Origin of the sequence: Microbacterium gilvum (assembly GCF_039543865.1) — a bacterium.
In the GTDB taxonomy this organism is placed as follows: domain Bacteria; phylum Actinomycetota; class Actinomycetes; order Actinomycetales; family Microbacteriaceae; genus Microbacterium; species Microbacterium gilvum.
In genome coordinates this window covers 1-54,872 of record NZ_BAABKO010000007.1, presented here as the reverse complement: position 1 = coordinate 54,872, position 54,872 = coordinate 1, and the positions used below count along the sequence as shown (strand labels likewise).

The following is a 54,872-nucleotide window of genomic DNA, read 5'->3' as shown; positions in this document are numbered from 1 at the left end:
GGTCGTCCATGACGATGACGGTCGGGCGCGCGGCGACGGCACGCGCGAGGGCGAGCCGCTGGCGCTGTCCGCCCGACAGGCTCATCCCCTCCTCGCCGATCAGGGTGTCGGCGCCGTCGGGGAGCGAGGCGACGAACTCCGCCTGCGCGACCTCGAGCGCCTCCTGGAGCACCCGCTCGGCCTCGGCCGACCCGGGTTCGAGGTCGTCGCGGCCGAGGAGCACGTTGTCGCGCACCGACGCGGAGAAGAGCGTCGCGTCCTCGAACGCTGTCGCGATGTGCGTCCGCAGCTCGACGAGCGAGAGCTCGCGGACGTCGACGCCGTCGAGCGCGACGCGGCCGGAGGTCACGTCGTAGAGACGCGTGGGGAGTGTCGTGAGCGTCGTCTTGCCCGAGCCGGTGAGGCCCACGAGCGCCATGGTCTCACCGGGCCGGAGGGCGAGGTCGATGCCGTCGAGGAGGTCGGGCTCGTGGTCGCCGGCATCCTGGTACCTGAAGTGCGCGCCTTCGAAGGCGAGGGCTCCGCGCGGGTGCGCGAGCACCACGGGCGCGTCGGGGTCGACGATCGTGTCGATCTCGTCGAAGACCTCGAACACGCGGTCGGTCGCGGTGCGCGCGTCGAGGAGGAACGAGAACAGGAAGCCGATCGACTCCATCGGCCAGCGCAGGATGGTCGCCATCGCGAAGTACGCGAACAGCTGCGGCACCGTGATCTCGCCCGCCGACGCGAGCCATATGCCGAGCAGCAGGCAGGCGGCGAAGGCGAGCTCGGGCATCGCCACGAGCCAGAAGTCGATGCGCGCGATGGCGCCCGCCTTGCGCATCTCGGTGTCGCGCAGGTTCTCGGCCTGCCGGGTGAACCGGCGCAGCGCGTGGGGCCCGCGGCCGAACGCCTTCAGGACGCGGATGCCGTGGACGCTCTCCTCCACGCTCGTCGCGAGGTCGCCCTGCTGGTCCTGGCTCTGGCGGGAGAGCGTGCCGTAGGTCTGCTCGAAGCGGAAGCCCTGGTACCAGATCGGCGCGCCCGCCGCAATGAACACGACGGCGAGCGCCCAGTGCCACTGGAAGAGCAGGACGGCGCCGATGATGATCGTGAGGATGTTGACGACGAGCATGATGAGCCCGAACGCCATCCAGCGGCGGATGAGACCGATGTCCTGCATCATCCGGCTGAGGAGCTGGCCGCCCTGCCAGCGGTCGTGGAACTCGACGGGGAGGCGCTGCAGCCTGTTGTAGAAGCGCGTGCGGATGTCGTACTCGACGGTGGTCGCCGGGCCGAGCACGAACCAGCGGCGCAGCCACACCATGGCCGCCTCGGCGAGGCCGAGGAGGAGGACGACGCACGCGCCCCACGCGATCGCGGCGACGGAGCCGGAGGCGATGGGGCCCCCGACGACCCACTCCAGGGCGATCGGGATGAGGAGCGCGAGCACGGCGGCGATGAGCGCGGTGATCCCGCCCAGCACGAGCCGCGGCAGCACGGGTCGGGCGAACGGCAGGAGGCGGACGAGGGATCGGAAGGTCGATGTGTTCTGGGGGGATGTGGAGCGCGGCATGATCCTCGGAGTCGGCACGGGGCCGGAAGGGAGAGTGTCTTCCCGGTCGTGGGAGAGACGACCGAGCCCTCCAGCCTATGCCCGAGGATGCACCTCAGGAAAGGGCTTCCGCGCTTTCGTCTCCGAATCGGCCCCCGCCGATGGCGACCGGACGGCCCGTGTTGCTCCACGCGCTCCAGGACCCGGCGAACAGCCGCGGCTCGTACCCTGCGAGGCGCGCGGCGACGAAGGCGTGGGACGCCGTGACCCCCGATCCGCAGTAGACGCCGACCGGCTGATCGGGCTGCGCGCCCGCGCCCGCGAACCGCTCGCGGAGGACATCGGCGGGGAGGAAGCGGCCGTCGGGATCGACGTTCCCGCCCGTGAACAGGCTGCGCGCCCCCGGCACGTGGCCCGCGCGCGGGTCGATCGGCTCGGCGTCTCCCCGGTAGCGCTCCTCCGCCCTCACGTCGAGCAGGACGCCGTCGCGGGCGAGGGCGGCCGCCGCGTCGATCGTGAGCTGCGGGAGACGGCCGGCCGAGAGCGTGACGTCGCCGGGCGCCGGCACGACGTCGCCCTGCTCGAGGGCGTGCCCCGCGGCCACCCAGCCGCGCAGCGCGCCGTCGAGGATGCGCACGTCGGCGACGCCCGCGTCGACGAGGAGCCACCACGCGCGTGCGGCCGAGAGCGACTTCAGGTCGTCGTACACGACGACGGTGTCGCCGTCGCGCAGTCCCCACCGGCGCGCGGCCGCCTGCAGCGCCGCGGTGTCGGGGAGGGGATGGCGACCGTCCTGCGGGGCCCCGTGCCCCGCGAGCTCCGTGTCGAGATCGACGTACACGGCGCCGGGGATGTGCCCCTCGAGGTACTCGGGTCGGCCATCGGGCCGGTCGAGCCGCCAGCGCACGTCGAGGATGCGGACGCTCTCGTCGCGCGCGGTCAGCTCGGCGAGCTCGTCGGGGGTGAGGAGGATGTCGCTCATACCGCAACGGTAGCGGGGGCGTCGGCGGCCGGCACGCGGATGGTCGCCGGCGGTCGCCGTGTGTCGCCGTATGCGCGGCGATGACGCCCCGTGTCGGCGGGCGGCGCGGGAGACGCGCGGCTCCCGCTAGCGTCCGAGCCATCGCGACGGATGGGAGGAACGGCATGGCGGGCGGACTCGACGTCGACCAGCTGCGGACGTTCGTGGCGATCGACGACCTGGGCGGTTTCGGCCGCGCAGCCGACGCGCTCGGGCTCAGCCAGCCCACGGTGAGCCAGCACGTGCGCCGTCTCGAGGGCGCGATCGGGCGTCCGCTCGTGCGGCGGGCGGGCCGGGGCTCCGCTCTCACGGCGGACGGGCGTCGCCTCCTCGTCGAGGCCCGGCGCATCCTCGCCGTGCACGACGACGCGCTCGAGCGGCTCGCGGTCGCCCGGCCGCGCACCCTCGTCGTGGGGACGGCGGAGGTGCTGCCGGCTGCGGCGCTGCGCGTGCTCGCGGAGGGACTGCGAGACGCCCATCCCGACATCGACCTCGTCGTGCGCGTCGAGCCGACGGCTCACCTGCTGGGACGCATCGGCCACGAGGTCGTCGACCTCGCGGTCCTGCTCGACGTCGACGACGCCGTCGCGGGGCGTGCGATCGGGCGGCTCCCGCTGCGCTGGGTGGGACACGTCGACGCGGCGCGCGCATCGGGCGTCCGCCTCGTGGGCTACGACGAGACGCCGGGCCTGCGGCAGAAGGCGCTGCGGCTCCTCGCCGACGCCGGGCGGCCCGTCGAGATGAGCGCGGAGGCGGCGAGCCTCGGCGGAGTGGTCGAGGCGCTGCGTGCGGGCCTGGGGGTCGCGCTCGTTCCCGACGCCGGCGGCGACGGCCTCCCCACGGCGCCGGGGCTGCCGGAACCGGGGGACGCCGTCGTGCGCCTGTCGGGCCGCCTCGCGCACGAGGGCGGCATCGCCGACACCGTCGCCGCCCTCCTGGGCGCCGTGCTCGTCCGGCTCAGTGCCGGTGGGCCTCCTCGCCCAGCTTGAACGCGAGTCGGCCGTGAGCGAAGCCGCCGCCGGCGCGCAGGGCCGTCGCCACCCACGCCGTCTCCGCGAGCTCCGCCTCGGTGGCGCCGGCGCGGACGGCCGCCTGCGAGTGCGCATCGATGCAGTACACGCACTGGGTCGTGATGGCGACCGCCACCGCGAGCAGCTCGCGCTGCTTCAGCTCGAGCGCGCGCCCCTCCTTCGCGAAGACGGCGGAGTTGAAGTCGTTCCAGGTGGCCAGGATGTCGGGGGTCTGCTCCTTGTAGACCCGCGTGTACGCCTTGTCGTGCTGACGGTCGAAGTAGTCGCTCATGCAGACGACGCTACGGGCGCGCCGACGCCGTCGGCACGTCGGATGACGCGATGTGACCGGCCTCGCGCGCGAGCAGCGCTCTCTTGACCTCGACCCCCCAGGCGAAGCCGCCCATGCTCCCGTCGCCGCGGAGGACGCGATGGCACGGCACGAACAGGGCGGGGGCGTTTCGGGCGCAGATGGACGCCGCCGCGCGGACCGCGGACGGAGAGCCGAGCGCGGCGGCGAATCCCGTGTACGTGAGCGGCGAGCCGGGTGCGATGCCGCGCAGTGCGGTCCATCCCGCCCGCTGCAGCGGGGTGCCGTGCTGACGCACCGGCACGCCCTCGATCGCGGCGAGGTCGCCCTCGTAGTACGCGCGGACGGCGTCGGCGGCGACGACGGGTCCCGTCTGGACGTGGGACGGACGGATCGCCGCGTGGACGCGCGCGACGACGGCGGCCGGGTCGCCGGTCCAGCCGGAGGCGAGCACGGCGCCCTCGGCGTCGGCCAGCACCGTGAAGGGCCCGTCGGGGGTGTCGAGGGTCTCGAGGACGGCGGTCATGCGGGGGTCTCCTTCGGACGGGGCGTGCGCGGCGCGTCGAGCGCGGCGCGCCAGAGGTGCATCGAGAGGTAGGAGCGCCAGGGGGCGGCGCGCTGCGCCCAGGCGACGAGGGCCCGCGGATCGGCGGGGAGCCCGACAGTCGCGGCGCCCGTGCGCAGGGCGACGTCGCCGGGGAGGATCACGTCGGGCGCGGCGAGCACGCGCATGCCGACGTAGTCGGCCGTCCACTCCCCCACACCGCGCAGCGCGAGGAGCGCGGCGCGCTGCTCGGCGGGATCGTCGGCGGCCGTGAGCGGGAGCGCTCCGGAGGCGAGCGCCTCGGCCGCCTCCACGATGGCGCGGATGCGCGCGGCGGGGCCGCGGAGCACCTCCGCGCCGCGCGAGGCGACGGCCGGCATGGTCGGGAACAGCCGTCCGCGCACGCCGCCGAGCTCGATCTCCTCGCCGAGGTCGGCGACGAGCCGTGTGAGATGGGTGCGGGCCGCGGCGACGGAGATCTGCTGTCCCACCATGGCGCGGATGAGCATCTCGTGCGGATCGGCGACGCCGGGCAGGCGCATGCCGGGCCGAGCGGCGACGAGGGGCGCGATCTCCGGGTGGACGGCGAGGGACGCGTCGATGCCGACGGGGTCGGCGTCGAGGTCGAACAGGCGGCGGACCCGTGCGACGAGCGTCGCGAGGTCGCCGAGGCTCTCGAGTCGCGCGTCGAGACGCAGGCGCCCGTCGAAGGCGATCCGGAACCACGCGGCCCCGCCGGGGAGGCGCACGGTGCGGGAGAAGGAGGCGTGATCGCCCTCCTCCACACCCGAGAGCGTGCGCGCGGCCATCCAGGAGAACAGGCCGGCGTGGTCGAAGGGCTCCCGCACGGGGAGCACGAGCGAGATGCCGGCCGGCGCGTCGGCGCCGCGCCGCGTCGAGCGGAGGGCGGTCGGGGTCATCCCGAACACCTCGCGCACCGTGTCGTTGAACTGGCGGACGCTCGCGAACCCGGCGGAGAACGCGACGTCGGCGGCGCGGAGGTCCGTGCCGACGAGGAGCATGCGGGCGGTGTGGGCGCGCTGAGCACGGGCGAGGCCGAGGGGTCCCGCGCCGAGCTCGGCCGCGAGCAGGCGGCCCAGGTGGCGCGAGGAGTAGCCGAGTCGTGCCGACAGGCCGGCGACGCCCTCGCGTTCGACGACGCCGTCGGCAATGAGGCGCATGGCCCGCCCGACCACGTCGGCGCGGAGGTTCCATTCCGGCGACCCCGGTGCGGCCTCGGGGAGGCAGCGCTTGCAGGCGCGGTAGCCGGCCTCGTGCGCCGCGGCGCTCGTCGGGTAGAAGGTGACGTTGGCCTCCTTCGGCGTGCGCGCGGGGCAGCTGGGGCGGCAGTAGATGCCCGTCGAGCGCACGGCCGTCACGAACCAGCCGTCGAAGCGGGCATCGCGCGACGAGATCGCACGGTACCGCTCGGCGAAGGTCATGTCGGGGCCCATGCCCTCAGCCTGACACGGCGGATGGTCCTCGGCTCGCGGTTTTCGGACATCGCGGTGCCGTCGACCGCACCCGGAGGCGCCGCGAGCCGGCCGGGGATCCCGGCCGGCTCGCGGTGTGTGCGTCTCAGTGGAAGAAGTGGCGCTCGCCCGTGAAGAACATCGTCACGCCGTTGGCGCGGGCGAGCTCGATGGTCTCCTCATCGCGAACGGATCCGCCGGGCTGGATGATCGCGCGCACGCCGGCGTTGATCAGCACCTCGGGGCCGTCGGAGAACGGGAAGAACGCGTCGGATGCCGCGATCGACCCGGCGGCGCGACCCCCGGCCCGCTCGACCGCGAGCTTGCAGGAGTCGACGCGGTTGACCTGGCCCATGCCGACTCCGACCGTGGCCGAGTCCTTCGCGAGGACGATGGCGTTCGACTTGACGGCGCGGCAGGTCTTCCACGCGAAGACGAAGTCATGCATCTCGTCGTCGGACGGGCGCTCGCCGGAGACGAGCTCCCAGCCCTTCGCGACCGACTCGATGTCGTCCGGGAACCGGTCGGCGTCCTGCAGCAGCAGGCCGCCCGACACGAGCCGCACGTCCATCTCCTCCTGCTTCCAGTCGGCGGGCAGCTTGAGCAGGCGCAGGTTCTTCTTGGCCTTCAGCACCTCGAGCGCCGCCGGCTCGAAGTCGGGCGCGACGACGACCTCGGTGAAGATGTCGCGCAGGTTCTCGGCCATCTTCAGCGTGACCGGCCGGTTCGCCGCGATGACGCCGCCGAACGCCGAGAGCGGGTCGCACTCGTGCGCGCGCAGGTGCGCACTCGCGATGGGGTCGAGCGCGTTCGGCGCGGTGACCGCGATGCCGCACGGGTTGGCGTGCTTGATGATCGCGACGGCGGGCTTGACGTAGTCGTACGCGGCGCGCAGGGCGGCATCGGCGTCGACGTAGTTGTTGTACGACATCTCCTTGCCCTGCAGCTGCGTCGCCTGGGCGATGCCGTGACCGCCCACGCGCGAGTAGAGCGCCGCGCGCTGGTGGGAGTTCTCGCCGTAGCGGAGGTCGCCGAGCTTCTCCGCCTTGATCGTCAGGTGCTCGGGCAGCTCGGTCTCGCTGCCGATCGTGCCCTCCGCGAACCACGCCGCGACGGCGGTGTCGTACGCGGCCGTGTGCGCGAACGCGCGCGCGGCGAGCTCGCGGCGCTGCGAGAGCGACGTCCCTCCGGCGGCGACCGCCTCGATGACGGCGCCGTACGACTCCGGCGACACGACGATCGCGACGTTGGCGTGGTTCTTCGCGGACGCGCGGACCATGGCGGGCCCGCCGATGTCGATCTGCTCGACGACGTCGTCGCCCTCGGCGCCCGAGCGCACGGTCTCGACGAACGGGTAGAGGTTGACCACGACGAGGTCGAACGGCGCGATGCCGAGCTCGCCGAGCTGGCGCTCGTGGTCCTCGAGGCGGAGGTCGGCGAGCAGACCCGCGTGCACGCTCGGGTGCAGCGTCTTCACGCGGCCGTCGAGCGACTCGGGGAAGCCCGTCACGCTCGAGACGTCGGTCACGGCGTGGCCGGCGTCTCGGATGGTCGCCGCCGTCGAGCCGGTCGACACGATCTCGACGCCCGCGGCCGCGAGGGCCTCGGCGAGCTGCAGCAGGTTGGTCTTGTCGCTCACCGAGACGAGCGCACGGCGGATGGGGACGATGTCGCGCTCGCGGTAGAGCGAGCTGTCGTGGCGAGGGCCGGCCATGGATGGCTCCTTCTCGGTGTGGCGGGGGATCTGGCGTCAGCGCGCCGGGGACTCGAGGTCGAGCGAGCCGTCCGCGACACGGCGGACGACGTCGATGAGGAGCCGCCGCTCGACGGGCTTGATGCGGTCGTGCAGCGTCTCCTCGTCGTCGCCGGGCAGCACGGGCACGCGCTCCTGCGCGAGGATCGGACCGGAGTCCACCCCGCTGTCGACGATGATCACGCTCGCACCCGTCTCGTCGACGCCGGCGGCGAGCGCATCGCGCACGCCGTGCGCGCCGGGGAACTCGGGCAGGAACGCCGGATGCGTGTTGATGAGGCGCGGCGCGAACTCGTCGACGAGCGGAGCGGGCAGCAGGCGCATGAGCCCGCTCAGGACGACGAGGTCCGCTCCCACCTCGCGCAGCCGACCGGCGAGGGCCTCGCCCCACTCCTCACGCGTGGCGAACGCACGGAAGGGGACGGTGAACGTCGGGATCCCGAAGTGCGTCGCGTGCGCGAGACCCTCCGCGTCCCGGTCGGCGCCGACGGCGACGATGCGGGCGGGGAATCCGGGTTCGGCGGCGGCGTCGAGGAGGGCGCGGAGGTTCGAACCGGTGCCAGAGATGAGGACGGCGACCGAGAGCACGCGCCTAGTCTAGCGGCGCGCCGCTCAGCCCCTGATCCGCCGCATCGCGCTCCGCCTCATCCCCCGCGGTCGCGCGCGAGCGAGGGGCGAGCAGGAGGATGGCCGCGCCCACGAGCACCTCGAGTCCCACGGCGAGCGCGACGGGGCCGGGGTCGGCCCCCACGGCGGCCAGGCGACCCGGGCCCATCGACCCGGCCGTGACGGCGGCGACGAGCGCGGCGGCCGCACCCGACAGCGCGGCGATCGCGACGGCGAGGACGAGCCGCGGCGAGACCGGCTCGCGCGGCGCCTCGTTCGCGTACTCGGGCTGCTCGGGAGGGTCGATCCGCCACTCCGCGACGAGGAGCGACCGTGCGAGCCATCCCGCCGCCGCACCCGCCGCGACGGGCGCGAGCAGCACGAGCAGGAGCCAGGGCGACCCCTGCTCGGGGAGCAGCCCCAGCGCGGGGATGCCGGGGACGACACCGAGCTGCGTGCCAGCGGGCGATACGGCCGTGCCAGCGCCGACCGCGAATCCGGGCCCCGCGACCCACGCGAGCGCCCACCCGATCAGCGTGGGCACGTACGCGAGCTGCGCGAGCGCGATGGCGGTCGCGCCCAGCGCGTCGGCCTGCGCACGTTCGAAGAGTGCGACGACCTCGTCGGCCCGGAGCGCCGCCGACACGACGACCGCGATCGCCGAGGCGCCGACCACCCCCGTCACCGCGACCGCCGACCCGCGCACGGCGAGCGACGGCACCTCCCGCCACTTCGACGACCACGCGTCCACACGCGCCCGCACGGCGTCGACGAGGCCGCCGTCGCCCTCCGCCCATCCCTCGACCCAGGCCCCGGCGACGGCTCCCGCCCCGTAGACGGCGACGGGCAGCACGACGGCCTGCCAGGTCTCGGCCGCGACGACGGCGGTCGCGGAGGTGAGCTGCACGATCGCGGCGATCGCGGCGGTCGCCGCGATCCCGGCGAGCACCCCCGTGGCGCCTGCGCCGCTCCGCACCGCGCGGCGTCCGGATCGTGCCGCGAAGAGGACGGAGAACACCGCGAACGCGAGGGGCGCGAGCGAGAGGCCGAACGCGCCGCCGTCGTCGGGCAGGCCGAGCGCGACGATCGCGTCGTCGTCGAGGGAGACGGACAGCGGGACGAGATTGCCCAGCTGCCAGATTCGGGCGGCGGCGGTCCACAGCGCCGCCCAGTCGGCGCCGGCCCCCAGCGTCAGCGCCCAGAGCAGGGTGAGGGGCGCCAGGGCGACCGCGAGACCGGCGAGCGCCGCCACGAGGGCATCGAACGCGGCGAGCAGGGCGATGAGGATCCGGTGCATGGCGCATCGACCCTACCCGCGCGCGGTGCGAGTTCCCCGGCCCCGCGCCGCTGTCAGGCGGTTACGCCTCGAACGGCTCCAGCACGAACACGGCGATGCGGCGCGACGTCTTCTCCTGGTACTCGGCGTACGGCGGGTAAGCGGCGACGGCGCGGTCCCACCAACGGGCGTACTCGTCGGAGTCGACGTCGAGCTCGCGGGCGAGGTAGTCGCGGCGGTCCGGCCCGTCCTGCAGCTCGACGTGCGGATTCGCGACGACGTTGTGGTACCAGACGGGAGGCTTCGGGGCGCCCCCCTTCGAGGCGACGACGGCGTAGCGGCCCTCGTGCTCGACGCGCATGAGCGCGGTCTTGTACAGCTTCCCGCTCTGCGCGCCCTTGTTCGTCAGGACGATGATGGGCCAGTCCGTCCCGGGGAGGACGGCGGCCTCCGTCCCGCCGGAGGCCTCGAAGGCCTCCGCCTGCTCGCGGGCCCACTGCGACGTGCTCGGTGCGTACTCTCCCTGAAGCGGCATGGCACGAGCCTACGATGCGGCGGAGGGCCGGGGGCGCACGCCGTGCACATCCGCCCGCGCCCCTTGACACTCCTGCGCGGGCCTGCCGATAGTGAGGCGTACGGGCGGGGCATCGATCGCAAGGGGGCACCCCATGAAGAAGCTCATCGGCGAGGTCGCGGCGGTCGTGCCCGACGCGCTCGCGGGGATGGCGGCGGCCCATCCGTCGCTGCGGATCGACACGGAGCATCGCGTGGTGCTCCGGGCGGCGAAGAAGGAGCCGGGGCGGGTGGCGCTCGTCTCGGGCGGAGGCTCCGGCCACGAGCCTCTCCATGGCGGATACGTCGGCTTCGGGATGCTCGACGCCGCGGTCGCCGGCGAGGTGTTCACCTCGCCCACGCCGGAGCCGATCCTCGCGGCGACGACGGCGGCCGACGCGGGCGGCGGGGTCCTCCACATCGTCAAGAACTACACGGGCGACGTCATGAACTTCGAGATGGCCGCCGAGCTCGCCGAGGCGTCGGGCACGCGCGTGGCGTCCGTCCTCGTCCACGACGACGTCGCGGTCGAGGACTCGACGTACACGGCCGGCCGTCGCGGCGTGGGGCTCACGGTTCTGGTGGAGAAGATCGCGGGCGCCGCGGCGGAGGAGGGCCGTCCGCTCGACGAGGTCGTCCGCATCGCCGAGAAGGTCTCGGCATCGGGGCGCTCGATGGGGATGGCCCTCACGAGCGGCACGGTGCCGGCGGCGGGCCGCCCCACGTTCGAGATCGGCGACGACGAGATGGAGATCGGCATCGGCATCCACGGCGAGCCGGGCCGGCACCGCGTTCCACTGGCCCCTGCGCGCGAGATCGCGCGGATGCTCGTCGATCCCGTGCTCGCCGACCGCGACTTCCGCTCGGGGCCGGTCATCGCGATGCTGAACGGCATGGGCGGCTCGCCGCTCCTCGAGCTGTACCTCATGTACGGCGAGGTCGCCGCTCTCCTCGACCGAGCGGGTGTGGTCGTCGCCCGGACGCTCGTGGGCGACTACATCACGTCCCTCGACATGGCGGGGTGCTCTCTGACGCTGCTCGCCGCCGACGACGAGCTGCTCTCGCTGTGGGATGCGCCCGTCGAGACGCCGGCGCTGCGGTGGGGGCGTTGAGGATGGCCGTGGACCTCGACGCTCTCATCCGCTGGCTGGAGCTGTTCCGCGATCGCGTCGTCGCCGACGAGGAGCGCCTGACGGCTCTCGACTCCGCCATCGGCGACGCCGATCACGGGGCGAACATGGCGCGCGGGGCGACCGCCGTGACGGAACGCCTGGCGGCGGCGCCGCCCGCCACGGCCGAGGCGTTCGGCACCACGACGGGGATGGCGCTGGTGTCGACCGTGGGCGGCGCGAGCGGCCCCCTCTACGGCACGTTCTTCCTGCGCTTCGGCGCCGCGGCGGGGCAGGTCGCGACGCTCGACGGCGCGGCGTTCGCGTCCGCGCTGCGGGCGGGCCTCGACGGCGTCGTCGCCCGCGGCAGGGCGGAGCGCGGGGACAAGACGATGGTCGACGCGCTCGCCCCGGCCGTCGCGGCGTTCGAGGCGGCATCCGACGACGTGCCGGCGGCGAGCGCCGCGGCCGCCGCCGCCGCGCGCGAGGCGAGCGCCGCGACCGCCCCGCTCATCGCTCGCAAGGGCCGCGCGAGCTACCTCGGCGAACGGAGCGCGGGCCACGTCGACCCGGGATCGGAGTCGACGGCGCTGCTGTTCGCCGCCCTCGAAGAGGCCGTCGGCCGGGGCGCCGAGGAGGCGTCGTGATCTCTTTCGTCGTCGTCTCCCACAGCGTCGCGCTCGCCGAGGCCGCCGTCGCGCTCGCGGCGGAGATGGCGCAGGGAGCCACGCTCGAGCTCCGCGTCGCCGCGGGGACGGCCGACGGCGCGACCGGCACCGACGCCACGCTCATCGCGGCCGCGATCGACGAGGTCTCCTCCCCCGACGGCACCCTCGTCTTCACCGACCTGGGCTCGGCCATCCTCTCGTCCGAGCTCGCTCTCGACCTCGCCGCGCCACGCGGAGAGGTGCGGCTCGCCGCCGCCCCGCTCGTCGAGGGGCTCGTCGCCGCCGTGGCCCGCGCGGCCGCTGGCGGCACGCTCCTCGAGGTCGAGCGGGAGGCGCGGCGGGCGCTCGACGCCAAGCTGCGGCACCTCGGCGCCGATGCGGACGCGCCCGAACCCGCCGCTTCGGCCGCCGGCCGCTCGGAGTCGTTCGCGCTGACGAACGAGATCGGCCTGCACGCGCGGCCGGCGGCGGCGCTCGCGAGCGCGCTCCGCGATGTCGACGCCGTCGTGCGCATCGGGACGGCGACGCGCCCCGCCGTGGACGGACGCAGCCTCGTCGGGCTCATGGCGCTCGGGGCGCGCAAGGGCGATGTCATCGACGTGACCGCGGAGGGCCCGGACGCGGACCGCGCCGTCGACGTCGTGCGCGCGCTCGTCGAGTCGGGCTTCGGGGAGGCGTGATGGCGTCGCCCCGCATCCCGCTCACGGTCCCCGGGCCGCACGGCCCGCGCGAGATCAGCCTGTCGAGCCCCGACCGCGTGCTGTGGCCCGAGGTCGGCGTGACGAAGCGCGAGCTCGCGGAGTACCTCATCGCCGTGTCGGGCCCGTTCCTCGCCCACAACGGGAACCGCCCCGTGTCGCTGGAGCGGTTCCCCGACTCCGTCGAGGGCGAGAGCTTCTTCTCCAAGAACCCGCCCAAGGGCGCTCCCGACTACGTGGAGGCGGTGACCGTGACGTACAACAGCGGGCGGCGCCATCCGCAGCTCGTCCTCACGGAGCCGGCCGCGATCGTCTGGGCCGCGCAGATGAACACCGTCGTGTTCCACCCGTGGGCGTCGCCCTCGTCCGATTCCGACCATCCCGTGGAGCTGCGGATCGACCTCGACCCGCAACCGGGGACGGGGTTCCCGGACGCGGCGCGCGCCGCGCACGGCATGCGCGCCGTGCTCGACGAGGCGGGGCTGACGTCGTGGATCAAGACGAGCGGCAACCGCGGCATCCACCTCTTCTGCCCCATCGAGCCGCAGTGGGAGTTCCTCGACGTGCGGCACGCCGTCATCGCCGCCGCACGCGAGCTGGAGCGCCGGATGCCGTCGGAGGTCACCACGAGCTGGTGGAAGGAGGAGCGCGGAGCGCGCATCTTCATCGACTTCAACCAGGCCAACCGCGACCGGACGATGGCCGGCGCCTACAGCCCCCGGCCCGTGGCGCAGGCGACGGTGTCGACGCCGATCACGTGGGACGAGCTCGACGGCGTCGACCCGCACGCGTTCACGGTGCGGTCGGTTCCGGAGCGCCTCGCCGCTGTCGGCGATCCCTGGGAGGGGTTCGCCGCCTCCCCGGCCCGGATCGACACGCTGCTGGAGTGGTGGGAGCGCGATCTCGGCGACGGGCTCGGCGAGCTGCCGTTCCCGCCCGACTTCCCGAAGATGCCGGGAGAGCCCCCGCGCGTGCAGCCTTCGCGCGCACGGAAGCCGGAGTAGGCGCCCCGCGCCCGTGCTCGTCGAGCAAGCGAAGCGAGACGAAACGGCGCGAGCCGTCCCCGGGAACGGATCCCGGGGACGGCTCGCGGCGTGTGGTCGCGGAAGCGACGCGCTGTGCGCGCTGAGTGCTACAGCTGCTCGATGATCTCGCGCATGAGGGCGGCCGTCTCGCTCGGCGTCTTGCCGACCTTGACGCCTGCGGCCTCGAGTGCCTCCTTCTTCGCCTGCGCCGTGCCGGCGGAGCCCGACACGATGGCGCCGGCGTGGCCCATGGTCTTGCCCTCGGGGGCCGTGAAGCCCGCGACGTAGCCGACGACCGGCTTCGTGACGTTGGCCTTGATGAAGTCGGCCGCGCGCTCCTCGGCGTCGCCGCCGATCTCGCCGATCATGACGATCGCCTTCGTCTCGGGGTCGGCCTCGAACGCGGCGAGCGCGTCGATGTGCGTCGTGCCGATGATGGGGTCGCCGCCGATGCCGATGGCGGTCGAGAAGCCGAGGTCGCGCAGCTCGAACATCATCTGGTACGTCAGCGTGCCCGACTTCGACACCAGGCCGATGGGGCCCTTGCCCGTGATGTTCGCGGGCGTGATGCCGACGAGCGACTCGCCCGGCGTGATGATGCCGGGGCAGTTCGGGCCGATGATGCGGGTCTTGTTGCCCTTCTCGATCGCGTACGCCCACGCCTCGGCGGTGTCTCCGACGGGCACGCCCTCGGTGATCACGACGAGCAGGCCGATGCCGGCGTCGATGGCCTCGATCATGGCGGCCTTCGTGAAGGCGGGCGGCACGAACGCGATCGACACGTCGGCGCCTGTCTTCTCGATGGCCTCGGCGACGGAGCCGAAGACCGGCAGCTCGACCTCGCCGGCGCCGGGCTTCTCGTGCGTGACGGTGGTGCCGGCCTTGCGCGCGTTCACACCGCCGACGATGTTCGTCCCGGCCTTGAGCATGAGGGCCGTGTGCTTCGTGCCCTCACCGCCCGTGATGCCCTGGACGATGACCTTGGAGTCCTTGTTGAGGTAGATCGACATTTCCCTGTGTCCTCTTCCGTCTCAGGCGTTCGCCAGCTCGGCGGCCTTGTCGGCGCCCTCGTCCATGCCGGCGGCGAGCGTGACGAGCGGGTGGTTCGCGGCCTGGAGGATGGCGCGGCCCTCCTCCACCTGGTTTCCGTCGAGACGCACGACGAGGGGCTTCGTGGCGTGGTCGCCGAGGATCTCGAGCGCCTTGACGATGCCCTCCGCGACGGCGACGCACGACGTGATGCCGCCGAAGACGTTGACGAAGACACTCTTGACCTGCTCGTCGCCGAGGATGACGTCGAGGCCGTTGGCCATCACCTGCGCGTTCGCGCCGCCTCCGATGTCGAGGAAGTTGGCGGGCTTCACGCCGCCGTGGTTCTCGCCCGCGTAGGCGACGACGTCGAGCGTCGACATGACGAGGCCCGCGCCGTTGCCGATGATGCCGACCTGGCCGTCGAGCTTGACGTAGTTGAGACCCGACTCCTTGGCCTTCGCCTCGAGCGGGTCGGCCGCGCCCTTGTCCTCGAGCTCCTCGTGCTCGGGGTGGCGCACCTCGCTGGCGTTGTCGTCGAGCGACACCTTGCCGTCGAGCGCGACGATGTCGCCGGCGCCCGTGAGGACGAGCGGGTTGACCTCGACGAGGGTCGCGCCCTCGCCCGTGTACACGCCGTAGAGCTTGACGAAGACGTCGGCGACCTTCTCGACGAGGTCCTCGTCCCATCCGCCGGCCCGGGCGATCTCGATCGCCTTGTCCTTGTCGATGCCGGTCAGCGGGTTCACCTCGACGCGCGCGAGAGCCTCGGGCTTCTCGACGGCGAGCTGCTCGATCTCCATGCCGCCCTCGACGCTCGCGAGCGACAGGTAGGAACGGTTGGAGCGGTCGAGGAGGACCGAGAAGTAGAACTCGCGGGCGATGTCGGCGCCTTGCGCGACCATGACGCGCTGGACCACGTGGCCCTTGATGTCGAGGCCGAGGATGGCCTTGGCCGCCTCGTACGCCTCGTCGGGGGTCTTGGCGACCTTGACGCCGCCGGCCTTGCCGCGGCCGCCGGTCTTGACCTGGGCCTTGACCACCACGACGCCGCCGATCTTCTCGGCTGCCGCCTTCACCTCCTCGGGGGTGTCCGCGACGATGCCGGCGAGCACCGGCACCTCGTACTTCTCGAAAAGGTCTCGTGCCTGGTACTCGTACAGATCCACGTTGCATTCCTTCGATGGGGCCACGGGACAAGACGCGTGGAAACGTCTCGACGTCGAGATATCTCGACCGAGCCTCAAGCCTACTACCGCGCGGAGGCGCTCCCCTGCGCGCCCTCCCGGTCACCGGGCCCCGCAGACGCGAAGAGCGGCCCCGGTCTCCCGGGGCCGCTCGTCGAGGAAGCGGGTGCTACTTGGTCTTGAGGTGCATCGGCAGCGCCATCGCGAGGCACACGCACAGGATGCCCGCGACGAAGACCAGCGCCTGGAAGGCGGGCACCATGAACGCCACGCCGAAGAGCGCGATCCCGGCGAGGAAGAGAACCAAAGCGACGATGAACATCCCTGCTCCTTTTGAAGACTTCCTCCAGCTTAGGGGATGGCCGCGGCGGCGCCTGCCTACGATCGAGGCCATGGCAACGGAGCACCTCCCCGGCGAGCGGGTCTCGTCATACGACATCGCGCAGGTCCTCGACACCGACTACTACGGGGTCTTCGCGGATGTGGAGGGAGCGGATCGCGACGCATGGCGGCGCGCGCGGGAGGTCGGAGAGCGGCTCGCGCCGCGGATGGCCGCCGCATGGGACCGCGCCGAGTACCCCGTCGAGGTGCTCGGCGATCTCGGCGCCGCCGGCCTCCTCGCCGACGGCGTCGACCATCCGGATGTGCCCGCGATGTCGCCGCTCGCGGCGGGCCTCGTCAACATGGAGACCTCGCGGCACGACGGCTCGCTCGGCACCGTCCTCGCGGTGCAGGGCGGTCTCGCGCTGCGCACCCTCGCGCTGTTCGGGAGCGCCGCCCAGCAGGAGCGCTGGCTCGGGCCGCTGCTGCGCGGCGAGGTGCTGGGCGCCTTCGCGCTCACCGAGCCCGATCACGGCTCCGACTCGACGTCGCTCGAGACGACGGCGCGACGCGACGGCGACGGGTGGGTCCTCGACGGCGCGAAGAAGTGGATCGGCAACGGGGCGTCGGGCGGGATCACCTTCGTGTGGGCGCGTGTGGACGACGCCGGCGACGCCGACCACGGGGCCGTGCGGTGCTTCCTCGTGGAGCAGGAGACGCCGGGCTACACGGGCACGGTCATCGAGGGCAAGATCGCGCTGCGCGCCATCCACCAGGCCCACATCCGCCTGGACGACGTGCGGCTCCCGCTCGACGCCGTCCTCCCGGGAGCGCACTCGTTCCGCGACACGTCGCGCGTGCTGTTCGCGACGCGGTCGGGGGTGGCGTGGTCGGCGCTCGGGCACGCGACGGCGTGCTTCGAGGCGGCGCTCGCGTACAGCGGGCAGCGCGAGCAGTTCGGCCGTCCGCTCGCCCGCGCGCAGATGGTGCAGGAGCGGCTCGCGCAGATGCTCGCGCAGCTCACGTCGATGCAGCTGTACCTGCGGCGTCTCGCCGACCTCGAGGGGTCAGGGGCGATGCGCCCGACGCAGGCGTCGCTCGCGAAGTACCACTGCACGCGCACGGCGCGCGACATCGCGCGGACCGCGAGGGACATGCTCGGCGGGAACGGCATCCTCCTCGAGTACCGCGTCATGCAACACCTCGCCGACATCGAGGCCATCCACACGTACGAGGGCACCGAGAGCGTGCAGGCGCTCCTCATCGGCCGCGACCTGACCGGGGTCGGCGCCTTCGTCTGACGGGTCCCGCGCGACGCCCGTCTGGCAGGATGGCCCTATGGCGAGGCGGCGCGCGACGGTCATCGGCAGCGGTCCCAACGGGCTCGCGGCGGCGGTCGCCCTCGCCCGCGCCGACTTCGACGTCGTCGTCGTCGAGGCACACGAGGGCATCGGCGGCGGCGCGCGCACGGCGGAGCTGACGCTCCCCGGCTTCCGTCACGACGTCTGCTCCGCCGTGCATCCCGCGGCGTTCACGTCGCCGTTCTTCGCGGCGTTCGGGATGCGCGAGAAGATCGGCTGGATCGTGCCGGACGCGTCGTACGCGCAACCGCTCGACGGAGGTCGCGCGGCTGTCGCGTGGCGCGACATCCGGCGCACGGCCGACGCCCTCGGCCCCGATGCGCGCGCGTGGAAGGCCGTGCTGCGCCCGCTCGCACGGCGGATCGCCGGGGTGTCCGACTTCACGGGCAACCAGATGCTGAGGATCCCGAGGGATCCGATCGTCGCCGCACGATTCGGGCTGCGCGCGCTCGAGCTCGGCTCGGCGCTCGGGCGCCGGACGTTCCGCACGGAGGAGGCGCAGGCGCTCCTCACGGGCGTCATGGCGCACCTGACCACGGTCATCCCGTCGGTCGGGGCCGCGGCGGGCGGTCTGCTGCTGGCGGCGCAGGCGCACGCCGACGGGTGGGGGTTCCCCGTGGGCGGGGCTCAGGCCGTGCCCGACGCGCTCGCGGACGACCTGCGGGCGCACGGCGGCGTCATCGAGACGGGGCGCCGCATCGACGACCTCCGCGATCTCGACTGGGGCGATCCGGCGCGCGGCGACGTGCTCCTGCTCGACGCGCCGCCGCGGCTCGCGCTCACCCTGCCGGGCGTTCCCGAACGCTGGGCGCGGGCCATCCGGTCGTTCCGATACGGGCCGGGTGCCGCGAAGGTCGACTTCGCCCTGGACGGCCCCGTGCCGTGGGAGAACGAGGATGTCCGACGGACGCCGACGGTGCACGTCGGGGGCACGCGCCCCGAGATGGAGGCGAGCGAGCGCGCCGTCGCGGAGGGCCGCGTCTCGGAGCGCCCGTACGTGCTCACGGTGCAGCCGAGCGTGCTCGACCCGACCCGCGCGCCGAAGGGCAAGCATGTGCTGTGGAGCTACATCCACGTGCCGAACGGGTCGACGTTCGACGCGACGGAGACGATCACACGCCAGATCGAGCGGTTCGCGCCCGGCTTCCGCGACCGGGTCCTCGCGTCGCACTCGGCGACGGCGACGGACCTCGAGACGTACAACCCCTCCGCCGTGGGGGGCGACTTCGCGGGCGGCTCCGTCGCCGTCGACCAGCTGCTCGCGCGACCCGTGCTGAGCCCCGCACCCTGGCGCACGCCGGTGCGCGGCGTGTACCTCGCCTCGCAGTCGACGCCTCCCGGCCCTGGGGTGCACGGGATGGCGGGATGGTTCGCCGCGCGCCTCGCGATCGCGGACGCGACGGGCGAGCGAGCCGAGCTCGAGGACCTGTTCTGAGGACGCCGGGTAGGCTTGTCGGGCTATGACGACGCGCCTCGAACCCGGTACCGCAGCCCCCGACTTCACCCTCGCCGACCAGGACGGACGGAGCGTCTCGCTCGCCGACCTGCGCGGACGCCGGGTCGTGGTCTACTTCTATCCCGAGGCGCTCACGGTCGGCTGCGCGAAGCAGGCGTGCGACTTCCGCGACAGCCTGGGTTCGCTCGAGGGCGCCGGCTACACCGTGATCGGCGTCTCGCGCGACGAGCCGGAGAAGCTGCGCCGGTTCCGCGAGCGCGACGGCCTGATGTTCACACTGCTGAGCGACCCCGACCACGCCGTGCACGAGCTCTACGGCACCTGGGGCGAGAAGAACAGCTACGGACGCATCGTCGAGGGCGTCATCCGGTCGACGTTCGTGCTCGACGAGCAGGGCGTGATCGACAAGGCCCTCTACAACGTCAAGGCGACGGGCCACGTGGCTCGACTGCGCCGCGAGCTCGGCATCGACTGACGCGCGGGCGGCGGGACTTCGCCGGCCGGCCTGTGGGATCCGGCGCGGCGTGCCGCGAACCGGACCCGTGGTGCACGTGTCGCCGCCTGCGCACGACACGCGCACATCCGCCCCACCGGTCCGACAGACGGCCCGCCGCCGGAAGCCGCCGCCGGCATCCGCCGCCATGGCCGCGCAACGCAAATCGGAGTCGTGGTGCAGGTGATGCCTGCCGTGGCCGACACGCGCACACCACCCCCACCCATCCGAAAACAGGCCCGGCCGCCGAGGACACCCCGCCCGGTCACACCACCCGGTAGCGGTGCTCGGGCCGGCCTGCCGTGCCGTACTGAAGCGACACCTCGACCGCGCCGCGGGCGGCGAGCTCGGCGAGATGCCGCTGCGCTGTGGCGCGCGACACCCCTGCCCGCGCCGCGAGCTCGACGCTGGAGGCCTCCCCCTCCGCGAGCGCGTCGAGGAGGAGCTGCTGCGTCCCGGCCCGCGCGGGCGCAGGCGCGGCGCCGCCGTGGAGGACCCCGACCGCCCGGTCGATCGTCTCCTGCGTGACGCTCCCCGACGCCAGCAGATTGCGGTAGCGCAGATAGCGGTCGAGCCGATCCTGCAGCGCCCGCGGATCGAACGGCTTCACGAGGTAGTGCAGCGCCCCGGATGCGAGCGCACGCCGCACGGTCGGCACGTCGTCGGCCGCGCTCAGCACGAACCTGTCGATGCCCGCCTCCCGGCCGATCTCGATGCCGTCGCCGTCGGGCAGGTACACGTCCAGCAGCAGCAGGTCCGGGCGGAGATCGCGGATGGCGATGCGCGCGGACGCCGCGTCGCGCACGGGCGGCAGCGCCGTGAAGCCCGGGCGGGCGTCCACGAGGTCGCGGTGGATGCCGCTCACGCGGAAGTCGTCGTCGACGATGAGCACGCGGATGCCGGTCATGTCTCCCTCTCCCTCATCACACTCTCCCTCATCACGCCGGGAAGCCGCGCCGCGAACACCGCGCCGTGCTGGTCCCCCCTCGCCTCCGCCAACCAGAGCTCTCCCCCGCGCCGACGCGTGAAGCGCCGCGCCAGCGGCAGGCCGATCCCACGTCCGTGCACGCGCTCGGTCGCATCATCCTCCGCCTGACGCGCCCTCTCGAACACCGACTCCGGCTCGTCGACCCCGGGCCCCGAGTCGGTCACGGTGAGCGCGAGCTCGTCTCCCGCGTCGAGGAGCGACACCTCGACCCACCGCGGCACCTCTCCGGCGGACGCCGCCGTGACGGCGTTGTCCACGAGGTTGCCGAGCACGGCGGCGACATCCTCGGGCTCGGCCACGATCCCCACGACGAAGGTGTCCTCCCCCATCCGCAGGTCGACGCCCCGCTCGCGCGCCTCGATGCGCTTCGCTGCGAGGAACGAGCGCAGGAACGGCTCGTCGACCTCGATGCCCGCCTCCTCGGGGATGGCGCCGCGTGCGGAGAACTCCGCGAGCAGATCCTGGGCCTCGTCGACCCTGCCCGCCGCGATCATGCCGCGCACGGCATGCATGCGGTTGGCGAACTCGTGCCGCTGGGCGCGGAGCGCGTTGGTCGCCGCCCGCACGGCGTCGAGCCGCTCCGCGAGGGCGACGACGTCGGTGCGGTCGCGGAGGACGGCGACGACTCCGAGCGAGCGCGGACCGTGGTGCACCCGGCGCACCTCGACGTAGACCACGCGGTCGGCGAGCACGAGCTCGGCGTGCACGAGCGGCTCCCCGCCGAGCGCCTGCTCGAGAGCCGCGCGGAGCCGCGGCGGCAGCTCGAGCTCGTCGAGCCGGCGGCCGACGACCTCCGGCAGGCCCGCAGCGTCGTTCACGGCGCGCACGATGCCGTCGTCCGAGACGGCCAGCACGCCGTCGTGCACGCCCTCGAGGACGGCCGCCCTGCTCTGCAGCAGTCCGCCCAGCTCCTCCGGCTGGACCCCGCGCGTGAGGGATTCGAGACGGCGGCGGATGAGGAACGACACGAGCGCGGCGATGCCGAGCGCGACGAGCGCGATGACGACGAAGAGCCCGACGAGCAGCGGCGCGTCGGCGAAGACGCGCGAGGGCGCGATCCCGACGCTCACCTCGCCGACGACGGCATCGCCATCCGGCGAGACCACGGGCACCTTGGCCCGGACCGACTCCCCGAGCGTGCCGCGCTCCCACGCGACGACCTCCTCGCCCGCGATGACGCGCGCGAAGTCGGTGCTCACGCGCTCGCCGAGGAGCTCGGGGTCGGGGTGCGCGAGGCGCAGGCCGAGGTCGTTCGCGATGACGACGAACAGGGTGTCCGTGCGCGCGACGATCCCCGCCGCATACGCCTGCAGCGGGCCGTCCGCCAGCGCCTCGGCGTCGAGCGGCGCCTCGCCCACGGAGGCGGCGACATCCGCCCTGACCTGCGGATCGCTCGCGACCGTGCGCGCCACGGCGAGCGCCGTCGACTCCGCCTCGTCGCGCAGCTGCCCGATGCCGAGCACGGCGAACGCCGAGATGCACACGGCGATCACGACCGCGGCCGCCGCGACCTGCATCGCGAACACCCTCGTCGTGAACCGCATACGTCGAGTATCCCCGCCGTCGGCGTCGAGCAGAATGCGCACAACCCGCTCAACGCGCAGATGCCCGCACAATGCGCGCATCATCGGCGGGAGCGCTGCCGCACCGTAGCGTCGCCCGGGTACGCTCTCCCGCCGATCGCGACGACGCGGACCGGCTCGACGACAAGGACGTCACATGCTCGTGATCCTCGGATTCACCATGATCCTCGCGTTCATGGTGCTCATCATGACCAAGCGCCTCACGCCCATGGTGGCGCTCATCCTCGTGCCGACGATCTTCGGACTCTTCGCAGGTGCCGGCCTCGGCATCGGCGACATGGTCATCTCGGCCATCGGCGACATGGCTCCGACCGCCGCGCTGCTCATGTTCGCGATCATGTACTTCGGCATCATGATCGACGTCGGACTGTTCGACCCGCTCATCCGCTTCATCACACGCGCGCTCGGCGACGATCCCGCCAAGGTTGTGCTCGGCACCGCGCTGCTCGCGGGTGCCGTGTCCCTCGACGGCGACGGCTCCACGACGTTCATCATCACGACGTCGGCCATGCTCCCGCTCTACCTGCGCCTCGGGATGAGCCCCGTCGTGCTCACATGCGTCGCGGGTCTCATGAACGGCACGCTGAACATCGTGCCGTGGGGAGGGCCGACCGTCCGCGCGGCGACGGCGCTGGGCCTCCAGCCGACCGACGTGTTCGTCCCGATGATCCCCTCGCTGGCCGTCGGCCTCGTCGTCGCGCTGGGGCTGTCGTGGATGCTCGGCCTGTCGGAGCGGAAGCGCCTGGGCCGACTGAGCCTGACGGGCGCCGACGAACTGTGGGAGCAGGACGGCACGACGCGCCCCGGCCGTTTCGGGATGCGCGTCCCGAAGCTCCGCTCGGGTGTCGGCAACCCGGGCGCGCGCGCCACGCTCGGCACGACGAACGTCCTCACGGTGAAGGGCTCGGGGCTGCGCGCTCCGGCGCTCCTCGGAGAGGACGAGCGCGACACCGCCATGGCCGACACGATGCTGAGCCCCGACCGAGCCACGCTCCGCCCGAAGCTCATCTGGGCGAACCTCGTGCTCACGCTCGCGGTCATGGTGCTGCTCGTGCTCGACGTCATGCCGCTCGCCTTCGTCTTCATGATCGGCACGGGCGTCGCACTCGTCCTGAACTTCCCCAAGCTGAAGGAGCAGAGCGCCGAGATCGTCGCGCACGCGCCGAGCATCGTCGGCGTCGTGTCGATGGTCCTCGCGGCGGGCGTCCTCGTCGGAGTGCTGGACGGCACGGGCATGGTCACGGCGATGGCCGACTGGGTCGTCGACATCGTGCCTCCCGCGCTCGGCCCGTTCTTCGCCGTCATCACCGGTCTGCTGTCGATCCCCATGACGTTCTTCATGTCGAACGACGCCTTCTACTACGGCATCCTGCCGATCCTCGCCGAGAGCGCGTCGACCTACGGCATCTCGGCCGCCGAGATGGCGCGCGCGTCGATCATCGGGCAGCCCGTGCACCTGCAGAGCCCGCTCGTCCCGGCCATCCTGCTGCTCGTCTCGCTCGCGAACGTCAACCTCGGCGACCACCACAAGAAGGTGCTGTGGCGCGCGACGGTCGTGTCTCTCGTCATGCTCGGCGTCGGCATCCTCGTCGGGTCCGTTCCACTCGGCTGAGCCCGCCGTGGCTGAGGCCCGCCCGCGTCATGCGGGCGGGCCTCACGCGTTCCCCGGGCAGTGCGCACCGCCCTCTTGCTTCTCGTCGCCAGCGTGCTACGGTCGTGAAACCGCTTTCTACTAAAACGTTCCATCCCCTCGACGACGAGGAGAGGCCCGTGCAGAGCAGCACGACGCACCACAGCACGACGCACAAGGCAGAGCGCCCGACGCCCACCGCCAGGCTGCACGACGTCGCCGACGCCGTGATGTTCCTCGGCCTCCTCAACGCGCTCGTCATCGGGGGCACGGTCGCCGGCGGCGTCCTCCTCGGATGGGCGCCCGCCGTCGACGCGGCGACCGCGCTCAGCCGCGCGCGCCTGCGCGGAGGCGGATCGTCCGGGCAGGTGCGATCGTTCGCCCGCATCTGGCGGGAGGAGTTCGCGTCCGCCAACGTCCGGCACGCGCCGGGAACGGCGGCCATCGTCGTCGCGGCCGCGGGCTTCGCCGCCGCCCCCGCCGCCTGGCCGGCGTGCGCTGCCCTCGCGACGGCGGGCATCGCGCACTCGACGCTCGTCGCGGCCATGGCGGCCCACTACGATCTGCGTCCGGCGCCGGCGATCGCGAAGGCCTGGGTCTTCCTGCTGCGGTTCCCGGGAGCCGCACTCGTGGTGCTGTGCGCGCTGGCCGGCGTCGCGGCGGTGACCTGGATCGTCCCCGGACTCCTTCCCGTCCTCTCGCTCGGCGCCGCCGTCCACCTCGTCACGGCGCTCGCGCTCTCGTTCTTCGCGGCCAACGACGCCGCGATCTCCCCCACACCTGCGGGCGACGATGCCCGCACGACCGAAAGGCGACCATCCTCATGAGCAGACGCTTCCTCTCCGTCGCGGCCCTCGCATCCGTCGGAGCGCTCGCGCTGACCTCCTGCTCGGCGGCCTCCGACGGCTCCGACAGCGGGTCGGCCGATCTCGACACCCTGTCGATCATGGCCCCGTACTTCTCCACGACGGCACCGGAAGACGACGACGCGGTCGGCGAGGCGCTCGCCGAGCTCACGGGCGTCGACCTCGACATGCGCTGGGTGCCGAACGCCGACTACGGCACGCAGACGAACGTCGTGCTCGCCGGCGACGACATCCCCGACGTCATGGTCATCCAGAACAAGGACCAGGGCTTCATCCAGACGGCGCAGGCCGGCGGCTTCTGGGACCTCACCGACCACCTCGCCTCGGGCGACTACCCCAACCTCGTCTCCGAGAACCCCGCTGTCCAGGAGGCCGCGAGCATCAACGGCACCGTCTACGGCGTCTACCGCGCGCGCGACGTCATCCGCCAGAGCGTCATCCTCCGCGCCGACTGGCTGGAGAACCTCGGACTCGACCTGCCGGAGACGACCGACGACCTCCGCGAGATCGCACGCGCGTTCACGGAGGACGACCCCGACGGCAACGGCCAGGACGACACGACCGGCCTCATCGAGATCAACTGGCCCTCGGTCGGCACGGGGAGCTTCTACGACGCCATCGACGTGTGGTTCGGGTCGGGCAACGTGTGGCGCGACGACGACGGCACCCTGACGCCCGCGTGGCTCACGGACGAGTGGCGGGAGTCGCTGGAGTACCAGAAGGAGTTCGTCGACAGCGGATGGGTCAACGCGGACTTCGCGACGAAGGAGGGCACCACCTGGAACCAGTCGTTCATGAACGGCGAGGGCGGCATCATCATCGACGTGCAGTCGCGTGCCGCCGAGATCGTGAATCTGCTGCGCGACACCGACCCCGAGGGCTTCGACTCGTACGTCGCGCTCGCCGGACAGCTCGAAGGTCCGGACGGGACGTACGCGCTCCCCACGGCGGGCTACTCGGGCTTCCTCGCGATCCCGAAGGCGCGCGTGCAGACGGAGGAGCAGCTGAAGGCGGTCCTCGAGGTGCTCGACGCGCTGAACACCGAAGACGGCCAGCGCCTCCTCAACAACGGCATCGAGGGCGAGAACTACGTCGAGGAGGACGGGTTCGCCGTCTACGACGACGCCCAGGCCGAGCAGACGGCGCTCGTGACGGGCGCCTGGGCGCAGCTCGGGATGGCCGTCGGCGGCTACGAGGGGCTCACGGCGAAGCCGGCCACCGACTACGACGCCGAGCTCGCGCAGCGTCGCCTCGACCTCCAGGCGGAGGACGTCGAGAACGCCGTGTACAACCCCGCGGCCGGGCTCCTCTCGGAGACGTACGTCACGAGCCAGACCCAGCTCGACCAGATCATCGCGGACGCCCGCGTGCAGTACCTCGCCGGCGAGCTCGACGATGCGGGGCTCGAGGCCGCACTCGAGCGCTGGCGCGCGAGCGGCGGCGACCAGGTGACGGCCGAGCTGCAGGAGCTCTACGACGCCCAGTGAGCGAGAGCGGGGCGGCTCCGGCCGCCCCGCTCGCCCGTGAAGGAGACCCCGTGATCGCCACCACCACCGTGCGGGTGCAGGCCGTGCGCTCGACCCCCCGCTCCGACCGTCCGCCGCTGTCGCCAGGGCCGCGCCGCGCATCGCGCGCGTGGCGCCGCAATGCGCCGCTTCTCGTGCTCCTCATCCCGGGGCTGGCGTACTTCCTCATATTCCGCATCTGGCCGATGTGGGGCGCGCAGATCGCGTTCCGCGACTACGTCCCCTTCCTCGGCATCGAGGGCAGCCCGTGGGTCGGATGGAAGCACTTCGAGCTCTTCTTCTCCAACCCCGACTTCCCGCGCCTGCTCGTCAACACACTCGTCATCGCGGGGCTGAGCCTGTTCGTGGCGTTCCCGCTCACGATCGTCGTCGCCATCCTGCTCAACGAGCTGCGGCTCACCGTGCTCAAGCGCACCGTCCAGACGCTCATCTACATCCCCCACTTCCTCTCCTGGACGGTCGTCGTCTCCCTCACGGCGCTGCTCTTCTCGCTCGGTACGGGACCGCTCGCCGCGCTGCTCGACGGCGTCCTCGGAGAGACGACGAACTACCTCGCGAGTCCGTTCTGGTTCCGGCCGCTCATCCTCCTGCAGGAGGTGTGGAAGAACACCGGATGGGGGACGATCATCTTCCTCGCGGCGCTGGCGAGCGTCGACCAGGAGCAGTACGAGGCCGCCATCATCGACGGAGCCGGCCGCTGGCAGCGCGTGCGCCACATCACGCTCCCGTCGATCTCGAGCACGATCATCGTCATGCTCATCCTCCAGAGCGGGCAGATCCTCAACACCGGCTTCGAGCAGATCTACCTCATGTCGAACGCCCTCAACCGGTCGGTCGCCGACGTGTTCGACACCTACGTGTACTTCACGGGCATCGAGCAGGGCGCCTACTCCTACTCCACCGCCGTCGGCCTCGCCAAGGCCATCGTCGGCGTCATCCTCGTCTTCGGCACCAACTGGCTCGCCAAGCGCTTCAACCAGACAGGGATCTTCTGATGGGCCGCGAACGCTACCGCTTCAACACCCCCGCGGGGCGCGTCTTCGACGTCGTCAACGTGGTCGCGCTCACGCTCGTGGGCGTCATCGCGATCGTCCCGTTCCTCTACGTGCTCGCCGCGTCGTTCGCGACGGAAGGCGAGATCGCCTCGACGCCGTTCTTCCTGTGGCCGTCCGAGTGGCAGTTCGACGCCTACGCGTCGATCTTGACATCGCGGTCGTTCGTCCGCGCCTTCGTCACGACCGTCGCGGTGACGGCGCTCGGCACGCTCGTCCAGCTCGCGCTGACGGCGCTCATGGCCTATCCGCTGTCGAAGACGACCCTGCCGGGTCGGCGCCTCATCCTCAGCATCGTCGTCTTCACGATGGTGTTCAGCGCCGGCATGATCCCGACATTCCTCGTGGTGAAGGAGCTCGGCCTCCTCAACACGTACTGGGCGCTCGTGCTGCCCGCGGCGATCAACCCGTTCAGCCTCATCATCATCAAGAACTTCTTCCAGGAGCTGCCGGCGTCGCTGCAGGAGTCGGCGCGCATCGACGGCGCGAGCGAACTGCGCATCCTCTGGAGCGTCATGCTGCCACTGTCGAAGCCCGTCCTCGCGACCTTCGGGCTGTTCTACGCGGTCGGCATCTGGAACGACTACATGTCGCCGCTGCTCTACCTCGGCGACCAGAGCCTGTGGACGCTGCAGATGGTGCTCCGTCAGGTGACGGCCGCCGCCGACCTCACGGCGGATCAGATCGGGGCGGACGTGCCACCGCCGTCTCAGGGGATCAAGTTCGCGGTCGTCGTGGTCTCGACCATCCCCGTGCTCCTCGCCTACCCGTTCCTCCAGAGGCACTTCGCCAAGGGCATGCTCATCGGGAGCGTGAAGGGATGAGCCTCATCACGCCGGCGCTCGCCGCCGAGTTCGCCGCGCCCCCGGCTGAGGATCGCGTCATGATGCGGTGGTGGTGGTTCGGCGTCGGCGCCGACGAGGCCGACCTCACGCGCGAGCTGGAGTCGATGCGGTCGGCCGGGATCGGCGGCGTGGAAGCGGCCTTCCTCTATCCGCTCGATCCCGATCCCCGTCAGCCGGCATTCCTGTCGACGCGGTTCCGCGAGCTGCTGCGACATGCCGCCGACGAGGCGCACCGGCTGGGCCTCCGGTTCGACCTCACGCTCGGAAGCGGATGGTCCTACGGCGGCGCGCACATCCCTTCCGCCCTCGCGGCGAAGCGGGTGCGGTTCGCGCAGCGTGCGACGGGGCCGCACGGCGGCGATCTGCCCGTGCACGGCGACTGGCCGGAGGATCGGGTCGTCGCCGCCTACGTCGGCGAGGGACAGCCAGGCGACAGGCGCGGTGGATGGTCGCCCCTCGAGATCGTGGACGACACCGTGCACGTGCCGGCGGGGCGCGGGCCGCGGACGCTGCTGCTCGCAATCGCGGGCCCCACCGGGCAGCAGGTCAAGCGCGCGGGGCTCGGCGCGGAGGGACCCGTGCTCGACCACTACTCGGCTGAGGCCACGCGGCACCATCTCGCGTCGGTGGGCGACGCGCTGCTCGACGCGGCCGGCGGACCCGGACGCGTGCACGCCGTCTTCTGCGACAGCCTGGAGGTGTACGACGCCGACTGGACCGACGACATCCTCGCAGAGTTCGCCCGGCGGCGAGGATACGACGCGCTGCCGCTGCTGCCCGCGCTGCATGTGCACGCCGACCCGGTGTTCCGCGCCGACTGGCACCGCACGCTCGGCGAGCTCGCAGAGGAGCGGTTCCTCGGCGAGCTCGCCGACTGGGCGCGAGAGCGCGGCGTGCGGCTTCGCGTGCAGAACTACGGCGAGCCGCCCACGACGGCGAGCGCCTTCCGCCACGCCGACCTCATCGAGGGCGAGGGATGGGGCTGGCGCGGGATCCCGCAGACGAAGTGGGCGTCGTCGGCGGCGCACCACCTCGGTGTCGACGTCGTGTCGTCCGAGACCTGGACGTGGGTGAACTCGCCGTCGTTCCGTGCCGTGCCGCTCGATCTCAAGGGCGAGGCCCACGAGCATGCGCTGTCGGGAGTGACGCGCTTTGTCGGACACGGGTGGCCCTCCTCCCCTCGCGTCGCCGCCGCGCCCGGCTGGGCGATGTACGCCTCGGGCGCTCTCTCCGACCGGAACGCGTGGTGGCCGGTCGCGCCAGAGCTGTTCGCCTACCTGCAGCGCCTCTCCACCCTGATGCGACGCGGCGAGCACATCGCAGACGTCGGCGTCTGGCTGCCGTACGACGGCGCGCGCGCCTCGTTCGCACACGGCGGCGAACGCAACCTGTGGCGTCGGTGCGCCGAGCGCGTCCCGATCGCGGTGACGACGGCCATCCGCGCGGCGGGGTACGACTTCGACGTCGTCGACGCGGGGATGCCCGCCATCGCGCGCCGCCATCGCGTGGTCGTCGTCACCGAGCGGCCGGGCCCGGACGACGCGGCGGCGCTCTCGGCGGTCGCCGCCGCCGGCGTCGCGATCGTCGCCGTCGACGCCGACCTCGGCGTCGCCGGCGCACGGCGCACATCGATCGACGACCTGGGCGGGTGCCTCGCGGCGATCGTCGCGCCCGACGCGCCCGTCGACCGCGCGGAGACGGTGGGCGTCGTGCACCGGCGGCTCGACGACGGCGATCTCTACCTCGTCGCCAACACCTCGGCCTCCGAGGAGCGGGTGGAGCTGCACCCCCGTACCCCCTTCACGCGTTGGGAGCGCTGGGATGCGCACGACGGCTCGGTGGCGGAGGGCGCCGGGTCCATCCGCCTGGTGCTCGCCCCGTACGAGGCCGCTCTCGTCGTGACGGGCGACGGAGAGCCCGGCGCGCATGAGCCGGCGGACGCCGCCGGGGAACGCCGCTCCCTCCGCCTGGAGGAGTGGGACGTCGTCGCGCCAGACGGGAGCACGCGGCGGGTGCCGCTGCCGCACCGCTGGGAGGAGGACGAGACCGGCACCGTGGTCTACCGCGCGCGCGTCTCGCTCGACCGCGCCGCGCGAGCCGAGCTCGGCTTCGACCTCGCCGGATGGCCCGTTCCCGCTCGCACGGCCACGCAGCCGCAGTCGTTCCAGGCGCACGCGGCGATGCCGGTGGGGGCTGTCGCGCGAGTGCGCGTCGACGGCCAGGACGTCGGAGCGATCTGGGATGCTCCCTGGCGCCTCGCCCTCGACCTGCCGGCGGGCGCGTCGACGATCGACCTTGCCGTGAGCAGCGCGTCGGTGGCCGAGCTGCGCGATCCGGCATGGCGACGGATCTTCGCCGACGCCGAGCGGGTGCACGGGGTGCGGTTCACCATGCAGGACATCGACGTCTCGGACGAGGCGCACCCCGCCGGCCTGTTCGCGACCCCGGTGCTCGTCATCGGCTGACACCTCGCCGAGCCCGCGTTCGGCGCCCCGAAATGCTGTCAATCGCGCTCTCGGCTTGGTGGCGGCCCGACGCGTCGGCCAGGCTGGAGCGAGCGGAGGGAAAGCGTTGCCCTTCGGTGCGCGACGAGGTGCCGGCCCTCGTCCGTCGGCCGAGGAGGAGAGCCCGCATGACCCCCTGGACCCTGATCCCGCTCGCGATCGGGGTGTCGGCCGACGCATTCGCCGTCGCCCTCGGCAAGGGGCTGCAGCTGCGCTCGCGCGTGCTCGTGGGCGCGCTCGTCATCGCCACGGCGTTCGGGGTCGCGCAGGCGGTCATGCCGCTCATCGGATGGCTGCTCGGCAGCGCCTTCGCGGAGGCCATCGCCCCCTTCGACCACTGGATCGCCTTCGCCCTGCTGGGGTTCATCGGCGGCAAGATGCTGTGGGAGGCGTTCCAGCCCGATGATGCCGAGGGCGAGGCACCCGCGCGCCTCTCGAAGCGCGAGGTCGCGGTGCTCGCGATCGCGACGAGCATCGACGCCCTCGCCGTGGGGCTGTCGTTCGCGTTCCTCGACGTCGCGGTGTGGTCGGCCGTGCTCGCGATCGGCGTCATCACCTTCGCGCTGTCGTTCGTCGCGGTACTCGTCGGGCATCGCATCGGCACCCGCTGGCGCCGTCCGGCCGAGATCGTCGGCGGCGTCGTGCTCATCGGGATCGGCGTGCAGATCCTCTTCGAGCACCTGCTCGCGTAGGGCTCAGACGGCGCGCACCGACATGAGGCCCCAGCCCTCCGGGACCTTCGCCTCGAGGGCGGCCATGTCGTCGGCCTCGATCTCCGCGATCTCGGTGCTCCGGTACCGGCCGGCGGCGGTGATCGACGTCGACCGCTTCGCCATCGACACGGTTGCGTCGGTCAGGATGTACCCCTCCGGCACCTGCGCCTCGAGCGCCGTGCGCACATCCTCCTGCGTCTGCGCCTCCGCGCCGATCTCCCCGACGTCGTTCCGCCTGATCACACCCACGAGCACCTGACCAGCCTACGTCGCCGAACGATGCGGGATAGTCTCGGCGGATGGACTGGACGCTGCGCCCCGCACTCGCCTCCGACGTCGGATGGATCGCGGAGCTCCGCGCAGACGTTCTGCGCGAGGACCTCGCGCGCCTCGGGCGGTACGACCCGGTGCGCGTGCGCGAGCGGTTCCGCTCCGGATTCTCGCCGGCGCTCACCCGCGTCATCGTCGTCGACGGCGAGGACGCCGGATCGATCGCGGTCCGAACCGCGGACGACGGGATCTGGATCGAGCACTTCTACCTCGCGCCGCACCTGCAGGGCCGCGGCATCGGGACGGGCGTCCTCGCGCATGTGCTCTCGGCGGGCGGAGTCCACCGCCTCAACGTTCTGCAGGGCAGCCCCGCCCGCCGGCTGTACGAGCGGCACGGCTTCGCCCTCGACAGCGAAGACGAGGTCGACGTCTTCCTCGTGAGGCGCTGAGTCCCCTCAGCCGCACTCGATGCCGTGGAGGGATCGGACGATCCGCTCCGCCGCATCGCCGTCGCCTGCGGCGATCGCCTCGCGGAGGGCGCTGTAGAGCTCGAGCTGCTCGGCCGCCTCGCTCGCATCCGGCACGAAGTGCTGCAGGTTGCGTTCGAGCGCGAGCTCCATCTCCGCCAGGTGCGCGTGGTGCAGGCGGTTGCCTGACAGGGCCGACAGGGCCGAGAACAGCTCCCGCCGACGCCGCGACGCCGCGGCCGGCTCGTCGAGTGCGTCGACGATCGCGTCGACCATCCGGATGGCCAGCGCCCGCTGGTCGGGATCGAGCCTCGGGACGGCCATGTGGGCGACGATGCCGGCCTGGTAGCCGGCATGCTCGCGTGACGCACGGACGTCCTCCTCCGTCACCGCGGTGACGCGTGTCGAGCGGCTCGGAAGCATCTCGACCATCCCGATGCGCTCCAGGCGCTGCAGCGCCTCCCGAACGGGCATCCGCGACACGTGGAGCTCGGCCGCGAGCTCGAGGTCGCGCACGCGCTGCCCCGGCGGCAGCGTCCCGTCGATGATCGCCTCGCCCAGCCTGCGGAACACCTGCTCCCCCAGCAGCTGCTTCTGCACCGAGATCTCGTCGAAACCGGTGATCCCCATGATCGCCCCCAGCCGTCCGACGTCGATCGACGTCGAACCGTCCTCCGGGCCGTTCGAGCGCCCGGCCCCTCCCCAGCAGACTCGAGCCGCTCGAACGACCCGTCCGCCGGTGCGATGCCCTCTCGGCGGCACCGGCTTGTCACCATCTAACGCGACGAAGGAGGACGGACAGCGCAGAAAGCCCCGGTGAATCCCATATACCAGGATGAGTTGGTCACGGCTACCGCTTCGACGCGCGGTACCCCGCCTTCTCGGCGTCCTGCGGGGTCGCGAAGCACTCCTCCGGGTTGGTGGCGCCGTAGTACTGGCCCCCTGGCACGTGGTAGATCCACTCGCCCGAGCTGGAGTGGTTCCCCTTGACGGGGTAGCCCGACGGGCAGTTCCAGGTGCCGGGCACGGGAGCGACGGGACCGCTCGGCGCCGGCTGAGCCGGCGCCGGCTGCGGCTTCGCCGGAGCGGGCTTCGGCGCGGCGGGTCCCGTGAGCTCAGGAGCCGCGGGCCCCGACGACGGCGCGTACAGGGCGATGCCCTCGTAGGTCCAGTTGCGGTCGGAGGTGCGCAGCTGCTGGGCCTCCGACGCGTTCGCCGTGTAGAAGTGCTTCTTGAACGTGGCGCTCCAGAAGCGGTAGACGGGAACCGTGCCGGACGTGTTGCTCGCCGCCGTGCAGAACGCGGTCCCCTCGTACGACCAGTTCTTGTCGGTCTGACGCACCTTCGCGGCCTCCGACGAGCTCGTCGTGAAGAAGTGCGACTCGAACGCCGACGACCAGAACCGGTGCACGCCGACCGTGCCGGCAGGGCACCCCTGGGCCCCGACCGGCCAGACGCGGAAGTCCTGCCCTTCGTACGTCCAGTTCGGGTCGCCGGAGTGGAGGTTCTGCGCCTCCGAGCGGCTGACGGTGTAGAAGTGCGCGTTGTCGAACGCGGAGCTCCAGAACCGGTAGACGGGCTGGCTCGTCGACGGGTCGGGCTGTGCGGCGGCGGTCGCCGCGCCGGCGGGGATGGCCGCGGCTCCGATCGCGAGGAGGACGGACAGGAGCAGGGTGAGGGCGCGGCGCATCGACGGTCCTGTGGGAGAGGAGGGCAGGGAGAGCCACAGCATATCGACATGTCGGCTCGCATCGCGACGCGCGCGCATCGTCATGCCGTCGACAAGCCGCGTCAATCGGAGCACTCTGGAGGCATGAGCGCCTTCCGCATCGACCACGTCTTCAGCGGCTTCAGCGTCGACTCGATCGAGTCCGCACGCACCTTCTACGCCGACGCGCTCGGCATGGACGTCGCTGTCAACGCGATGGGCTTCCTCGACATCCGGCTGCCGCAGGGCGGATCGATCCTCGTCTACGAGAAGGCCGACCACGCGCCCGCGAGCTTCACCATCCTGAACTTCCCCGTCGACGACATCGACGCCGCCGTCGACGACCTGAACGCCCGCGGTGTCGTGACGACCATCTACACCGATCCCGACCTCGGGGGCGACGCGAAGGGGATCGTGCGCGGCGGGCCCGGGCGCGGGCCCGACATCGCCTGGTTCACCGACCCGGCAGGCAACGTCCTATCGGTGCTCGCCACGCGATGACGGACGGCACGGTCATCCGCGTCAGCACGGTCATCCGCGTCGGCACGGAGCTCTTCCGCGTCGATTCGCGCGCAGCCGCGCACGGTCGGCAGACGATCGATCTCACGTGGCTCAGCGGCCCGGCGGAGGGGACCTACGGCTTCACCGTCTCCGGTCCGCCGATGACGCCCGAGAAGGTGAGGACCGAGGCGGCGGACTTCGTCGCCGCCTTCTTCGCGGACGACGGTATCGGGCCATCCGACTTCGCAGAGTTCATGGATGCGCGACGTTCCGGGGGCGCGCACACTCCCTGAGTCGCGGCGTCAGGCGACGGATCGGCGGACGAGCTCGGCGATGCGGGCCTCGGTCTCCGCATCGAGCGACGTCACGCTCCACACGACGGGGTGAAGGGTCGCGCCCTCTTCGAACGCGGGGTTGATCTCCTCGCCGAACCCGAACACGATGAAGCCGTTGCCGCTCTTGATGTAGCAGACGTCCTCGCCGTCGCGCGTGTAGAACGGGATGCCCCAGCGCAGCAGGGGCTCGAGCGACGGCGCGTTCTCGCGGATGATCTCGTGCAGCCGTTCGCCGATCTCGCGATACGGCGCCGGCGCCTCGGCGAGCTTCGCGAGGACAGCGGCGTCGCCCTTCTTCGTGAACAGTCCCATGAGTGGCCTCCTGCGGAGATCCTAGGACGGTCGATGTCAGGAATCAGATTCTCGCGACACGTCCTATATGGAGTGCACACGCGCGCGTGCTCGCGCCGAGCGCTGACACCAGTCGGTCATCGGGCAGGCCGCGCCGCGCGTGAATGCAATCGTCGTCGCCGAACGAGTCCCTCGAGCCGGCCCCACCGGCGAGAGAGCTCTTACCTGAACCACGCAACGACTGTGATTGAAATCGATGATCGGCACAGTCGCGCTGGCGCTCGTCTCAATTGTCGTCGCTGCGCGAGCCGTTGGTAGGCGGCGCGCGACCTGAGCTTTCCCGACAGGGAACCTTCCTGTGACTGCCGGACATGTCGTCGTGAGCACCCGCTCCACCGGACGTGTCGATCGGCCACCCGTCGCATCCGGTACGCGGGTTGGCGTTCGCGCCAACCCGCGTTTGCACTTCACGACTGTCTCGAGTTGTTCTAGTCTCGATTAGAACATGGAAATTCACCTCGATCGCACGTCGTCGACTGGCCTGTCCCGGCAGATCGTCGACGAGGTCGTTCGGGCGATTCGTAGCGGCAACCTCGCCGCCGGCGAACGCCTGCCGCCGTCACGAGAACTTGCGTGGGCCCTTGGGCTGAACATGCACACGGTACTCGCTGCATACGCCATGCTCGCCGAGTCGGGCTTGGTGGACGTGTCGCGGGGCCGCGGAACGCAAGTGAGCGCCGATGCGGGACACCGTCTCAGCGCATCCGCCGACCACCTCCGCGACGCAGTACGTCGCGCGCGCGGGGCCGGCCTCAGCCAAGACCAGATCATCTCGATCGTTCAGGAGGAGACATGAGAAGACCAGAACTGATCGCCCGATCGGTCGCGGCGGCCGGGGTCTGCTGCATCCCGTTCGCCGTCGTTCTCGTCACCGCCTGGCTATGGCGCGATGTCGTCTTCGGCGAGATCGCCACGCAATGGCAGAACGATGAGGTCTCGACTGTTGCTCCGACCTGGACCGTGCTCCTCCTCCCGCTGTGCGGAACCTTGATCTGTGCTGGAGTCGCCGTGGTCACGGCCACTGAACTAGACCCGCTGCACAGCCGGAAGGCATACTTCTTCGCGTTCGGCATCGGTGTGATGCTCGCAATCATCTGGCTGACCGTCCTCGTGCCGAACGTTCTCGCCCCCGATGACCCTTCGGCACCGGCGTTGATGTTGCTGTCCCCGCTGGGACTCCTCCTCGGGTTCATCCCAGCCGCGATCGCGAGTCTGGGCGCGAGCCGCCACCCCACCCTCGAGCAAGCGACCCCACAGGGAGAAGCATGACAAACCAGCGAGTCCACATCTGGGTGGGGTCATCTGTCAGCCCCATCCTCGCGGGGGCCAGCGCCGTCATCACGGTCATCTGCGCAGGGCTGATCGTCAACGGCACCCCCTAGTCGCCTGGCGTCGGGTCAGTGACGTCGGCGGCACCGAACAGCAAGCTGTCGACGACCTGGTCGCGCCGGGCAGGCCGCGCGGTGGTGTACCTCAGCAGATCTTCGAAGTGAGAGAACACGACGACCGCTTCTTCGAACTCTGGCTCGGAACCGTGGACGACTGCTCCGTCGTCTCGCACCGCCAGGTACTCGTATCCGTTGCGAACGGAAAGCAGGATGGGTGCGTGGCGCCTCCAGAAACGGGAGACCGCGACCGCCTCATCATCCGTCGTCGCAGCCTGGATGCTCAGCAGTTCACACTCGTTCCACGCGAACGCCCCCTCCGCGCCGGTCGAGTAGTCGTCGCGGGACAAGAACCACACCGTCTCGTCTGAGCTCGACAGGAGTGAGAACGAGGACGCCCAGCGGATCACCGTTTCGGGTGCCGCGCGCAGCGGGGAGGGAACGCCGTTCTCCATCGACGTCGGCGGCTCAAACGTCCACCCGGCTTCCTGCAAGCTTCCGGCGGCACTTCGGAAGAGTTCCGGCATGCTCCCAGGCTACCGATCCGCCTGGCACAGGCAGGCGGTCACCAAGCCCAGGCCTCATCGGAGATCTCAGTACGCGACACGCTCCAGGCGTCACCCGCACACCACGAATCAATCTTTAGCAACACGCCCTAGTAGCCCACTAGTCCTCGAGAGACTCGAGGACAACTTCAGGGGGCGGGGTCAGCCAGACGAGGGAAACCCCGCCCCCGTCGAGTTCGAATCTCGAGGCAACGGAGAATGCTCCATCACGCGAGTTCTCCTCCGCCCAGGCAAACACCTCTCGCGCATCCGCACCGTCAAGGTTGTAGGCGCTCACTCGTCGCCCGGAGTGCAAGATCATCACGCGGTATCCATGCGCGGTGACCTCTTCACGGGCATCACGTTCATCAACCGAGTACACGTTCATGTCGCCAGCGTAGGCGGCCGCTCTCGACTCCCACGCGATCGCCGAAGCAAGCCGTTGTGTTCCTACTCCTCGACGCCAACATCATTGTCGCCAACCCGCTTCTCCGAGGGCGGCAGCGGGTCGCCGTCGCGGACGCAGTTGTCTTCCGTATGGACCACATCTAGTCACGGCGAGAACGAACACCGGGGTGGTCTGCACGCAGTCTCGGTCCGGGGGCACCGGTGAAACGCTCGCGCAATGTCGCACCGTGGCGACCGTCGAGGCGTCCACGTCTGCGGAGCTCGGGAATGACGTACTCGATGAACTCGTCGATCGAGTGGTTGCGAATCATGTAGGCGATGTTGAAGCCGTCCGCACCCGTGGTGTCGATGTACTCCTCGAGGTAGTCGGCGATCTCAGTCGGGGTGCCTACGATGGTGTTCGAGGCACCGAACACCGAGGCGAAGTCTCTGATCAACTGCCGCTTTGTGAGCACGGTCCCCTGGCGGCTGAGGAGTTGCAGACGCTCCCCCAGTTGCTGGGTGCTGATCGCGGCGACGTCGAGGTCACTGAAGTCGATGCGGTCGTCGTCTCCGTACTGGCTGATGTCCACGCCGCCCGTCAGGAGAAACCGCTGCAGGGTTGCGGTTGCGTCGTCCTGCTCCTTGTAGGACGCATAGTCGGCGTACTTGTCTTCCGCTTCAGCCCGGGTTCGGCCGATGACGGGGATGACCCGGGGGAAGAACTTGACGGTTTGCGGGTCCCGCCCTTTGGATTGTGCACGCTGGCGCACGTCATCGACGAGGAACTTGGTCTCGTCCAGGGAGTACGTGTTCTGGTAGATCGCCTCCGCGTGCGTGGCACCGAATTCACGGCCTCTTTCCGACGACCCGGCTTGGAAGAGCACTGGTGTGCGTTGCGGTGAGGGTTCGACGATCGGGATTCCTTTCACCGAGAACCACTCGCCCTCGTGATCGATCGCGCGGACGCGGTCGGGGTCGATGAAGAGGCCCTGCGCTGGGTCGTTCACGACCGCATCGTCCTGCCACGTTCGGTTCCAGATCTCGTACGCGATCGAGAGGAACTCTTCTGCTCTGTCGTAGCGGGTGTCGTGCTCGAGCTGGTCGGCCAGACTGTGGTTCAGCGCAGCTGAGCGCACGTTGTTGGTGACGATGTTCCAGCCGATACGACCCTTGGTGAGGTGGTCGAGGGTGGAGAACTTCCGCGTGAGCTGCACGGGGTGGTCGTAGGTGACAGAGGAGGTGATGACGAAGCCGAGTCGCGTCGTCACTGAGGCCAGCAGCGGCACCAGGTAGGCAGGGTCGAGTCGGGGGCCAGGCCAGCCGCCCTCGAGGATTCCTCGACGGACGTTCGGGTCCTCGTGTCCGAGGTTCGGGGTGTCTGCGAAGAAGATCGCATCGAATCCGCCGGCCTCGAGACGCTTCACGAGGGAGACCCAGTACCCCGGGTCGCGGTAGAGGAATTGCTCGTACTGCGGGTGGTTCCATAGCCCGCTGTCCGAGGAGGGGCCGAACCCTTCCACGAGGGTGAGCCGGATGGGTTTAGGGGCGGTCATCGGGACACTCCTGCCTGCAACGCGACGGCAGCCGCGGGATGGTCGGCGCGCACGCGGGCGTCACCGCCGCTGATCTTCTGCCGGTAGGTGCCGGGCTGATACTCGGTCTGGACGCGGCCTCGGCGCTGCAGCTCGGGAACGACGTGCCGGGCGAACTCGGCGACGGTCGAAGGCTGGACGACGGAGGCGACGTTGAATCCGTCGGCGCCCGTTTCCTCGATGTACTCCTCGATCGCGTCGGCGAGCTTCTCCGGTCCTCCGATGGAGAGCCAGCTTGTGCCGAAGGCGAACACGTTCGCGAGTTCGTCCACGTCCAGCCGCGCGCCGGGCTGCTTGCGTCGGAGCGACTCGACGAGCCCCCGCTGGTCGGCACGTTCCAGGAATGCGATCTTTCGCGAGTCGTCGGATGTGGAGAAGTCGAGACCCGTCCATGCGCCGAGCAAGGTGAAGATGCCTTCCTTGTTCGAGTAGCTCAGGAAGTCGGAGAATCGGGCGCTCGCCGCCTCGTCGTTCTCGCCGGTGATGGGCGTGATCTTCGGGAAGAACAACACCGACGCGGGGTCGCGTCCCGCGTCCTCTGCTCGACGTCGGATGTCGTCGATGATCGTCTTCGTCGCACCCGCGGTGGGAGTGTTGAGGAACACTGCCTCAGCATGGGTTGCCGCGAACTGCCGCCCACGTTCCGAGGAGCCCGCCTGAAACAGGAAGGGGGTGCGCTGTGGCGTCGGCTGGACGGTATGGGTGCCGTAGACGGAGAAGTGCGTGCCGACGTGGCCGATGTCGTGGACTTTGTCGATGTCCACGTAGCGCTTGCCCGCCTTGTCTACGATCTCCGCGTCATCTTCCCAGCTCGTCTCCCACAGCTTGTAGGCGACGTCGAGGAACTCCTCGGCTCGGTCGTAGCGGTCGGAAGCAGGAATCTCTTCCGCATGCCCGTACAGGCGAGCGGCGCTCGGCAGATTCGATGTGACGATATTCCAGCCGACTCGCCCGCCTGTGAGCTGGTCAAGGGTCGAAAGACGCCTTGCGACAGGGTATGGCTGCTCGTATGTCGTGGAGATCGTGACGGCGAAGCCGAGGTTCTCGGTGACGTGTGCGAGAGCGGGTATCAGGTACGTCGGGTCGTTGATGGGGACCTGGATCGCCTGCTCGAGAGCCGGCGCGGGGCTTGCACGGTAGACGTCGTACAGTCCCAGCATGTCGGCGAAGAACAGGGAATCGAAGCGGGCAGCCTCGAGCGTGCGCGCGATATCGGTCCAGTACTGCAGATCGCGGTATTCGCGGGAGCGGTCATCGGGGTGTGCCCAGAGTCCGGGCGAGACGGTGGGACCGTTGACCGTGACAGCATTGAGCTTGATGCGCTTGGTCATGGCGTCATCAGTCCGTCAGGTACTCAGTAGTCCACAGGCCCTCAAGGAGACTCTCGTCATCGGGGATGAATCCCTGTGCGACCTGGAGGTCGTAGATCTCGGCGATGCGGTCTTCGGAGATGTATCCCCAGCCGTGTTCGACAGCGTCACCGGTCCATATAAAGTCCTTGAGGGACTCGCTCGACCGGATGACGTCATCGATCGACTGATCGGGGGTGAACTCCTGAATCCACTCGGCTACTTCATCGATGTTGGCGCCGAAGTACTCCCAGCCTTTCGCGGTCGCCTGAAGGAACCGGCTCACGAGTTCGGGATCGCTGTCGATGAGCTCCTGGGTGGTGAAGATCGATGAGCCATAGTCGATGTTGGTAGGGTTCTCTATCGAGTCGGTCTCGACTCCCGCGTCCTCAAGCTCTGCGATCGTGTCCGTGAGATATGCCTGAGCCACTGCGCGTTCGTCCTGAGCGAATGCGGCGTAGCTTCCGGTGAACTGGACGCCCGTCACGTCGGTGAGTCCGTAATGCTCGACGGTGTACTCCCATCCCGGTGATGCGACCTGCGTGTACACCGTCCGGCCGCTGAAGTCTTCGACGGACTCGATGTCCTGGCCGTCGTGGAAGATGTAGACAGACGGGCTCTTCTGGTATCCGGAGGCGAGGGCGACAAGGTCGATGTCCTGCGACCGTGCCTGCAGCACCTGTCCGATGTACTCCTGCCCGAACTGCGCACCGCCGCCAGCGACGACCTTCACGCTGGTCGCGTCGGTGCCGCCAGGCTGGATGGTCACATCGAGACCAGCATCCTCGTAGTACCCGAGGTGCTGTGCCGCGATGATTCCGCCGGCGTTTCCTGGCTGCGCGAGCCAGTCCAGTGCGACCGTGACCTCGTCTCGCTCGGTGTGTGCCGCATCGTTGTCCGCAGGGCTCTGCGCGGACGCGCATCCGGCGAGCAGCAGAGCTGCTGCCAGCGTGAACGCGATCTTCTGCGGGTAGGTGGTCTTCATTCGGACGGTCCTTTCGCGGGTATGTGGGAGGGGGTGGTTCGTGAAGCGGGTTCGCGGCGGCTGCATCACTGGCGCTACGCCATCTCCGACACGTGCCAAGAGCGCAGGAGCCGAGCCGACAGCGCCTTGATCGCGGCGTTGAACGCGATCCCCAGCAGCGCGGAGGCGAGACCGGCTGCGAACAAGAGCGCCGTCTCCAGGCGAACACCGCTGCGGAGAATGAGGAACCCGATGCCCGGGTTGAGGCTCCCGGTGCCGGTGATGAACTCGCCGGAGATCACGCCGATCACCGCGAGCACGCCACCTAACCTCAGTCCGGTCATGATCTGCGGCAGGGCCGCGGGAAGTCGAAGGCGCAACAGCGTGTCGAGCTTGCTCGCCTCGTACAGGACGAAGAGCTCGCGCAGTCCTCGGTCTGCCGAACGGAGCCCTTGGAGGGAGTTGGCGAGGATCGGAAAGAAGGCGCTGAGGGTCGCGACGACCACGACGGATGTGAAGGTCGGACCGAACCAAATGATGATGAATGGCGCGATGGCGACCATGGGGATGGTCTGCACAAGCACGATGAATCCGTAGGTGCTTCGTTCGAGCACCCGGGACGTCGCCAGCACGATCGCGAGCACGTTGCCTACGACAGCGCTCGCGACGAACGCGACGATCGTTGCACCGAGCGTGCGTCCAATCGCCGCCACGATGAGCTGCCAGTTCTCCACGGTCGCCTCCGCGATCGCAGAGGGCGCGGGCAGGAGGAACTCCTTGATTCCGCTCAGCCGGCAGCCGAGCTCCCAGACGATCAGGAAGACGACGGTGATCGTGACAGGAAGCACGAACCTCAGCAACCGGCCAGCTGCCGTCGGGCGGGACTCGAGCCGTTCCCACCTCGAGACAAGGCTGATCTTGCCAGCCCGGGCGACGGTCACGACGCCACCGCTTCGGATCCACCCCGCAGTGATGCGGAGACTTCCGCCACCAGTTGCGCGAACTCTCCACTCTCGCGGAACGCCGCGGTCCTCGACGACGCGTCGGTCTGCAGGTCGGCCACGATTCGACCGGGCCCTGGGCTCAGCACGACAACACGTGAGGCGAGGTACGCCGCCTCGAAGACGTTGTGCGTGACGAAAAGGACGGTCGTGTCGGGCTCTCGGCTCGTGATTGCCAGCAGTTCGTCCTGAAGCTTCTGCCGCGTGATCTCATCCAACGCGCCGAACGGCTCGTCGAGCAGCAGCAGCTTCGGACGTGTGACGAGGGCCCGTGCGATGGAAACGCGCATACGCTGCCCACCGGAAAGCTCGTGCGGGTAGGCGTCTCCTCGATCGAGCAAGCCGACAAGCTCCAGGGCACGGTCTACCTCAGCCTCGGTGGTCTGCCTATCGACCCGTCGAAGCGCCAGGGGCAGTCGGACATTGTCACGCACCCGCGACCACGGAAGGAGCGTCGCATCCTGAAAGACGTACGACACCTCCCGGCTTGCTCGCGCCTGAGCTGGTGTTCCTCCCAGAACCTCGACACTGCCCGTCGTAGGCTCAGCCAAGCCTGCGACGACACGGAAGATCGTGGACTTCCCGCAGCCCGACGGCCCGAGAAACAGGACGAACTCTCCGGCTCGAACGCGGAGCGAGATCGGGGCAAGAGCCACCGTGCCGTCATCGAATGCTTTCGTCACCTCTCTGAGGCGAACGATCTCCTCCCCCGCGGAGAGGGTGCCGAGCCGTGCACCGGCGGCGTCGGATGACGCGTTCCTGCTCATGGCTTCTCCTGTCGTATCGCTGCTTATGGCCCCGCCGATGTCCGAATTGATCCGGCGTTGGGCGGTGCAAAGGCGATGCGACAGCGGTCGCTTCCTCCATCGACGGGAATGCTTCCCCCGATGAACTCGGGCCGGCGTATCACCGGCTTGGAGCCTGGACCGTGGGGATACCGGGCAGTCAGACCGCACGTTCCCGACGAGAGCAAGATGAGTACAACATGGCCGCGGGTGACATCGGGGCGGCTCACGTAGTCGTGGGAAACAATCAGTAACCCAGCGATCACTCGCGCGTCCACCCTCGGAATGTGGCCCTTACAGTCAGGGTGTGACCAACGAGGAATCCCCTGCCCGCACCGTCGTCAGCGCCGCGTGGCTGAAGTCTCACCTTTCGGACCCCGACCTGGTGATCGTCGACGCCTCGGTCACGAGCAACCCACGCGCTGAAGGGGGGATCTCCTGGGGTTCCGGACGACCCAACTTCGCCGTCAACCATATCGCTGGCGCGGTGTTCGCCGATTTGCTCGAAGACTTCTCGGACACAAAGTCAGACCTCCATTTCACCCGCCCGGGTTCCGCGCAGTTCGAACGGTCAGCGCGAGCCCTCGGCGTCAGCAACGACTCGACTGTCATCGTGTATGACGCGGGAAACTCGACCTTCGCCGCACGTCTGTGGTGGCTGTTTCGGCTCAACGGACACGACGACGTCGCCATCCTGGACGGAGGCCTGCGTGGATGGGTTGCCGCCGGCGGGCGTACCGCATCCACGACCAAACCGGTGACGCCTGGCACCTTCACAGCAGATCCCAGAGCGCACCTCGAGATCACGAGAGACGAGCTCAAGCGCGAGCTGGCTGCGAACACAGCTTCCGCGATCATCAGCGCGCTGCCCGCCGAGAGCGCTGCGGACGCCGCATTCCGGGCGCGACCCGGACGGATTCCGGGAACGACCACCGTCCCGGCCGTGATGCTCACCACCGAAGAGGGCTTCCTGCTGCCTCGCCCCGATCTGGCGGCCGCGTTCGCAGGCATCGATCTCGACGCGTCGATCGTCACCTACTGCGGCGGAGGAATCGCCGCGAGCCTCGACACTCTCGCGCTCACCCATCTGGGAGCGCGAGAGGTGCGCCTATACGACGGTTCACTCAACGAGTGGGCCCGTGACCCCGATGCCCCGCTCGTCTCAACTCTGGGTTGACGTGGCAAGGGTGCCGTAGCGACCCGATAGGAGCTGCGGAGCCGATGCGGACCGCAGGCATGAACGCACGCTACGGGCCCACCACTGGCTCACACACGACCGCTTGCCGAGCGGGCTCTACGCACGGGTGCCCCTGGCGCAGGTGCCGGACATCACCGTAAGCAGCGCCTCCCCCGCCATCCGAATGATCGCCGACGTGGAACTGGACACCTACCTCGCTGGTCGCTGACCTACTGACGACCCGCATCGCGCTCGGACGATGGACTCATCTCGTCATGCGCGATCGGCGGCGGAGGACATCGTCACGCGGGTGGAGTTGCTCGCTCACAGCGACTTCTGTCTTATGACAGCGCGGCAGTTCAGCTTCGTTCCTTGAAGAAACGGAAGAGATGCCTCTCGCGGATGAGCAGGCTCGCGCCGACAGCACCGAGGACGGCGCCGGCGGACCCGGAAAAGACTGTGCGAGTGAGGTTCCACAAGAGCGAGCCGTCGACACTGCCGGTGCTCATGATCAGGGCGGCGGCGAGGAGCTCCGCGCCGATGATCGCGGAAGCGAGTACCCAGACGGTGGTCTCGACGAGCACAGAGGCAAGGAGGACGGGGCGCGTCTGCCCGGCGTGGAGCGATGACGCGTGCTCGAGACGCCGTCGTGTCACGGAGAACCAGCCGAGCGCGACGCCGAGCAGGCCGGAGGCGAGGGTGGCCCATTGCGTGATGCGGTCGTGGAAGGTGGTGAGACCATCGAACGCTGACCCCTGGGTCTTGTTGAGCTGGGCGATGGTGATCGGGTCGGCCTGTCCTGCGCCGGGTGTCGTCGCTGACCGGATGATGGTGTCGAGGTCGGGATTCTCGGGCCACACGAGGGCCCAGCATTCGTCGAAGCTTCCTGTCGAGACGGTGGGGATGATGATGGCGAGGCCCAGGCGCGCGTCTCGGCCGTCGCTGGGATAGTCGAATGTGGCGGCGATGGTGGTCGTGCCGAGGGATGTCTCGAGTCGGTCGCCGACATGCACTCCGAGGGCGTCGGCGAGAGTCTGCGAGACCCACGCCCCCGACGCTGCCTGGTTGATGCCGAGCAGGGCGCCGAATGCGGGTGAGGATTCGAACGTCGACAGCGGGCTTCTGGGGAGGGCAGGAAGCTCCGTGGGCGCGGCTTCCCGTAGCGCGCCGGCCTGCAGGATGTCAGTGGTCTCGGTGAGCCGCTCGCACGTTGCTGGGTCGACTTCGCCGCTCGTCGTCAGCGTCCGGATGGCTGCGCCGGATTCAACGTACCGGTGAGCGCCGGTGGGCGCCGCAGCCTAAACGTAAATCCGCTCACGTGAGCATCACTCGAGCAGCGACTCGATCGCATCGGCGAGATCGGGTACCGGCAACTGCGCGTCCAGCTCAAGGGTGGCGCTGGCACGAAGCAGCGGCTCGATCGCGATGGCGTTGTCGCGAATCTCGTCCTGTTGCGCAGGCGAATGCCCGTACGGGTTGTTCACACGTTGTCGCACCCGCTCGAGGAGGACATCCACCGGAGCGCTCAAAAGCACGACATGAGTGAAACGGTCGTAGAAGCGGCCTTGGTTCTCGCTCGTCCCCGACACGATGACGTCGTGCTCGGAGCCGAGCAGCCGACTCATCCGCTCCTCATCCCAAGGCCCGCCATTGCCGTCGGTCCACCCGTCATAGTCCGTGTCGACGACGCGATGCCCTCGTGCGGCCAGCTCCGCAAGCATGGTGGACTTCCCCGCGCCGGAGATGCCGGTGATGAGAACCCTGGTCATGGTGCCAGGCTAGGCACGTAGCTGAGGGTGGTGCGGTCCGTCTCGATAGAATCCGTGGCGTGAGCGAGGAGCACCTGTTCGGTATCCGCCTGCACCCGGCGACAGCGAAAGCGGACGTCGTCCCCGGGGCTCGCGAGATCGGGACTGTCCACGACGGAGAGTTCCTGGTCATGGAGGACAGCGACGGGACGACCTCGGTCCACGACAGTGCAACAGGTGATCGTTACCCGCTCAACCGCGACCGGAGGGCTACCGAGGGCTTCCTGGAGGCGTTCGCGGAGTATCTGAGCTCGGGGCCGCCGACACCGGGACCGGTGACGATGACGGCTGAGCAGGCGGCGGAGCGTCTTCGTGCTTTCCGAGAGGGGCAGGTTCGTCCTCGCGCCCTCCCCACAGACAAGGGGCTCCCTCACCGCACGCGGCTGAGGAAGCTCCGAAAGCGACTGCACGCGATCGACACCACCGCGACCGGGCCGGACTCCTGGTGGCGCAGCCTCATCGAAGAGGCGGAGAACGACCTTCTCTGAAAGGCGCCATGGTGAGCTCGTCAGTCGCCAGGCGATCGACCGTGGGTGTGCGTGGATGCGCGTCAGGAAGAGATCGGCGCAGCCCGAGGGCATCGTGTCATCAACGGCTACGGTCTCTCACGGTGAGCAGCGCATCCCACCATTCGGACGATCGCCGAGGTCGAGCTGGAAGCATTCCTTGCCGAGCTCTGGAGTTGGCCGGGGCCTCATGAGAAGTCTCGAGCGGCTACGCGGAGGTCTCTGCGGCACGATTCCGGTTCATGACGCGCGGGCGAAGAATTAACGCGGAGACTCCGACCGCTACGACAGCAACGATGAAGGATGGGACTCCAACCGCGGGTGCGACAATCGGTGCATCCTGCGCGCTCAAGTGTCTGGCGACGTGGCGACGAGCGCGCCACGTGTACGCGACCGGCGACGCCGCATGATGGCGGGGACCGGGCGGAGCCAGACGCCGGGGGAGCTGGAGCTCCGCTCCGCGACAAGGACGCCGTCGCCGAAAGGATTCTGGGCGTCGCCCAGGACCCTCCCGGCGACCACGAGCTCGACTATGCCTGGACTCATCATTTCGGCCGCCGATTCCAGCCCCTGGGCACTATCGACCCCGTGGGGAGGGCGGTGCTGCGCATGAGCAGACCCGAGGAGCGAGCCGCCTTCTACATGGTCGAGGACACCCAAGGAACCACCGGTTGGATCTCGATCAATGCTCCGAGGGAACTCGCCACTGCGATGATGCGCTCGCGGCCCAACCGCGCGGGGTGAGGAAACACCCGATCTGGAGACGCCGAGCCCCGGTTGAGTTCGTCCATGACAGCAACTAGGGCGTGCCTCCGCGCCAACAAGTAAGCCGCCGATGCGGCGGCCACATCGACAACACAGGAGGGGCGATCGCTGCAGCGATCGCCCCTCCTGTGTTGATTGACGTCAGTTCTCTCGAGATCCGCGGATTTTCAAGGATCAGATCCGTGAACTGGATCAAGTTGATTGAACTGGATCAAGTTAGATGTGTCGTTGGATCACCTTGGATGACGTCGTACAGCGACTCAGAAGTCCCAGTCGTCGTCCTCGGTCGCGACGGCCTTGCCGATGACGTACGACGAGCCCGACCCCGAGAAGAAGTCGTGGTTCTCGTCGGCGTTGGGTGAGAGCGCCGACAGGATGGCGGGGTTCACGTCGGTCACGGTAGACGGGAACATCGCCTCGTAGCCGAGGTTCATGAGCGCCTTGTTGGCGTTGTAGTGCAGGAACTTCTTGACGTCCTCGGTGAGGCCGACGGAGTCGTAGAGATCCTGCGTGTACTGCACCTCGTTGTCGTAGAGCTCGTAGAGCAGCGAGAAGGTGTAGTCCTTGAGCTCGGCCTGCTCGGCCTCGCTGACCTTCTCGAGCCCCTTCTGGAACTTGTACCCGATGTAGTAGCCGTGCACGGCCTCGTCGCGGATGATGAGGCGGATGAGGTCGGCCGTGTTCGTCAGCTTCGCCCGGCTCGACCAGTGCATGGGCAGGTAGAAGCCCGAGTAGAAGAGGAAGCTCTCGAGCAGGGTCGAGGCGACCTTGCGCTTGAGCGGCGAGTCGCCACGGTAGTACTCCATGACGATCTGCGCCTTCTTCTGCAGGTTCGGGTTCTCGACCGACCAGCGGAAGGCCTCGTCGATCTCCTGCGTCGACGCGAGCGTCGAGAAGATCGAGGAGTAGCTCTTCGCGTGCACCGACTCCATGAACGCGATGTTCGTGTAGACGGCCTCCTCGTGCGGCGTCACCGCGTCGGGGATGAGCGAGACGGCGCCCACCGTCGCCTGCACCGTGTCGAGCAGGGTGAGGCCCGTGAACACGCGCATCGTGAGCAGCTGCTCCTCCTGCGTGAGAGTGTTCCACGACTGGATGTCGTTGGAGAGCGGCACCTTCTCGGGCAGCCAGAAGTTGCCCGTGAGGCGGTTCCACACCTCGACGTCCTTATCGTCCTCGATCCGGTTCCAGTTGATCGCCTGGACGTGATCCAGAAGCTGGAGCTTCTCGGTCATCCTCTTCGTTCCTCTTCTTCCCGCGTCACAGCGTGCAGCTGACGCACATGTCGAGCTCGGTGCCCTCGAGCGCCATCTGGCGGAGACGGATGTAGTAGATCGTCTTGATGCCCTTGCGCCAGGCGTAGATCTGGGCCTTGTTGATGTCGCGCGTGGTCGCCGTGTCCTTGAAGAACAGCGTGAGCGACAGCCCCTGGTCGACGTGCTGCGTCGCGGCGGCGTACGTGTCGATGACCTTCTCGTAGCCGATCTCGTACGCGTCCTGGTAGTAGTCCAGGTTGTCGTTCGTCATGAAGGGCGCCGGGTAGTACACGCGCCCGAGCTTGCCCTCCTTGCGGATCTCGATCTTCGACGCGATCGGGTGGATCGACGACGTCGAGTTGTTGATGTACGAGATCGAGCCCGTCGGCGGCACGGCCTGCAGGTTCTGGTTGTAGATGCCGTGCTCCTGGATGGACGCCTTCAGTTGGATCCAGTCCTCCTGCGTCGGGATGTGGTGGCCCGCGAAGAGCTCGGCCACCTTCTCCGTCTGCGGCACCCACGCCTGGTCGATGTACTTGTCGAAGAACGCACCCGACGCGTACGTCGAGTCCTCGAAGCCGTCGAACGTCTGACCGCGCTCCTTCGCGATGTTGTTCGACGCGCGCAGAGCGTGGAACAGCACCGTGTAGAAGTAGATGTTCGTGAAGTCGAGGCCCTCCTCCGAGCCGTAGTACACGCGCTCGCGGGCGAGGTAGCCGTGCAGGTTCATCTGCCCCAGGCCGATCGCGTGCGAGCGGTCGTTGCCGTCCTCGACGGAGCGGACCGAGCGGATGTGGCTCTGGTCGCTCACGGCCGTGAGGGCGCGAATGGACGTCTCCACGGTCTGGCCGAAGTCGGGCGAGTCCATCGCGAGCGCGATGTTGAGCGACCCGAGGTTGCAGGAGATGTCCTTGCCGATCTGGTCGTACGAGAGGTCCTCGTTGAGCGTCGTCGGCGTGTTCACCTGCAGGATCTCGCTGCACAGGTTCGACATGTTGATCCGGCCCTTGATGGGGTTCGCCCGGTTCACCGTGTCCTCGAACATGATGTAGGGGTAGCCCGACTCGAACTGGATCTCGGCGAGCGTCTGGAAGAACTTGCGCGCGTTGATCTTCGTCTTCTTGATGCGCGGGTCGTCGACCATCTCGCGGTACTTCTCCGACACCGAGATGTCGCCGAACGGCACGCCGTAGACGCGCTCGACGTCGTAGGGCGAGAAGAGGTACATGTCCTCGTCGTTGCGCGCGAGCTCGAACGTGATGTCGGGCACGACGACGCCGAGCGACAGCGTCTTGATGCGGATCTTCTCGTCGGCGTTCTCGCGCTTGGTGTCGAGGAACTTCATGATGTCGGGGTGGTGCGCCGACAGGTACACCGCGCCGGCGCCCTGGCGCGCGCCGAGCTGGTTGGCGTAGCTGAACGAGTCCTCGAGCAGCTTCATGACGGGGATGATGCCGCTCGACTGGTTCTCGATCTGCTTGATCGGGGCGCCCGCCTCGCGGATGTTCGACAGCAGCAGGGCGACGCCGCCGCCGCGCTTGGAGAGCTGCAGCGAGGAGTTGATGCCGCGCGAGATCGACTCCATGTTGTCCTCGATGCGCAGGAGGAAGCAGCTGACGAGCTCGCCGCGCTGCGCCTTGCCGGCGTTGAGGAAGGTGGGGGTCGCCGGCTGGAAGCGGCCGGAGATGATCTCGTCGACGAGCTTCCACGCGAGGTCCTCGTCGCCGTCGGCGAGCGCGAGCGCCGTCATGACGACGCGGTCCTCGAACCGCTCGAGGTAGCGCTTGCCGTCGAACGTCTTCAGCGTGTAGCTCGTGTAGTACTTGAACGCGCCGAGGAACGTCTCGAAGCGGAACTTCTTGCCGTACGCGAAGGCGTTGAGCTTCTCGACGAACGAGAAGTCGTAGCGCTCGATGACGGCGCCCTCGTAGTACTCCTTCTCCACGAGGTAGTCCAGACGCTCCTTGAGCGAGTGGAAGAACACCGTGTTCTGGTTCACGTGCTGCAGGAAGTACTCCCGCGCTGCGCGCTTGTCGGCGTCGAACTGGATGCGCCCGTCCGCGTCGTAGAGGTTGAGCATCGCGTTCAGGGCGTGGTAGTCCATGCCATCGAACTTGACGTTCTGCTTGAAGTCGATCTCTTCGGTCAGTGCTGCCGCTTCCACCATCGTTCCAATCCGTCGCCGACCCGCTCGACGTCCTCTGGCGTGCCGAAGACCTCTACCCGATACAAGTGCGGCACGCGGCACTTGCGGCTGATGATGTCTCCGGCGAGGCAGAAGGCCTCGCCGAAGTTCGTGTTCCCCGCGGCGATGACGCCGCGGATGTTCTTCCGGTTTCGCTCGTCGTTGAGGAATCGGATGACCTGCTTGGGCACGGCGCCCTTCTCCTCGCCGCGCCCCTGTCCTCCGCCGTACGTGGGGGTGACGAGCACGTAGGGCTCGTCGACCGCCAGCGGCGCATCCCCCCTGTGCAGGGGGATGCGCACCGAGCGGATGCCCGAGCGCCGCTCGAGCTTCTCGATGAAACGCGCCGTGTTGCCCGACGTGCTCGAGAAGTAGACGAGCAGAGGCGTCTCGGTGGCCGTGAGCGTCGCGGTCATGGTGTCACTCCCGCGCGCACGGCTCAGACGAGACGCGCGGCGAGCTCGTCGATCTTGTCGGGGCGGAAGCCCGACCAGTGGTCCTCGTCCGTCACGACGACGGGGGCCTGCAGGTATCCGAGCGCCTTGACCTGCTCGAGCGCGTCGGCGTCCTGCGAGAGGTCGGTGACCTGGTACTCGATGCCCTTCGCATCGAGTGCGCGGTAGGTCGCGTTGCACTGCACGCACGACGGCTTGGTGTAGACCGTGATCGCCATTCTGTTCCCCTCAGATCGTGTTCGAGCCGGCAACCCCCGCCGGGCTCTCAATACTACATATGGGTGCCGACCTTCGGGGGCACCACTAGGGATAGTAGTTACATCCGTGTGATTTTCCACCGCTCCCCACAGACCTCTCCACCGCTCCCTCCACAGGTATGCAACGCCGGACAGGCCCCGCGAATGCCCGAATCACGCGGATCGCCACCGACCTCCCAGGACTTCTCCACAGGCGCGAACGTAGACCGCACCACCGACATCCGGATGGCCGAGCCGGCCCGGCCCCGGCGTGTCGCGACGAGGGCGCGCAGCATCGCGCAGACGTCCTCGCGGCGGGATACCGTGAGAAGCGTGTCCGGATATCGAGAGCTGCTGCGCACCCGCGGCGTGGGCCGCATCATCGCCGCGCAGCTGGCCGCCCGGTTCCCCGGCGGGATGATCGCCCTCGCGCTCCTGCTGCATGTCGAGCACACCCACCACTCCTACGGCGCCGCGGGCACCGTGCTTGCGGCCGTCTCGATCGGCCAGGCCGTCGCCGGCCCCGTGACGAGCCGGTGGATGGGCCGCTGGGGCATGCGGCGGGTCCTCGTGCTCACGACCGCCGTGACCGCCTCCGCCATCGCCGCCCTCGCGCTCGTCACGGCTCCCCTCGCCGTGACCATCCTGCTCGGGCTCGTCGCCGGCCTCGCGTCGCCTCCCGTGCAGTCGGCCGTCCGCACCATCTACCCCAAGCTCGTCCCCTCCTCGCAGCTGACCGCGCTCTACTCGCTCGACGCGTCGCTGCAGGAGGTGATCTGGATCGCCGGCCCCGTGCTCATCACGTTCGTCTCGACGCAGGTGTCGACGGTCGTGGGCCTCGTCATGATCGTCGGCTTCACGCTCGCGGGCGGAGCGTGGTTCATCCTCTCCCCCGAGCTCGGCCGCGTGCGGATCCCGCGCAGCAGACGGTCCTTCGGCCGCGTCCTCCTGAAGCCCACCGTCGTGCTCACGACCGTGCTCGGCTTCCTCCTCATCGGCGCCTGCTCGGCCGTCGAGGCCGGCGTCGTGGCGTCGTTCGGCGAGGGCGCCGTCGAATCGGGCTTCGTGCTGGCGGTCTTCGCCGTGGGCAGCTTCGCGGGAGGCCTGGCCTTCGGCCACCGCCCCATGGCGCCGTGGTCGATGGCGCGCCGCTACGCCATCGTCGCCGTCGGCATCGCGCTCACCCTCGTGTCGCTCGACGCCTGGTGGATGGGCGGCTCCCTCGTCATCGCGGGCCTCGGGATCGCGCCGGCCCTCGCGATGTCGTTCGCCATCACGTCGGCGAGCGTGAAGTTCAGCGAGACGGCGGAGGCGTACGGCTGGATCGGCACGGGGCAGCTCATCGGCGCCGCCCTGGGCTCGGCGATCGCCGGGTTCATGATCGACGGCTCGGGACCCCGCGGCGCGCTGACGACGGCGCTCGCGTTCGCCCTCGTCGGCGTCGTCGTCGCCGTGGTCTTCGTCCGCGCGTTCCCCGACCTGCGGCATCGCGACGCGTCGCCGCTGCCCGACACGGAACCCGTCCAGACACAGCCGTGACCGCAGAGTCCTCGCGCCGCTGACGCTCGCTCAGCGCGTCTCGACGGCGGCGGCCATCCCCCGGTGCGACAGGACGCCGAAGGCGCGCGTCACTTGCCGTCGAAGTCGAAGGCGCGCAGCAGCTCGCCCACGGCCTGCTCGCGATCGTCGCCCCCGCTCTCGAACATGTGCGTGACGTGCGTGCGCAGGTGGTTCTCCAGCAGCAGCCGGTTGAGCGATTCGAGCGACCGCTGGATGGCGCGCGACTGCGTGATGATGTCCATGCAGTAGTCCTCGTTCTCGATCATCCGGCCGAGCCCGCGCAGCTGCCCCTCGAGGATGCGCGTGCGGTGGAGGGCGCGCTTCTGGATGTCTTCGATCACGTCGCCAGCGTACCCCGGCCATCCGCCGCCCCTCCCTGCGCCCGTGCGAGGATCGTGCCATGCCGCGCACACCGGACGACCTGCTCTCTCCCGCCGACCGCGAACGACGTCGCGCGCTCACGCGCATGAAGGCGGTCGCCGCGGGAGCGCTCGCCTTCATGGCCGTGCTCTTCGGCATCGGCTTCGCGTTCCAGGAGAGCGTGCCCGCTCTGGCGTACCTCCGCGCCGCAGGTGAGGGCGGAATGGTCGGAGCGCTCGCCGACTGGTTCGCCGTGACGGCGCTGTTCCGCCGTCCCATGGGGCTGCCCATCCCCCACACGGCGATCATCCCGACCCGCAAGGACGAGATCGGCCGGTCCCTCGGCGAGTTCGTCGAGACGAACTTCCTGTCCGGTCCCGTCGTGCGAGAGAAGCTCGCCTCCGCGCGGATCTCGGCGCGGCTCGGCGGATGGCTCGCGCAGCCCTCGCACGCGGAGCGCGTCGCCTCGGAGGGAGCCGCGATGGGACAGGGCGTCCTTCGCGCGCTCAGCGACGACGACGTGCAGGACCTCGTCGCCTCGCTCGCCCGCGAGCACCTCGTCGAGCCGGAGTGGGGGACGCCTGCGGGGGTATGGCTGGAGCGGATCGTGGAGACGGGGGCGCATCACGCCGCTGTCGACCTCGCGGCCGACAGCGTGGCGACATGGCTCACGGGGAACAAGGACGCGTTCGCCGGTCTCGTCTCGAAGCGGCTCCCGTCCTGGGTGCCCTCCGTCGCCCACCGCCTCATCGACGGCGCGCTCTACAACGAGGCTCTCGCGTTCGCGCAAGCCGTGCGTGCCGATCCCTCCCATCCGGCACGCCGGGCGATCGACGGGTACCTGGCCCGGCTCGCAGACAACCTGCAGCACGATTCCGAGACGCGAGCGAAGCTCGAAGGCGCGAAGGTCGCCGTCTTCGACAGCCCGCGGATGCGCGAGCTCGCAGGGAGCGCCTGGGAGACGGCGAAGGCGGGTCTCATCACCTCGCTCGGCGATGCGGACAGCCCGCTCCGCACGCGACTCCGGGAGGCCCTCGTCGACCTCGGTGGACGGCTGTCGACCGACACGGCGGTACAGCGGCGCGTGGACGGCTGGGTGGTCGACGCGGCGGGCTTCCTGGTGGAGCGCTACCGCCACGACATCGCGTCGATCATCACCGACACCGTGGAGCGGTGGGACGCGGACGAGACGACGGAGAAGATCGAGCTGCTCGTCGGCCGCGACCTGCAGTACATCCGCCTCAACGGCACCGTCGTGGGCGCCCTCGCGGGCCTCGCCATCTTCGCCGTCGCACACGCCCTGCTCGGCTGAACCGCTGCAGAGGTCGGTGCCGGTACCGGCCCGGTTCTCTCTCCGGGGTTGCAGTTCGCGTCCGTTCCGGGGCCGGTGGGGGCGGTTATCGCGACCAGGGCGGTGGGTGATTCTCGCCCGGGTCGCTGTTCGCGTCCGTTCCGGGGCTGCTGGGGGCGGTTTCTGCGACCTGGGCGGGTGGTCACTCTCGCCGGGGTTGCTGTTTGCGTCCGTTCGGGGGCTGCTGGGGGTGGTTTCTGCGACCTGGGCGGGTGGTCGTTCTCGCCGGGGTTGCTGTTCGTGTCGGTTGCGGGGTGGGCCGGTGAAAGCACGAAAGGCCACCCAGCGTTGGGTGGCCTTTCGTTCAGGTTAAGTCCGGCGGTGTCCTACTCTCCCACAAGGTCCCCCTTGCAGTACCATCGGCGCTGAGAGGCTTAGCTTCCGGGTTCGGAATGTGACCGGGCGTTTCCCTCTCGCTATGACCGCCGAAACATCTTT

General features: G+C 69.9%; 56 protein-coding genes and 1 rRNA gene (1 of these 57 running past the window's edge). 24 read left to right on the top strand and 33 right to left on the bottom strand.

Annotation, left to right across the window (positions count from 1 at the left end; translation table 11 throughout):
• Together ABD998_RS16575 and ABD998_RS16570 are read right to left on the bottom strand one after the other, a co-directional pair.
• Positions 1-1,555: the 5' portion of an ABC transporter ATP-binding protein gene (locus ABD998_RS16575; RefSeq protein WP_345441745.1), read on the bottom strand. The gene continues 341 nt to the left of window position 1, outside the view; only the first 1,555 of its 1,896 coding nucleotides appear in the window; its start codon is at positions 1,553-1,555; its stop codon lies beyond the left edge, outside the window.
• A 94-nt stretch (positions 1,556-1,649) separates the two neighbouring features.
• Complete coding sequence (locus ABD998_RS16570; RefSeq protein WP_345441742.1) at positions 1,650-2,516, bottom strand: sulfurtransferase; 867 nt, start codon at positions 2,514-2,516, stop codon at positions 1,650-1,652.
• Positions 2,517-2,680: 164 nt separating this feature from the next.
• On the opposite strand from ABD998_RS16570, the gene ABD998_RS16565 reads away from it, so the two are divergent.
• The gene (locus ABD998_RS16565; protein ID WP_345441740.1) at positions 2,681-3,544 is read left to right on the top strand and encodes a LysR family transcriptional regulator; all 864 of its coding nucleotides are present in this window, start codon (positions 2,681-2,683) and stop codon (positions 3,542-3,544) included.
• Here the strand turns inward: ABD998_RS16565 and ABD998_RS16560 are convergent.
• From ABD998_RS16560 to ABD998_RS16530, 7 genes are all read right to left on the bottom strand, one after another.
• Positions 3,513-3,857, bottom strand: coding sequence for a carboxymuconolactone decarboxylase family protein (locus ABD998_RS16560; RefSeq protein ID WP_345441737.1), 345 nt, complete (start codon positions 3,855-3,857; stop codon positions 3,513-3,515). The two genes, ABD998_RS16565 and ABD998_RS16560, sit on opposite strands and share 32 nt — an antisense overlap.
• A 10-nt stretch (positions 3,858-3,867) precedes the next feature.
• Positions 3,868-4,401 (bottom strand): methylated-DNA--[protein]-cysteine S-methyltransferase, encoded by a 534-nt coding sequence (locus tag ABD998_RS16555; protein ID WP_345441734.1) that lies wholly within the window; start codon positions 4,399-4,401, stop codon positions 3,868-3,870.
• The gene (locus ABD998_RS16550) at positions 4,398-5,873 is read right to left on the bottom strand and encodes an AlkA N-terminal domain-containing protein (protein WP_345441731.1); all 1,476 of its coding nucleotides are present in this window, start codon (positions 5,871-5,873) and stop codon (positions 4,398-4,400) included. Before ABD998_RS16550 ends, ABD998_RS16555 begins: the two co-directional genes overlap by 4 nt.
• A 124-nt stretch (positions 5,874-5,997) precedes the next feature.
• The gene (gene purH, locus ABD998_RS16545; protein ID WP_345441728.1) at positions 5,998-7,605 is read right to left on the bottom strand and encodes a bifunctional phosphoribosylaminoimidazolecarboxamide formyltransferase/IMP cyclohydrolase; all 1,608 of its coding nucleotides are present in this window, start codon (positions 7,603-7,605) and stop codon (positions 5,998-6,000) included.
• Positions 7,606-7,641: 36 nt separating this feature from the next.
• Positions 7,642-8,232, bottom strand: a complete 591-nt coding sequence (purN, locus tag ABD998_RS16540) for a phosphoribosylglycinamide formyltransferase (RefSeq protein ID WP_345441725.1) — start codon at positions 8,230-8,232, stop codon at positions 7,642-7,644.
• Between the two features lie 4 nt (positions 8,233-8,236).
• Complete coding sequence (locus ABD998_RS16535; RefSeq protein WP_345441722.1) at positions 8,237-9,547, bottom strand: cell division protein PerM; 1,311 nt, start codon at positions 9,545-9,547, stop codon at positions 8,237-8,239.
• A 61-nt stretch (positions 9,548-9,608) separates the two neighbouring features.
• Positions 9,609-10,061 carry a nitroreductase family deazaflavin-dependent oxidoreductase gene (locus ABD998_RS16530; protein ID WP_345441719.1) on the bottom strand — a complete coding sequence of 151 codons (453 nt, stop codon included), beginning with the start codon at positions 10,059-10,061 and terminating at the stop codon, positions 9,609-9,611.
• Positions 10,062-10,194: 133 nt separating this feature from the next.
• On the opposite strand from ABD998_RS16530, the gene dhaK reads away from it, so the two are divergent.
• Genes dhaK through ligD form a run of 4 tightly spaced genes read left to right on the top strand, consistent with a single transcriptional unit; the run spans position 10,195 to position 13,557 of the window.
• Complete coding sequence (gene dhaK, locus ABD998_RS16525; protein WP_345441716.1) at positions 10,195-11,190, top strand: dihydroxyacetone kinase subunit DhaK; 996 nt, start codon at positions 10,195-10,197, stop codon at positions 11,188-11,190.
• Between the two features lie 2 nt (positions 11,191-11,192).
• Positions 11,193-11,834 carry a dihydroxyacetone kinase subunit DhaL gene (dhaL, locus tag ABD998_RS16520; RefSeq protein ID WP_345441713.1) on the top strand — a complete coding sequence of 214 codons (642 nt, stop codon included), beginning with the start codon at positions 11,193-11,195 and terminating at the stop codon, positions 11,832-11,834.
• Positions 11,831-12,535, top strand: a complete 705-nt coding sequence (dhaM, locus tag ABD998_RS16515; RefSeq protein WP_345441710.1) for a dihydroxyacetone kinase phosphoryl donor subunit DhaM — start codon at positions 11,831-11,833, stop codon at positions 12,533-12,535. Before dhaL ends, dhaM begins: the two co-directional genes overlap by 4 nt.
• Entirely contained in the window at positions 12,535-13,557 is a 1,023-nt protein-coding gene (gene ligD / locus ABD998_RS16510) for a non-homologous end-joining DNA ligase (protein ID WP_345441707.1), read from the top strand. Before dhaM ends, ligD begins: the two co-directional genes overlap by 1 nt.
• A gap of 128 nt (positions 13,558-13,685) precedes the next feature.
• Here ligD and sucD read toward each other — a convergent pair whose 3' ends face one another.
• The 3 genes from sucD to ABD998_RS16495 form a co-directional block, all read right to left on the bottom strand.
• A complete protein-coding gene (sucD, locus tag ABD998_RS16505) occupies positions 13,686-14,588 on the bottom strand; it encodes a succinate--CoA ligase subunit alpha (RefSeq protein ID WP_345441704.1) in 903 nt (300 codons plus the stop codon).
• Positions 14,589-14,609: 21 nt separating this feature from the next.
• A complete protein-coding gene (gene sucC / locus ABD998_RS16500) occupies positions 14,610-15,776 on the bottom strand; it encodes an ADP-forming succinate--CoA ligase subunit beta (RefSeq protein ID WP_345441701.1) in 1,167 nt (388 codons plus the stop codon).
• 187 nt (positions 15,777-15,963) lie between these two features.
• The gene (locus tag ABD998_RS16495) at positions 15,964-16,116 is read right to left on the bottom strand and encodes a hypothetical protein (RefSeq protein ID WP_345441698.1); all 153 of its coding nucleotides are present in this window, start codon (positions 16,114-16,116) and stop codon (positions 15,964-15,966) included.
• A 70-nt stretch (positions 16,117-16,186) separates the two neighbouring features.
• Between ABD998_RS16495 and ABD998_RS16490 the strand changes: the two genes are divergently transcribed.
• Genes ABD998_RS16490 through bcp form a run of 3 tightly spaced genes read left to right on the top strand, consistent with a single transcriptional unit; the run spans position 16,187 to position 19,407 of the window.
• Positions 16,187-17,416 (top strand): acyl-CoA dehydrogenase family protein, encoded by a 1,230-nt coding sequence (locus ABD998_RS16490; protein ID WP_345441695.1) that lies wholly within the window; start codon positions 16,187-16,189, stop codon positions 17,414-17,416.
• Positions 17,417-17,453: 37 nt separating this feature from the next.
• Positions 17,454-18,911 carry a phytoene desaturase family protein gene (locus tag ABD998_RS16485; RefSeq protein WP_345441692.1) on the top strand — a complete coding sequence of 486 codons (1,458 nt, stop codon included), beginning with the start codon at positions 17,454-17,456 and terminating at the stop codon, positions 18,909-18,911.
• Positions 18,912-18,936: 25 nt separating this feature from the next.
• Positions 18,937-19,407, top strand: coding sequence for a thioredoxin-dependent thiol peroxidase (bcp, locus tag ABD998_RS16480; RefSeq protein WP_345441689.1), 471 nt, complete (start codon positions 18,937-18,939; stop codon positions 19,405-19,407).
• A gap of 283 nt (positions 19,408-19,690) precedes the next feature.
• Here bcp and ABD998_RS16475 read toward each other — a convergent pair whose 3' ends face one another.
• Both ABD998_RS16475 and ABD998_RS16470 read right to left on the bottom strand, forming a co-directional pair.
• Positions 19,691-20,332, bottom strand: coding sequence for a response regulator (locus tag ABD998_RS16475; protein WP_345441687.1), 642 nt, complete (start codon positions 20,330-20,332; stop codon positions 19,691-19,693).
• A complete protein-coding gene (locus ABD998_RS16470; RefSeq protein ID WP_345441685.1) occupies positions 20,329-21,957 on the bottom strand; it encodes a sensor histidine kinase in 1,629 nt (542 codons plus the stop codon). Before ABD998_RS16470 ends, ABD998_RS16475 begins: the two co-directional genes overlap by 4 nt.
• Before the next feature lie 175 nt (positions 21,958-22,132).
• Here ABD998_RS16470 and ABD998_RS16465 point away from each other — a divergent pair, with 175 nt between their 5' ends.
• The 7 genes from ABD998_RS16465 (at position 22,133) to ABD998_RS16435 (ending at position 31,111) form a co-directional block, all read left to right on the top strand.
• The gene (locus ABD998_RS16465) at positions 22,133-23,608 is read left to right on the top strand and encodes a CitMHS family transporter (protein ID WP_345441682.1); all 1,476 of its coding nucleotides are present in this window, start codon (positions 22,133-22,135) and stop codon (positions 23,606-23,608) included.
• A 158-nt stretch (positions 23,609-23,766) separates the two neighbouring features.
• A complete protein-coding gene (locus tag ABD998_RS16460; RefSeq protein ID WP_345441679.1) occupies positions 23,767-24,453 on the top strand; it encodes a DUF624 domain-containing protein in 687 nt (228 codons plus the stop codon).
• A complete protein-coding gene (locus tag ABD998_RS16455; RefSeq protein ID WP_345441676.1) occupies positions 24,450-25,979 on the top strand; it encodes an extracellular solute-binding protein in 1,530 nt (509 codons plus the stop codon). Before ABD998_RS16460 ends, ABD998_RS16455 begins: the two co-directional genes overlap by 4 nt.
• A 50-nt stretch (positions 25,980-26,029) precedes the next feature.
• Positions 26,030-27,013, top strand: a complete 984-nt coding sequence (locus tag ABD998_RS16450; protein ID WP_345441673.1) for an ABC transporter permease — start codon at positions 26,030-26,032, stop codon at positions 27,011-27,013.
• Positions 27,013-27,894 carry a carbohydrate ABC transporter permease gene (locus ABD998_RS16445; protein WP_345441670.1) on the top strand — a complete coding sequence of 294 codons (882 nt, stop codon included), beginning with the start codon at positions 27,013-27,015 and terminating at the stop codon, positions 27,892-27,894. The genes ABD998_RS16450 and ABD998_RS16445 overlap by 1 nt, the downstream gene beginning before the upstream one ends.
• The gene (locus ABD998_RS16440) at positions 27,891-30,380 is read left to right on the top strand and encodes a glycosyl hydrolase (protein ID WP_345441667.1); all 2,490 of its coding nucleotides are present in this window, start codon (positions 27,891-27,893) and stop codon (positions 30,378-30,380) included. Before ABD998_RS16445 ends, ABD998_RS16440 begins: the two co-directional genes overlap by 4 nt.
• A 167-nt stretch (positions 30,381-30,547) precedes the next feature.
• Positions 30,548-31,111, top strand: a complete 564-nt coding sequence (locus tag ABD998_RS16435) for a manganese efflux pump MntP (RefSeq protein WP_345441664.1) — start codon at positions 30,548-30,550, stop codon at positions 31,109-31,111.
• A gap of 3 nt (positions 31,112-31,114) precedes the next feature.
• On the opposite strand, the gene ABD998_RS16430 is transcribed toward ABD998_RS16435, so the two are convergent.
• Positions 31,115-31,387, bottom strand: coding sequence for a hypothetical protein (locus tag ABD998_RS16430; protein WP_345441661.1), 273 nt, complete (start codon positions 31,385-31,387; stop codon positions 31,115-31,117).
• Between the two features lie 44 nt (positions 31,388-31,431).
• On the opposite strand from ABD998_RS16430, the gene ABD998_RS16425 reads away from it, so the two are divergent.
• Entirely contained in the window at positions 31,432-31,851 is a 420-nt protein-coding gene (locus tag ABD998_RS16425; protein ID WP_345441658.1) for a GNAT family N-acetyltransferase, read from the top strand.
• A gap of 6 nt (positions 31,852-31,857) precedes the next feature.
• On the opposite strand, the gene ABD998_RS16420 is transcribed toward ABD998_RS16425, so the two are convergent.
• Positions 31,858-32,499, bottom strand: a complete 642-nt coding sequence (locus ABD998_RS16420) for a GntR family transcriptional regulator (RefSeq protein ID WP_345441655.1) — start codon at positions 32,497-32,499, stop codon at positions 31,858-31,860.
• 220 nt (positions 32,500-32,719) lie between these two features.
• Positions 32,720-33,559 carry a sunset domain-containing protein gene (locus tag ABD998_RS16415; protein WP_345441652.1) on the bottom strand — a complete coding sequence of 280 codons (840 nt, stop codon included), beginning with the start codon at positions 33,557-33,559 and terminating at the stop codon, positions 32,720-32,722.
• A 123-nt stretch (positions 33,560-33,682) separates the two neighbouring features.
• On the opposite strand from ABD998_RS16415, the gene ABD998_RS16410 reads away from it, so the two are divergent.
• The gene (locus ABD998_RS16410; RefSeq protein WP_345441649.1) at positions 33,683-34,078 is read left to right on the top strand and encodes a VOC family protein; all 396 of its coding nucleotides are present in this window, start codon (positions 33,683-33,685) and stop codon (positions 34,076-34,078) included.
• Positions 34,075-34,371: a hypothetical protein gene (locus tag ABD998_RS16405; protein ID WP_345441646.1), complete on the top strand. Its 297-nt coding sequence runs from the start codon at positions 34,075-34,077 to the stop codon at positions 34,369-34,371. The genes ABD998_RS16410 and ABD998_RS16405 overlap by 4 nt, the downstream gene beginning before the upstream one ends.
• Before the next feature lie 9 nt (positions 34,372-34,380).
• Here the strand turns inward: ABD998_RS16405 and ABD998_RS16400 are convergent, their stop codons facing one another.
• On the bottom strand, positions 34,381-34,725 hold the full coding sequence (locus ABD998_RS16400) for a DUF1801 domain-containing protein (protein ID WP_345441643.1): 345 nt from the start codon (positions 34,723-34,725) through the stop codon (positions 34,381-34,383).
• A 484-nt stretch (positions 34,726-35,209) separates the two neighbouring features.
• On the opposite strand from ABD998_RS16400, the gene ABD998_RS16395 reads away from it, so the two are divergent.
• Complete coding sequence (locus ABD998_RS16395; protein ID WP_345441640.1) at positions 35,210-35,560, top strand: GntR family transcriptional regulator; 351 nt, start codon at positions 35,210-35,212, stop codon at positions 35,558-35,560.
• Positions 35,557-36,033 carry a hypothetical protein gene (locus tag ABD998_RS16390; protein WP_345441637.1) on the top strand — a complete coding sequence of 159 codons (477 nt, stop codon included), beginning with the start codon at positions 35,557-35,559 and terminating at the stop codon, positions 36,031-36,033. The genes ABD998_RS16395 and ABD998_RS16390 overlap by 4 nt, the downstream gene beginning before the upstream one ends.
• A gap of 109 nt (positions 36,034-36,142) precedes the next feature.
• Here ABD998_RS16390 and ABD998_RS16385 read toward each other — a convergent pair whose 3' ends face one another.
• The 7 genes from ABD998_RS16385 to ABD998_RS16355 form a co-directional block, all read right to left on the bottom strand.
• On the bottom strand, positions 36,143-36,676 hold the full coding sequence (locus ABD998_RS16385; protein WP_345441634.1) for a hypothetical protein: 534 nt from the start codon (positions 36,674-36,676) through the stop codon (positions 36,143-36,145).
• A 139-nt stretch (positions 36,677-36,815) separates the two neighbouring features.
• Complete coding sequence (locus tag ABD998_RS16380; RefSeq protein ID WP_345441631.1) at positions 36,816-37,082, bottom strand: hypothetical protein; 267 nt, start codon at positions 37,080-37,082, stop codon at positions 36,816-36,818.
• A gap of 160 nt (positions 37,083-37,242) precedes the next feature.
• Positions 37,243-38,637, bottom strand: a complete 1,395-nt coding sequence (locus tag ABD998_RS16375) for an NtaA/DmoA family FMN-dependent monooxygenase (protein WP_345441628.1) — start codon at positions 38,635-38,637, stop codon at positions 37,243-37,245.
• Positions 38,634-40,007 carry an LLM class flavin-dependent oxidoreductase gene (locus ABD998_RS16370; RefSeq protein ID WP_345441625.1) on the bottom strand — a complete coding sequence of 458 codons (1,374 nt, stop codon included), beginning with the start codon at positions 40,005-40,007 and terminating at the stop codon, positions 38,634-38,636. The genes ABD998_RS16375 and ABD998_RS16370 overlap by 4 nt, the downstream gene beginning before the upstream one ends.
• 7 nt (positions 40,008-40,014) lie before the next feature.
• Positions 40,015-41,010 (bottom strand): ABC transporter substrate-binding protein, encoded by a 996-nt coding sequence (locus ABD998_RS16365; protein WP_345441622.1) that lies wholly within the window; start codon positions 41,008-41,010, stop codon positions 40,015-40,017.
• Between the two features lie 74 nt (positions 41,011-41,084).
• Positions 41,085-41,930, bottom strand: a complete 846-nt coding sequence (locus ABD998_RS16360; protein WP_345441619.1) for an ABC transporter permease — start codon at positions 41,928-41,930, stop codon at positions 41,085-41,087.
• Entirely contained in the window at positions 41,927-42,757 is an 831-nt protein-coding gene (locus ABD998_RS16355; protein WP_345441616.1) for an ABC transporter ATP-binding protein, read from the bottom strand. Before ABD998_RS16355 ends, ABD998_RS16360 begins: the two co-directional genes overlap by 4 nt.
• A gap of 325 nt (positions 42,758-43,082) precedes the next feature.
• On the opposite strand from ABD998_RS16355, the gene ABD998_RS16350 reads away from it, so the two are divergent.
• Positions 43,083-43,952 carry a sulfurtransferase gene (locus ABD998_RS16350; protein WP_345441613.1) on the top strand — a complete coding sequence of 290 codons (870 nt, stop codon included), beginning with the start codon at positions 43,083-43,085 and terminating at the stop codon, positions 43,950-43,952.
• Between the two features lie 359 nt (positions 43,953-44,311).
• Here ABD998_RS16350 and ABD998_RS16345 read toward each other — a convergent pair whose 3' ends face one another.
• A complete protein-coding gene (locus ABD998_RS16345; RefSeq protein ID WP_345441610.1) occupies positions 44,312-44,965 on the bottom strand; it encodes a hypothetical protein in 654 nt (217 codons plus the stop codon).
• Between the two features lie 312 nt (positions 44,966-45,277).
• Complete coding sequence (locus tag ABD998_RS16340) at positions 45,278-45,721, bottom strand: AAA family ATPase (protein WP_345441608.1); 444 nt, start codon at positions 45,719-45,721, stop codon at positions 45,278-45,280.
• Positions 45,722-45,780: 59 nt separating this feature from the next.
• Between ABD998_RS16340 and ABD998_RS16335 the strand changes: the two genes are divergently transcribed.
• A complete protein-coding gene (locus tag ABD998_RS16335) occupies positions 45,781-46,248 on the top strand; it encodes a hypothetical protein (protein WP_345441606.1) in 468 nt (155 codons plus the stop codon).
• Between the two features lie 1,043 nt (positions 46,249-47,291).
• On the opposite strand, the gene nrdF is transcribed toward ABD998_RS16335, so the two are convergent.
• The 4 genes from nrdF to nrdH are packed head-to-tail and all read right to left on the bottom strand — an operon-like array spanning position 47,292 to position 51,145.
• Positions 47,292-48,266: a class 1b ribonucleoside-diphosphate reductase subunit beta gene (gene nrdF, locus ABD998_RS16330; protein ID WP_345441603.1), complete on the bottom strand. Its 975-nt coding sequence runs from the start codon at positions 48,264-48,266 to the stop codon at positions 47,292-47,294.
• A 25-nt stretch (positions 48,267-48,291) separates the two neighbouring features.
• Complete coding sequence (gene nrdE / locus ABD998_RS16325) at positions 48,292-50,454, bottom strand: class 1b ribonucleoside-diphosphate reductase subunit alpha (RefSeq protein WP_345441601.1); 2,163 nt, start codon at positions 50,452-50,454, stop codon at positions 48,292-48,294.
• Positions 50,433-50,888, bottom strand: a complete 456-nt coding sequence (gene nrdI / locus ABD998_RS16320) for a class Ib ribonucleoside-diphosphate reductase assembly flavoprotein NrdI (protein WP_345441598.1) — start codon at positions 50,886-50,888, stop codon at positions 50,433-50,435. Before nrdI ends, nrdE begins: the two co-directional genes overlap by 22 nt.
• Before the next feature lie 23 nt (positions 50,889-50,911).
• A complete protein-coding gene (gene nrdH, locus ABD998_RS16315; RefSeq protein ID WP_156243149.1) occupies positions 50,912-51,145 on the bottom strand; it encodes a glutaredoxin-like protein NrdH in 234 nt (77 codons plus the stop codon).
• Positions 51,146-51,496: 351 nt separating this feature from the next.
• Here nrdH and ABD998_RS16310 point away from each other — a divergent pair, with 351 nt between their 5' ends.
• Positions 51,497-52,702 (top strand): MFS transporter, encoded by a 1,206-nt coding sequence (locus ABD998_RS16310; RefSeq protein ID WP_345441596.1) that lies wholly within the window; start codon positions 51,497-51,499, stop codon positions 52,700-52,702.
• Between the two features lie 89 nt (positions 52,703-52,791).
• Here ABD998_RS16310 and ABD998_RS16305 read toward each other — a convergent pair whose 3' ends face one another.
• Positions 52,792-53,064 (bottom strand): metal-sensitive transcriptional regulator, encoded by a 273-nt coding sequence (locus tag ABD998_RS16305; protein ID WP_345441593.1) that lies wholly within the window; start codon positions 53,062-53,064, stop codon positions 52,792-52,794.
• 59 nt (positions 53,065-53,123) lie between these two features.
• Between ABD998_RS16305 and ABD998_RS16300 the strand changes: the two genes are divergently transcribed.
• Positions 53,124-54,395, top strand: coding sequence for a DUF445 domain-containing protein (locus ABD998_RS16300; protein ID WP_345441590.1), 1,272 nt, complete (start codon positions 53,124-53,126; stop codon positions 54,393-54,395).
• A gap of 352 nt (positions 54,396-54,747) precedes the next feature.
• Here ABD998_RS16300 and rrf read toward each other — a convergent pair.
• Positions 54,748-54,864: ribosomal RNA gene (gene rrf / locus ABD998_RS16295) — 5S ribosomal RNA — on the bottom strand.
• Positions 54,865-54,872: the final 8 nt, after the last annotated feature.

Bases quoted from the DNA above. Each gene is read 5' to 3' on its own strand.
- ABD998_RS16465 (WP_345441682.1), top strand. From the start codon at position 22,133: ATGCTCGTGATCCTCGGATTCACCATGATCCTCGCGTTCATGGTGCTC.
- ABD998_RS16550 (WP_345441731.1), bottom strand. From the start codon at position 5,873: ATGGGCCCCGACATGACCTTCGCCGAGCGGTACCGTGCGATCTCGTCG.
- ABD998_RS16370 (WP_345441625.1), bottom strand. From the start codon at position 40,007: ATGACCAAGCGCATCAAGCTCAATGCTGTCACGGTCAACGGTCCCACC.
- ABD998_RS16560 (WP_345441737.1), bottom strand. From the start codon at position 3,857: ATGAGCGACTACTTCGACCGTCAGCACGACAAGGCGTACACGCGGGTC.
- dhaL (WP_345441713.1), top strand. From the start codon at position 11,193: ATGGCCGTGGACCTCGACGCTCTCATCCGCTGGCTGGAGCTGTTCCGC.
- ABD998_RS16400 (WP_345441643.1), bottom strand. From the start codon at position 34,725: ATGGGACTGTTCACGAAGAAGGGCGACGCCGCTGTCCTCGCGAAGCTC.
- ABD998_RS16395 (WP_345441640.1), top strand. From the start codon at position 35,210: ATGGAAATTCACCTCGATCGCACGTCGTCGACTGGCCTGTCCCGGCAG.
- ABD998_RS16485 (WP_345441692.1), top strand. From the start codon at position 17,454: ATGGCGAGGCGGCGCGCGACGGTCATCGGCAGCGGTCCCAACGGGCTC.
- ABD998_RS16340 (WP_345441608.1), bottom strand. From the start codon at position 45,721: ATGACCAGGGTTCTCATCACCGGCATCTCCGGCGCGGGGAAGTCCACC.
- ABD998_RS16425 (WP_345441658.1), top strand. From the start codon at position 31,432: ATGGACTGGACGCTGCGCCCCGCACTCGCCTCCGACGTCGGATGGATC.
- ABD998_RS16390 (WP_345441637.1), top strand. From the start codon at position 35,557: ATGAGAAGACCAGAACTGATCGCCCGATCGGTCGCGGCGGCCGGGGTC.
- ABD998_RS16495 (WP_345441698.1), bottom strand. From the start codon at position 16,116: ATGTTCATCGTCGCTTTGGTTCTCTTCCTCGCCGGGATCGCGCTCTTC.
- ABD998_RS16445 (WP_345441670.1), top strand. From the start codon at position 27,013: ATGGGCCGCGAACGCTACCGCTTCAACACCCCCGCGGGGCGCGTCTTC.
- ligD (WP_345441707.1), top strand. From the start codon at position 12,535: ATGGCGTCGCCCCGCATCCCGCTCACGGTCCCCGGGCCGCACGGCCCG.
- purH (WP_345441728.1), bottom strand. From the start codon at position 7,605: ATGGCCGGCCCTCGCCACGACAGCTCGCTCTACCGCGAGCGCGACATC.
- ABD998_RS16470 (WP_345441685.1), bottom strand. From the start codon at position 21,957: ATGCGGTTCACGACGAGGGTGTTCGCGATGCAGGTCGCGGCGGCCGCG.
- ABD998_RS16530 (WP_345441719.1), bottom strand. From the start codon at position 10,061: ATGCCGCTTCAGGGAGAGTACGCACCGAGCACGTCGCAGTGGGCCCGC.
- ABD998_RS16435 (WP_345441664.1), top strand. From the start codon at position 30,548: ATGACCCCCTGGACCCTGATCCCGCTCGCGATCGGGGTGTCGGCCGAC.
- ABD998_RS16570 (WP_345441742.1), bottom strand. From the start codon at position 2,516: ATGAGCGACATCCTCCTCACCCCCGACGAGCTCGCCGAGCTGACCGCG.
- ABD998_RS16475 (WP_345441687.1), bottom strand. From the start codon at position 20,332: ATGACCGGCATCCGCGTGCTCATCGTCGACGACGACTTCCGCGTGAGC.
- ABD998_RS16555 (WP_345441734.1), bottom strand. From the start codon at position 4,401: ATGACCGCCGTCCTCGAGACCCTCGACACCCCCGACGGGCCCTTCACG.
- ABD998_RS16565 (WP_345441740.1), top strand. From the start codon at position 2,681: ATGGCGGGCGGACTCGACGTCGACCAGCTGCGGACGTTCGTGGCGATC.
- ABD998_RS16375 (WP_345441628.1), bottom strand. From the start codon at position 38,637: ATGACCGCCCCTAAACCCATCCGGCTCACCCTCGTGGAAGGGTTCGGC.
- bcp (WP_345441689.1), top strand. From the start codon at position 18,937: ATGACGACGCGCCTCGAACCCGGTACCGCAGCCCCCGACTTCACCCTC.
- ABD998_RS16415 (WP_345441652.1), bottom strand. From the start codon at position 33,559: ATGCGCCGCGCCCTCACCCTGCTCCTGTCCGTCCTCCTCGCGATCGGA.
- nrdH (WP_156243149.1), bottom strand. From the start codon at position 51,145: ATGGCGATCACGGTCTACACCAAGCCGTCGTGCGTGCAGTGCAACGCG.
- nrdI (WP_345441598.1), bottom strand. From the start codon at position 50,888: ATGACCGCGACGCTCACGGCCACCGAGACGCCTCTGCTCGTCTACTTC.
- dhaK (WP_345441716.1), top strand. From the start codon at position 10,195: ATGAAGAAGCTCATCGGCGAGGTCGCGGCGGTCGTGCCCGACGCGCTC.
- ABD998_RS16365 (WP_345441622.1), bottom strand. From the start codon at position 41,010: ATGAAGACCACCTACCCGCAGAAGATCGCGTTCACGCTGGCAGCAGCT.
- nrdF (WP_345441603.1), bottom strand. From the start codon at position 48,266: ATGACCGAGAAGCTCCAGCTTCTGGATCACGTCCAGGCGATCAACTGG.
- ABD998_RS16355 (WP_345441616.1), bottom strand. From the start codon at position 42,757: ATGAGCAGGAACGCGTCATCCGACGCCGCCGGTGCACGGCTCGGCACC.
- ABD998_RS16410 (WP_345441649.1), top strand. From the start codon at position 33,683: ATGAGCGCCTTCCGCATCGACCACGTCTTCAGCGGCTTCAGCGTCGAC.
- ABD998_RS16385 (WP_345441634.1), bottom strand. From the start codon at position 36,676: ATGCCGGAACTCTTCCGAAGTGCCGCCGGAAGCTTGCAGGAAGCCGGG.
- ABD998_RS16420 (WP_345441655.1), bottom strand. From the start codon at position 32,499: ATGGGGATCACCGGTTTCGACGAGATCTCGGTGCAGAAGCAGCTGCTG.
- ABD998_RS16300 (WP_345441590.1), top strand. From the start codon at position 53,124: ATGCCGCGCACACCGGACGACCTGCTCTCTCCCGCCGACCGCGAACGA.
- ABD998_RS16380 (WP_345441631.1), bottom strand. From the start codon at position 37,082: ATGAACGTGTACTCGGTTGATGAACGTGATGCCCGTGAAGAGGTCACC.
- ABD998_RS16455 (WP_345441676.1), top strand. From the start codon at position 24,450: ATGAGCAGACGCTTCCTCTCCGTCGCGGCCCTCGCATCCGTCGGAGCG.
- nrdE (WP_345441601.1), bottom strand. From the start codon at position 50,454: ATGGTGGAAGCGGCAGCACTGACCGAAGAGATCGACTTCAAGCAGAAC.
- ABD998_RS16405 (WP_345441646.1), top strand. From the start codon at position 34,075: ATGACGGACGGCACGGTCATCCGCGTCAGCACGGTCATCCGCGTCGGC.
- sucD (WP_345441704.1), bottom strand. From the start codon at position 14,588: ATGTCGATCTACCTCAACAAGGACTCCAAGGTCATCGTCCAGGGCATC.
- ABD998_RS16535 (WP_345441722.1), bottom strand. From the start codon at position 9,547: ATGCACCGGATCCTCATCGCCCTGCTCGCCGCGTTCGATGCCCTCGTG.
- ABD998_RS16440 (WP_345441667.1), top strand. From the start codon at position 27,891: ATGAGCCTCATCACGCCGGCGCTCGCCGCCGAGTTCGCCGCGCCCCCG.
- ABD998_RS16490 (WP_345441695.1), top strand. From the start codon at position 16,187: ATGGCAACGGAGCACCTCCCCGGCGAGCGGGTCTCGTCATACGACATC.